General features: G+C 69.9%; 57 protein-coding genes and 1 tRNA gene (1 of these 58 only partly in view). 21 read left to right on the top strand and 37 right to left on the bottom strand.

Annotated features, from left to right (window positions below):
* Window positions 1-564: the 5' portion of a zinc-dependent metalloprotease gene (locus tag HOV91_RS10225; RefSeq protein ID WP_174185210.1), read on the bottom strand. Its footprint begins 849 nt before the window's first position; the window shows 564 of its 1413 coding nt (coding positions 1-564); its start codon is at window positions 562-564; the stop codon falls past the left edge of the window.
* 127 nt (window positions 565-691) lie between these two features.
* Between HOV91_RS10225 and HOV91_RS10220 the strand changes: the two genes are divergently transcribed.
* Complete coding sequence (locus tag HOV91_RS10220) at window positions 692-1717, top strand: YlbL family protein (protein WP_312884549.1); 1026 nt, start codon at window positions 692-694, stop codon at window positions 1715-1717.
* Window positions 1718-1747: 30 nt separating this feature from the next.
* On the opposite strand, the gene HOV91_RS10215 is transcribed toward HOV91_RS10220, so the two are convergent.
* Window positions 1748-2329 carry a PPA1309 family protein gene (locus HOV91_RS10215; RefSeq protein WP_174185208.1) on the bottom strand — a complete coding sequence of 194 codons (582 nt, stop codon included), beginning with the start codon at window positions 2327-2329 and terminating at the stop codon, window positions 1748-1750.
* 210 nt (window positions 2330-2539) lie between these two features.
* Between HOV91_RS10215 and HOV91_RS10210 the strand changes: the two genes are divergently transcribed.
* Window positions 2540-5536 carry a UPF0182 family protein gene (locus tag HOV91_RS10210; RefSeq protein WP_174185207.1) on the top strand — a complete coding sequence of 999 codons (2997 nt, stop codon included), beginning with the start codon at window positions 2540-2542 and terminating at the stop codon, window positions 5534-5536.
* A gap of 93 nt (window positions 5537-5629) precedes the next feature.
* On the opposite strand, the gene HOV91_RS10205 is transcribed toward HOV91_RS10210, so the two are convergent.
* Window positions 5630-6175: a transglycosylase family protein gene (locus tag HOV91_RS10205; protein ID WP_174185206.1), complete on the bottom strand. Its 546-nt coding sequence runs from the start codon at window positions 6173-6175 to the stop codon at window positions 5630-5632.
* Between the two features lie 520 nt (window positions 6176-6695).
* Between HOV91_RS10205 and HOV91_RS10200 the strand changes: the two genes are divergently transcribed.
* A tRNA-Met gene (locus HOV91_RS10200) sits at window positions 6696-6769 on the top strand.
* A gap of 136 nt (window positions 6770-6905) precedes the next feature.
* On the opposite strand, the gene HOV91_RS10195 is transcribed toward HOV91_RS10200, so the two are convergent.
* Genes HOV91_RS10195 through HOV91_RS41045 form a run of 4 tightly spaced genes read right to left on the bottom strand, consistent with a single transcriptional unit; the run spans window position 6906 to window position 8660 of the window.
* Complete coding sequence (locus HOV91_RS10195) at window positions 6906-7235, bottom strand: SH3-like domain-containing protein (RefSeq protein ID WP_174185205.1); 330 nt, start codon at window positions 7233-7235, stop codon at window positions 6906-6908.
* The gene (scnC, locus tag HOV91_RS10190; RefSeq protein ID WP_174185204.1) at window positions 7232-7942 is read right to left on the bottom strand and encodes a thiocyanate hydrolase subunit gamma; all 711 of its coding nucleotides are present in this window, start codon (window positions 7940-7942) and stop codon (window positions 7232-7234) included. The genes HOV91_RS10195 and scnC overlap by 4 nt, the downstream gene beginning before the upstream one ends.
* A complete protein-coding gene (locus tag HOV91_RS41050; protein WP_174185203.1) occupies window positions 7939-8238 on the bottom strand; it encodes an SH3-like domain-containing protein in 300 nt (99 codons plus the stop codon). Before HOV91_RS41050 ends, scnC begins: the two co-directional genes overlap by 4 nt.
* Window positions 8235-8660: an SH3-like domain-containing protein gene (locus tag HOV91_RS41045; RefSeq protein ID WP_174185202.1), complete on the bottom strand. Its 426-nt coding sequence runs from the start codon at window positions 8658-8660 to the stop codon at window positions 8235-8237. The genes HOV91_RS41050 and HOV91_RS41045 overlap by 4 nt, the downstream gene beginning before the upstream one ends.
* Window positions 8661-9207: 547 nt before the next feature.
* On the opposite strand from HOV91_RS41045, the gene HOV91_RS10175 reads away from it, so the two are divergent.
* Window positions 9208-10014: a VOC family protein gene (locus HOV91_RS10175; RefSeq protein ID WP_174185201.1), complete on the top strand. Its 807-nt coding sequence runs from the start codon at window positions 9208-9210 to the stop codon at window positions 10012-10014.
* Window positions 10015-10042: 28 nt separating this feature from the next.
* Here the strand turns inward: HOV91_RS10175 and HOV91_RS10170 are convergent, their stop codons facing one another.
* Window positions 10043-10714 carry a response regulator gene (locus HOV91_RS10170; RefSeq protein WP_174185200.1) on the bottom strand — a complete coding sequence of 224 codons (672 nt, stop codon included), beginning with the start codon at window positions 10712-10714 and terminating at the stop codon, window positions 10043-10045.
* Entirely contained in the window at window positions 10711-11916 is a 1206-nt protein-coding gene (locus HOV91_RS10165; protein ID WP_312884548.1) for a sensor histidine kinase, read from the bottom strand. The genes HOV91_RS10170 and HOV91_RS10165 overlap by 4 nt, the downstream gene beginning before the upstream one ends.
* Before the next feature lie 167 nt (window positions 11917-12083).
* Here HOV91_RS10165 and HOV91_RS10160 point away from each other — a divergent pair, with 167 nt between their 5' ends.
* Window positions 12084-13025, top strand: coding sequence for a sterol desaturase family protein (locus HOV91_RS10160; RefSeq protein ID WP_174185199.1), 942 nt, complete (start codon window positions 12084-12086; stop codon window positions 13023-13025).
* Window positions 13026-13063: 38 nt separating this feature from the next.
* On the opposite strand, the gene HOV91_RS10155 is transcribed toward HOV91_RS10160, so the two are convergent.
* Window positions 13064-13870: a nuclear transport factor 2 family protein gene (locus HOV91_RS10155; protein ID WP_174185198.1), complete on the bottom strand. Its 807-nt coding sequence runs from the start codon at window positions 13868-13870 to the stop codon at window positions 13064-13066.
* Between the two features lie 278 nt (window positions 13871-14148).
* Between HOV91_RS10155 and HOV91_RS10150 the strand changes: the two genes are divergently transcribed.
* A complete protein-coding gene (locus tag HOV91_RS10150) occupies window positions 14149-15498 on the top strand; it encodes a TIGR01777 family oxidoreductase (protein ID WP_174185197.1) in 1350 nt (449 codons plus the stop codon).
* 241 nt (window positions 15499-15739) lie between these two features.
* On the opposite strand, the gene HOV91_RS10145 is transcribed toward HOV91_RS10150, so the two are convergent.
* Window positions 15740-16585 (bottom strand): MerR family transcriptional regulator, encoded by an 846-nt coding sequence (locus HOV91_RS10145; RefSeq protein ID WP_174185196.1) that lies wholly within the window; start codon window positions 16583-16585, stop codon window positions 15740-15742.
* A 195-nt stretch (window positions 16586-16780) separates the two neighbouring features.
* Between HOV91_RS10145 and HOV91_RS10140 the strand changes: the two genes are divergently transcribed.
* Together HOV91_RS10140 and HOV91_RS10135 are read left to right on the top strand one after the other, a co-directional pair.
* Window positions 16781-17401: a lipocalin family protein gene (locus tag HOV91_RS10140; RefSeq protein ID WP_312884547.1), complete on the top strand. Its 621-nt coding sequence runs from the start codon at window positions 16781-16783 to the stop codon at window positions 17399-17401.
* A gap of 163 nt (window positions 17402-17564) precedes the next feature.
* Entirely contained in the window at window positions 17565-18890 is a 1326-nt protein-coding gene (locus tag HOV91_RS10135; RefSeq protein ID WP_174185194.1) for a cryptochrome/photolyase family protein, read from the top strand.
* A gap of 15 nt (window positions 18891-18905) precedes the next feature.
* Here the strand turns inward: HOV91_RS10135 and HOV91_RS10130 are convergent, their stop codons facing one another.
* Window positions 18906-19373: a hypothetical protein gene (locus HOV91_RS10130; RefSeq protein WP_174185193.1), complete on the bottom strand. Its 468-nt coding sequence runs from the start codon at window positions 19371-19373 to the stop codon at window positions 18906-18908.
* Window positions 19374-20078: 705 nt separating this feature from the next.
* On the opposite strand from HOV91_RS10130, the gene HOV91_RS10125 reads away from it, so the two are divergent.
* A complete protein-coding gene (locus HOV91_RS10125; RefSeq protein WP_246349961.1) occupies window positions 20079-20507 on the top strand; it encodes a hypothetical protein in 429 nt (142 codons plus the stop codon).
* Window positions 20508-20534: 27 nt separating this feature from the next.
* Here HOV91_RS10125 and HOV91_RS10120 read toward each other — a convergent pair whose 3' ends face one another.
* Entirely contained in the window at window positions 20535-21131 is a 597-nt protein-coding gene (locus tag HOV91_RS10120) for a TetR/AcrR family transcriptional regulator (protein ID WP_174185192.1), read from the bottom strand.
* A gap of 63 nt (window positions 21132-21194) precedes the next feature.
* Here HOV91_RS10120 and HOV91_RS10115 point away from each other — a divergent pair, with 63 nt between their 5' ends.
* A complete protein-coding gene (locus HOV91_RS10115) occupies window positions 21195-21599 on the top strand; it encodes a DUF6463 family protein (protein ID WP_174185191.1) in 405 nt (134 codons plus the stop codon).
* A gap of 33 nt (window positions 21600-21632) precedes the next feature.
* On the opposite strand, the gene HOV91_RS10110 is transcribed toward HOV91_RS10115, so the two are convergent.
* The 3 genes from HOV91_RS10110 to HOV91_RS10100 all read right to left on the bottom strand — a co-directional run bounded on the left by HOV91_RS10110 (window position 21633) and on the right by HOV91_RS10100 (window position 23853).
* On the bottom strand, window positions 21633-23171 hold the full coding sequence (locus HOV91_RS10110; protein ID WP_312884546.1) for a sensor histidine kinase: 1539 nt from the start codon (window positions 23169-23171) through the stop codon (window positions 21633-21635).
* Window positions 23168-23308, bottom strand: coding sequence for a hypothetical protein (locus tag HOV91_RS10105; RefSeq protein WP_217440091.1), 141 nt, complete (start codon window positions 23306-23308; stop codon window positions 23168-23170). Before HOV91_RS10105 ends, HOV91_RS10110 begins: the two co-directional genes overlap by 4 nt.
* A gap of 125 nt (window positions 23309-23433) precedes the next feature.
* Window positions 23434-23853, bottom strand: a complete 420-nt coding sequence (locus tag HOV91_RS10100) for a nuclear transport factor 2 family protein (RefSeq protein ID WP_174185190.1) — start codon at window positions 23851-23853, stop codon at window positions 23434-23436.
* Between the two features lie 173 nt (window positions 23854-24026).
* Here HOV91_RS10100 and HOV91_RS10095 point away from each other — a divergent pair, with 173 nt between their 5' ends.
* Window positions 24027-24809 (top strand): SDR family NAD(P)-dependent oxidoreductase, encoded by a 783-nt coding sequence (locus HOV91_RS10095; protein ID WP_174185189.1) that lies wholly within the window; start codon window positions 24027-24029, stop codon window positions 24807-24809.
* Window positions 24810-24824: 15 nt separating this feature from the next.
* Complete coding sequence (locus tag HOV91_RS10090) at window positions 24825-25301, top strand: acetyl-CoA carboxylase biotin carboxyl carrier protein (protein WP_174185188.1); 477 nt, start codon at window positions 24825-24827, stop codon at window positions 25299-25301.
* A 10-nt stretch (window positions 25302-25311) separates the two neighbouring features.
* Here the strand turns inward: HOV91_RS10090 and HOV91_RS10085 are convergent, their stop codons facing one another.
* Both HOV91_RS10085 and HOV91_RS10080 read right to left on the bottom strand, forming a co-directional pair.
* The gene (locus HOV91_RS10085; RefSeq protein WP_174185187.1) at window positions 25312-25701 is read right to left on the bottom strand and encodes a lipocalin-like domain-containing protein; all 390 of its coding nucleotides are present in this window, start codon (window positions 25699-25701) and stop codon (window positions 25312-25314) included.
* Window positions 25702-25730: 29 nt separating this feature from the next.
* The gene (locus HOV91_RS10080; RefSeq protein WP_174185186.1) at window positions 25731-26225 is read right to left on the bottom strand and encodes a luciferase domain-containing protein; all 495 of its coding nucleotides are present in this window, start codon (window positions 26223-26225) and stop codon (window positions 25731-25733) included.
* Between the two features lie 103 nt (window positions 26226-26328).
* Between HOV91_RS10080 and HOV91_RS10075 the strand changes: the two genes are divergently transcribed.
* Window positions 26329-26697 carry a winged helix-turn-helix transcriptional regulator gene (locus tag HOV91_RS10075; protein ID WP_174185185.1) on the top strand — a complete coding sequence of 123 codons (369 nt, stop codon included), beginning with the start codon at window positions 26329-26331 and terminating at the stop codon, window positions 26695-26697.
* A 64-nt stretch (window positions 26698-26761) separates the two neighbouring features.
* On the opposite strand, the gene HOV91_RS10070 is transcribed toward HOV91_RS10075, so the two are convergent.
* From HOV91_RS10070 to HOV91_RS10040, 7 genes are read right to left on the bottom strand one after another with little or no spacing between them, the layout of a single operon-like run.
* Window positions 26762-27523: an alpha/beta fold hydrolase gene (locus tag HOV91_RS10070; protein ID WP_174185184.1), complete on the bottom strand. Its 762-nt coding sequence runs from the start codon at window positions 27521-27523 to the stop codon at window positions 26762-26764.
* 2 nt (window positions 27524-27525) lie between these two features.
* Window positions 27526-28785 (bottom strand): FAD-dependent oxidoreductase, encoded by a 1260-nt coding sequence (locus HOV91_RS10065; protein WP_174185183.1) that lies wholly within the window; start codon window positions 28783-28785, stop codon window positions 27526-27528.
* A complete protein-coding gene (locus HOV91_RS10060) occupies window positions 28773-29699 on the bottom strand; it encodes an MBL fold metallo-hydrolase (RefSeq protein WP_174185182.1) in 927 nt (308 codons plus the stop codon). The genes HOV91_RS10065 and HOV91_RS10060 overlap by 13 nt, the downstream gene beginning before the upstream one ends.
* Window positions 29696-30634 (bottom strand): aromatase/cyclase, encoded by a 939-nt coding sequence (locus HOV91_RS10055; protein WP_174185181.1) that lies wholly within the window; start codon window positions 30632-30634, stop codon window positions 29696-29698. Before HOV91_RS10055 ends, HOV91_RS10060 begins: the two co-directional genes overlap by 4 nt.
* Window positions 30631-30885, bottom strand: a complete 255-nt coding sequence (locus HOV91_RS10050; protein WP_217440052.1) for an acyl carrier protein — start codon at window positions 30883-30885, stop codon at window positions 30631-30633. The genes HOV91_RS10055 and HOV91_RS10050 overlap by 4 nt, the downstream gene beginning before the upstream one ends.
* Complete coding sequence (locus HOV91_RS10045) at window positions 30882-32120, bottom strand: ketosynthase chain-length factor (protein ID WP_174185180.1); 1239 nt, start codon at window positions 32118-32120, stop codon at window positions 30882-30884. Before HOV91_RS10045 ends, HOV91_RS10050 begins: the two co-directional genes overlap by 4 nt.
* Window positions 32117-33385 carry a beta-ketoacyl-[acyl-carrier-protein] synthase family protein gene (locus tag HOV91_RS10040; RefSeq protein WP_174185179.1) on the bottom strand — a complete coding sequence of 423 codons (1269 nt, stop codon included), beginning with the start codon at window positions 33383-33385 and terminating at the stop codon, window positions 32117-32119. The genes HOV91_RS10045 and HOV91_RS10040 overlap by 4 nt, the downstream gene beginning before the upstream one ends.
* A gap of 199 nt (window positions 33386-33584) precedes the next feature.
* On the opposite strand from HOV91_RS10040, the gene accA reads away from it, so the two are divergent.
* Both accA and HOV91_RS10030 read left to right on the top strand, forming a co-directional pair.
* A complete protein-coding gene (accA, locus tag HOV91_RS10035; RefSeq protein ID WP_174185241.1) occupies window positions 33585-35273 on the top strand; it encodes an acetyl-CoA carboxylase carboxyl transferase subunit alpha in 1689 nt (562 codons plus the stop codon).
* Between the two features lie 8 nt (window positions 35274-35281).
* The gene (locus HOV91_RS10030) at window positions 35282-36631 is read left to right on the top strand and encodes an acetyl-CoA carboxylase biotin carboxylase subunit (RefSeq protein ID WP_174185178.1); all 1350 of its coding nucleotides are present in this window, start codon (window positions 35282-35284) and stop codon (window positions 36629-36631) included.
* A 59-nt stretch (window positions 36632-36690) separates the two neighbouring features.
* Here the strand turns inward: HOV91_RS10030 and HOV91_RS10025 are convergent, their stop codons facing one another.
* The 3 genes from HOV91_RS10025 to HOV91_RS10015 form a co-directional block, all read right to left on the bottom strand.
* Window positions 36691-37524, bottom strand: coding sequence for an AfsR/SARP family transcriptional regulator (locus HOV91_RS10025; protein WP_174185177.1), 834 nt, complete (start codon window positions 37522-37524; stop codon window positions 36691-36693).
* A 234-nt stretch (window positions 37525-37758) separates the two neighbouring features.
* A complete protein-coding gene (locus HOV91_RS10020) occupies window positions 37759-38412 on the bottom strand; it encodes a class I SAM-dependent methyltransferase (protein WP_174185176.1) in 654 nt (217 codons plus the stop codon).
* A 102-nt stretch (window positions 38413-38514) separates the two neighbouring features.
* Window positions 38515-38742 carry a hypothetical protein gene (locus HOV91_RS10015; protein ID WP_174185175.1) on the bottom strand — a complete coding sequence of 76 codons (228 nt, stop codon included), beginning with the start codon at window positions 38740-38742 and terminating at the stop codon, window positions 38515-38517.
* A 430-nt stretch (window positions 38743-39172) separates the two neighbouring features.
* On the opposite strand from HOV91_RS10015, the gene HOV91_RS10010 reads away from it, so the two are divergent.
* Together HOV91_RS10010 and HOV91_RS10005 are read left to right on the top strand one after the other, a co-directional pair.
* A complete protein-coding gene (locus HOV91_RS10010) occupies window positions 39173-40003 on the top strand; it encodes a mycofactocin-coupled SDR family oxidoreductase (protein ID WP_174185174.1) in 831 nt (276 codons plus the stop codon).
* A gap of 127 nt (window positions 40004-40130) precedes the next feature.
* Window positions 40131-40520, top strand: a complete 390-nt coding sequence (locus tag HOV91_RS10005) for an STAS domain-containing protein (protein WP_174185173.1) — start codon at window positions 40131-40133, stop codon at window positions 40518-40520.
* A gap of 101 nt (window positions 40521-40621) precedes the next feature.
* Here the strand turns inward: HOV91_RS10005 and HOV91_RS10000 are convergent, their stop codons facing one another.
* Entirely contained in the window at window positions 40622-41686 is a 1065-nt protein-coding gene (locus tag HOV91_RS10000) for a DoxX family protein (RefSeq protein ID WP_174185172.1), read from the bottom strand.
* 179 nt (window positions 41687-41865) lie between these two features.
* Between HOV91_RS10000 and HOV91_RS09995 the strand changes: the two genes are divergently transcribed.
* Window positions 41866-42150 (top strand): hypothetical protein, encoded by a 285-nt coding sequence (locus HOV91_RS09995; RefSeq protein ID WP_174185171.1) that lies wholly within the window; start codon window positions 41866-41868, stop codon window positions 42148-42150.
* 84 nt (window positions 42151-42234) lie between these two features.
* On the opposite strand, the gene HOV91_RS09990 is transcribed toward HOV91_RS09995, so the two are convergent.
* The 5 genes from HOV91_RS09990 to HOV91_RS09970 are packed head-to-tail and all read right to left on the bottom strand — an operon-like array spanning window position 42235 to window position 49256.
* Window positions 42235-43986, bottom strand: coding sequence for an N-acyl-D-amino-acid deacylase family protein (locus HOV91_RS09990; RefSeq protein ID WP_174185170.1), 1752 nt, complete (start codon window positions 43984-43986; stop codon window positions 42235-42237).
* A gap of 4 nt (window positions 43987-43990) precedes the next feature.
* Entirely contained in the window at window positions 43991-45640 is a 1650-nt protein-coding gene (casG, locus tag HOV91_RS09985) for a steroid-24-oyl-CoA synthetase (protein ID WP_174185169.1), read from the bottom strand.
* Between the two features lie 37 nt (window positions 45641-45677).
* Window positions 45678-46724, bottom strand: coding sequence for an NAD(P)-dependent alcohol dehydrogenase (locus HOV91_RS09980; protein WP_174185240.1), 1047 nt, complete (start codon window positions 46722-46724; stop codon window positions 45678-45680).
* Window positions 46724-47881, bottom strand: coding sequence for a serine hydrolase domain-containing protein (locus HOV91_RS09975; RefSeq protein ID WP_174185168.1), 1158 nt, complete (start codon window positions 47879-47881; stop codon window positions 46724-46726). The genes HOV91_RS09980 and HOV91_RS09975 overlap by 1 nt, the downstream gene beginning before the upstream one ends.
* Window positions 47882-47888: 7 nt before the next feature.
* On the bottom strand, window positions 47889-49256 hold the full coding sequence (locus HOV91_RS09970) for a flavin-containing monooxygenase (RefSeq protein WP_174185167.1): 1368 nt from the start codon (window positions 49254-49256) through the stop codon (window positions 47889-47891).
* A gap of 211 nt (window positions 49257-49467) precedes the next feature.
* On the opposite strand from HOV91_RS09970, the gene HOV91_RS09965 reads away from it, so the two are divergent.
* Both HOV91_RS09965 and HOV91_RS09960 read left to right on the top strand, forming a co-directional pair.
* The gene (locus HOV91_RS09965; protein WP_174185166.1) at window positions 49468-50088 is read left to right on the top strand and encodes a TetR/AcrR family transcriptional regulator; all 621 of its coding nucleotides are present in this window, start codon (window positions 49468-49470) and stop codon (window positions 50086-50088) included.
* A gap of 247 nt (window positions 50089-50335) precedes the next feature.
* Complete coding sequence (locus tag HOV91_RS09960; protein WP_174185165.1) at window positions 50336-51091, top strand: DUF6319 family protein; 756 nt, start codon at window positions 50336-50338, stop codon at window positions 51089-51091.
* Window position 51092: 1 nt separating this feature from the next.
* Here HOV91_RS09960 and HOV91_RS09955 read toward each other — a convergent pair whose 3' ends face one another.
* From HOV91_RS09955 to HOV91_RS09945, 3 genes are all read right to left on the bottom strand, one after another.
* Entirely contained in the window at window positions 51093-52532 is a 1440-nt protein-coding gene (locus tag HOV91_RS09955; RefSeq protein WP_312884544.1) for a diguanylate cyclase domain-containing protein, read from the bottom strand.
* An 80-nt stretch (window positions 52533-52612) separates the two neighbouring features.
* Entirely contained in the window at window positions 52613-53179 is a 567-nt protein-coding gene (locus HOV91_RS09950) for a hypothetical protein (protein WP_174185163.1), read from the bottom strand.
* Window positions 53176-53745, bottom strand: coding sequence for a pyruvoyl-dependent arginine decarboxylase (locus HOV91_RS09945; protein WP_246349960.1), 570 nt, complete (start codon window positions 53743-53745; stop codon window positions 53176-53178). Before HOV91_RS09945 ends, HOV91_RS09950 begins: the two co-directional genes overlap by 4 nt.
* Window positions 53746-53909: 164 nt before the next feature.
* Here HOV91_RS09945 and galK point away from each other — a divergent pair, with 164 nt between their 5' ends.
* On the top strand, window positions 53910-55037 hold the full coding sequence (gene galK, locus HOV91_RS09940) for a galactokinase (protein WP_174185162.1): 1128 nt from the start codon (window positions 53910-53912) through the stop codon (window positions 55035-55037).
* The last annotated feature ends 196 nt before the right edge of the window (window positions 55038-55233 follow it).

Genomic DNA, 55233 nt, shown 5'->3' with positions numbered 1-55233 from the left:
ACCGAGCTGCGAACCGAACGCCAAGCCGCCCATCTGGCCGAGCATGCCGACCATCGGAGCGGCGAACTGCCTGGCCTCCTCGGGCAGCGACGCGGTCCACATGCCCGAGATCTGCTGGGCCACCGGGTCGCACAGGCGCTGCCAGGTGGGCAGGGTCTGCTCGATCCAGTCGTTGGCGGTCCACGCGACCGTCTTGGCGGCACCCGCGGGCAGGGTGGTCGCGCTGTCGAGCCAGAGTTCGGCGAGGTGCGCGGCGTCGGCCACCGCGCTCGCGGCGCCCGAGGTCACCGGGGCGACGGTCGAGCCGAGCTGCTGACGGGCCAGTCGCTTGGCGACGTCGTAGTTCACCGGGCCGGACTGCGCCGAGCCCGGTTGCCCCATGCCGCTGAGCATCTGGCCGAGCGAGGTCAGCATCTGCCCGAGTTGCGCCGGGTCGAATCCGCCCGCGCCGGACCCGCCGATACCGAACCCGAACGGGTCGTTCGGGCCGGGACCGCTCGGCTCGTCACCGCGCTTGCGATCGTCGTCGTCGCGGTTGGAGAATCCGAAGGGGAGGTCGTTCATGCCCTTCACGTTACGCGTTTAGCACAGTGTTCCGATGTTCGCGCGGCGCGAAACCGGCGGCGGCGCGCCCGGGCGAAATGACCGCCTCCGGCGCTTCGCGGCGCCGGCTATCACTACTGTGGTCCAGGTGAATCGTCGGATCCTCACCCTGGTGGCCGCCCTGATCCCGGTGCTCCTGCTCGGCGTCGCTGGCAGTGTCCTGACTGTGCCCTACGTCGCACTCGGTCCCGGCCCCACCTTCAACACCCTCGGTCAGGTGGACGGCAAGGAAGTCGTGGACGTCCGGGGCACCGAGGTCGATCCGACCACCGGGCATCTCAACATGACCACCGTCTCGGTGCGGGACGGCCTGAGCATCTTCGAGGCGTTCGGCTTCTGGGCCAGCGGCAAGCACGGTCTGGTGCCGCGTTCGGAGGTGTACCCGCCGGGCGTCTCGCGCGAGGAGATCGACAAGTCCAACCAGCAGGATTTCAAGGACTCCGAGGGCAACGCCGAGGTCGCCGCGCTGCACTACCTGAACCTGCCGACCGTCGTGCTGCTGCGCAAGGTGGCCGACGACGGTCCCGCCCGTGACGCGCTGCGGGCGGGCGACGAGCTGATCAGCATCAACGGCACGCCCGTTGCCGCGCCCAAGGACGTCGTCACGGCGGTCTCCGGCCAGGCGCCCGGCAGCACGCTGACCGTGGTGTTCCGGCGCGAGAGCACCGAGCAGACGGCGACGATCGTCCTCGGCGCCCGCCCGGACGACCCCGCCAAGGGCTACCTCGGCGTGACGCCGGGCGAGGGGGCCCGGCCGCCGCTGCAGGTCGCCTTCAACCTCGCCGACATCGGCGGCCCCTCTGCTGGCCTGATGTTCAGCCTGGCCCTGATCGACAAACTGAGCCCCGGCGAGCTGGACGGCGGCAAGTTCGTGGCGGGCACCGGGACCATCGATCAGGACGGCAAGGTCGGTCCGATCGGCGGCATCCAGTACAAGATGATGGCCGCGCGGGAGGCGGGCGCGGAGACCTTCCTGGTGCCCGCCGCCAACTGCAACGAGGCCAAGCAGCGGATCCCGGACGGGCTGCGACTGGTGCGGGTCGAGAGCCTCACCGGCGCGGTGCAGTCGCTCAACGAGATCAACACCGGCAAGGAGCCGGTCAGCTGCGGGTGAGATAGCACCGCTCGGGCGCGGCACCGGGGTTCACTCGAGCGTGTGGTGCAGCGCCTCGACCAGGTTCGGGGCCAGGTTGGGGTAGGTGCGCAGGTCGAGGTCGCCGAAATCGTCGGCGTCGTCCTCGGGGCGCAGTTGCAGCAGGCACAGCGACGCGCCGTCCCGCAGCACCGCGGCGAACAGGCGCGCCTCCCTGCGCTCCGGGTGCGCTTCGGCGGCGGCGCGCGCGGCCGCGTCGGCGGCGTCGTGGTCGGCCAGCAGCGGCGCGAGCGCGTCGTCGAGCGTGGACTCGGCGTCCGGCGGCAGCACCACGATCTCCTGCACCAGCACGCAACCCTGGACGGCGGGGGGCCAGCTGGTGGTGGCCAGGAATTCGTCAAGGGCGATCGAGCCGCCGGTGACGTCGTCGGGGAACGACTCCTGGGCCACCGGCGTCAGCTCGTCGCCCTCGTCGAGCTGATCCTCGAGCTCCGGCTGCGCCGCCACCAGGTCCGCGGTCGGCACCAGCGCGAACATCTGCGGGGGGCGACCCCACCCTTCCGCGTCGACGAATTCCGCCACCTCCCGGACGGAGCGGGCGAGGACGAGTTCGGCGTGCAGGTCTGGGGTCACGCGAATATCCAACCAAACCGCCGACCGGACCAGCCGCGAACCCGGGCGATCGGTTCCCCCGGCGCGGCAAGCCAACCCTGCCAGCTGCGTGGTGTCCGATTTCCGTAGAGTGGGCCGCAACGGTCCGGAAGGACCACCCGCAACATCGGACTGCGGCGCATCGGCCGGGCGTATCGGTGCGAGCGTCGCCGGACCTTGGAGAGTGGCATCGTGGGCATGCGGCCCCCCACCGGCTTACCTTCGCTGTCCCGACGCAGCCGTGTGCTGCTGGTGGCGGCCATCGTCCTCGCGGCGTTGCTGCTGCTCGGGCCGCGGCTGACGGACGCCTACACGAATTGGTTGTGGTTCGGCGAGGTCGATTTCCGCGACGTGTACCTCACGGTGCTGCGGACCCGGGTCTTGCTGTTCGTCGCCGTGGCGGCCTTCGTCGGCCTGGTGGTCTGGTTGGCGCTGCTGCTGGCCTACCGGTCCAGGCCGGTGTTCGTGCCGGTGGCGGGCCCGAACGACCCGATCGCGCGCTACCGCACCACCGTGATGAGCAGGCTGCGGCTGTTCGGCGTCGGCATCCCGGTGCTGCTGGGCCTGTTGTCCGGCTTGGTGGCGCAGTCGAACTGGGTGACGGTGCAGCTGTTCCTCAACGGCGGATCGTTCGGTGAGAAGGACCCGGAGTTCGGCCTCGACGTCGGCTTCTACGCCTTCGACCTGCCCTTCTACCGCATGGTGCTGAACTGGCTGTTCGTCGCGGTGGTCATCGCGTTCTTCGCCAGCCTGGTCACCCACTACGTCTTCGGCGGACTGCGGCTGACCGGGCGCGAGGGCGTGCTGACCCGTCCGGCGCGTATCCAACTCGCCGTGCTCGCGGGACTCTTCGTGCTGCTCAAGGCGATCGCCTACTGGTTCGACCGATACGAACTGCTCTCCAGCAGCCGCAAGGAACCCACCTTCACCGGCGGTTCGTTCACCGACATCAACGCGGTGCTGCCCGCCAAGCTCATCCTGCTGTCCATCGCGGTGATCTGCGCGCTGGCCTTCTTCGCCGGCATCGTGCTGCGCGATCTGCGGGTGCCCGCGATGGCCGCCGCGCTGCTGGTGCTGTCCTCGATCCTGGTCGGCGCGGTGTGGCCGCTGGTGGTCGAGCAGTTCTCGGTGCGTCCGAACGCCGCGGACAAGGAGAGCGAGTACATCGAACGCAACATCGCCGCGACCAGGCAGGCGTTCGGCATCACCAACGACAGGATCGAGTACAAGGACTACAAGGGCGAGAGCAGCAAGAGCCCGCTCGACGTCCCGGTGGACGCCGCGACCATCGGCAACGCCCGGCTGCTCGACCCGAACATCCTCTCGCCCACCTTCACCCAGCTGCGCCAGCTGAAGAACTTCTACGGCTTCCCGGAGTCGCTGGACATCGACCGTTACAACCTCGACGGTGACGTGCAGGACTACATCGTCGCCGCCAGGGAGCTCTCGCCCGCGGCGCTGAGCGGCAACCAGACCGACTGGATCAACCGGCACACCGTCTACACCCATGGCAACGGTTTCGTCGCCGCTCCCGCCAACCGGGTGAACAAGCCGCCGTCGGAGGACCCGAACGCCGTCGGGGGCAGCGGCGACGGCGGTTACCCGATCTTCATGGTCAGCGACCTGTTCACGCCTGCGGACAAGCAGCGGATCAGGGTGGACCAGCCCCGGGTGTACTTCGGCGAGCTGATCTCGCAGTGGGATCCGGACTACGCGATCGTCGGCGCGATGGACGGACAGCGTCCGCGCGAATACGACTCTGACGTCGCGCAGTACACCTACACCGGCAAGGGCGGGGTGCCGATCGGCAACTGGATCAACCGCTTGGCCTTCGCGGCCAAGTACGCCGAGCGCAACATCCTGTTCTCCTCGGCCATCGGCGACGACTCGAAGATCATCTTCAACCGCAGCCCACGGGATCGCGTGCAGAAGGTCGCCCCCTGGCTGACCACCGATGGCAATGCCTACCCCGCGGTGGTCGGCGGGCGGATCGTCTGGATCGTGGACGCCTACACCACGCTGGACAACTACCCGTACGCGCAGTCCACCCCGCTGGAGGGCGTCGAGGACAGCATCGACAAGAAGACCGGCCGACTGCTGCCGCGCAAGTCGGTCAGCTACATCCGCAACTCGGTCAAGGCGACGGTCGACGCGTACGACGGCACCGTCACCCTGTATGAGGTCGACTCGTCGGACCCGGTGCTGAAGGCATGGCGCGGGGTCTTCCCCGGCGCAGTTAAGCCGGAGAGCGAGGTCTCGCCGGAACTGCGGGCCCACTTCCGCTATCCGGAGGATCTGTTCAAGGTCCAGCGTGAAATGCTGTCCAAGTACCACGTGGACGATCCTCGGGAATTCTTCACCAACAACGCTTTCTGGTCGGTTCCCGCCGACCCGACCTCCGAGGGCGGGACCACCGCCAATCAGCCGCCGTACTACGTGCTGCTGGGTGACCAGAAAACGAACAAACCCACGTTCAATTTGACCAGCGCCATGACTGGTTACAACCGGCCGTATCTCACGGCGTATATCTCGGTGCGATCCGATCCGGACGGATACGGAAAGTTCACGATTCTTCGATTGCCCACGGACACACAGACACTGGGTCCGCAGCAGACGCAGAACCGGATGACGACGGCGCCCGAGGTGTCCCGCGAGAAAACGCTGCTGTCCAATTCGAACAAGATCAAATACGGCAATCTGCTGACCTTGCCGATCGCCGACGGCGGCATCCTCTACGTGGAGCCGTTCTACAACGAACGCAATACCGGGCCGAACACGGCGACCTTCCCGCAGTTGCTGCGGGTGCTGGTCAGCTACCGCGACGAGGCGGGCAACGTCAAGGTGGGCTACGCCTCGACCTTGGCCGAGGCGCTCGACCAGGTCATCCCGGCCGCTGGCACGCTGGCCACGCCGTCCGGCGGTGACTCCGGCACCAGGCCGAAGCCGGGCACCGCTCCACCGCCTGCCGACCAGGGCAACAACGGCACCAACAACGCCGGAACCCCGCCGCCCGCGTCGGCCCCGCCTGCCACGGGATCGTCTTCGGCCAAGGACGCCGCGGCCACGGAGCTGAACCGGAAGATCGAGAATGTGCGGAATGCCATGCGCAGCGGGAACTTCCAGGATTTCGGCCGGGCGCTGGATGAATTGGAAGCCGCCGTCAAGGCGTATCAGGACGCGGGCCGCTGACATAGCGCAGGCGTGGCGATAGGCACGCCGATACAGCAAGACGCCGCCATTAATCGCGATGGCGGCGTCTTGCTGTCTGTGGCGCAGCGTGCGTCAGCGACCGATGGAGTCGATCAGCGCGCTGTTCTGGCTCAGGATCTGCTGGAACTGACCCTCGAGGCCGTACCGCTGGGCCAGCTCGCCCGCGGCGGACGTGGCCTGCTCGATCGCCGACTGCGCGGCGCTCACGGCGGGCTGGGCGGGGGCGGGCACCTCGGGGAGTTCCTCGGCCTGGACCAGCGGCTCGGGCTCGGAGGTGCCCGGACGCAGGTACTTGCCGCACGACGGCCACGCGCCGGGGCCCTGGGTGGCGAGCACGTTCTCCGCAACGCGGATCTGCTCTTCCTTGCTCGCGGTGTGGGCGGAGCCCTTGCCACCGTTGGCGGCCCAGGTGCTCTGCGAGAACTGCAGCCCACCGTAGTAGCCGTTTCCGGTGTTGATTCCCCAGTTGCCACCGCTCTCGCACTGTGCGACGCCGTCCCAGTCGTGGGTCGCCGCGGAGGCCGAAGCGGTGGAGAATGCGAACGGGACGGCAACAAGAGCGCCGGTGATGGCGGCGAGGCCGAAGGCGCGGGTGCTGATCTTCCGGTTCTCAGTCATGGTCGTTTCCCTCCCTGCGCCCGCCGGCACGGCGACGAAGATGCCGTGTCCCTGTCCCCAGGTCGTCGGGGATCCTCGAACCGCGGGACAGGGTTGCCGGTGTTCGGCGGTTCGAGTTCTAGCCCGTCTCGGGTGATCCGGGCCGTGGATTGACGGTAACGAAGAAATCTCAGCAGATCACATCTGGATAACGCCGGAATTGCATGAAGCGAATAACCTGAATATCGGCGTTTTTCCAGGTGGTAAACGTCGTCGACACGCTGATCGGGTAGGAAGTTATCGCATCGTTATGTGAGTGAGATCACTACGAAATAGTGAAGCACGTCACGTTTGAAGTGCTCGTGTTGTGGAGAATCTTGCGTGCGCGATGTGATGTGCGCTGGGGCGCGCTTGTTGCCACGCGATTCGGCGATCCGGCGCGCGCCCGGGAACACCCGCTGTCTGTTCAACTCCTCGAAAGGTGCCTTGAACAGGCGATTTGCAGTCTCCGGGAACCCGTGTGTAATGTTGTGTTCACCGACGCGGGGTGGAGCAGCTCGGTAGCTCGCTGGGCTCATAACCCAGAGGTCGCAGGTTCAAATCCTGTCCCCGCTACAAAGGGAAACGACCCGGAACCAAGAGGTTCCGGGTCGTTTTTCATCTGTGCGTCCGTGTGTCGGTCGTCAGCATGCCGAACCGGTCGGTCGGCGGCAGGGGTGTCACGCCCCGGTGGCACCGAATCCGACCGGCTCTACTGCTGGTGGAAGCGCTCCCGGACCGCGTCCATGCGGGCGCGCAGTTCCTCCGGGGTGATCACGCCACGATCCATCAGCGTGTGCGCGGTGACGACGACCGGGCGGGTCCGGACCGGGAAGTCGTGGTAGATCGTCTCGCCGAGCGCGTCCTCGGCATGGCGGCGTTCCAGGTTGTCCAGGGCTCCGCGCCAGGACAGGCACTCACACGTGGCCTGCATGCTGGACTCCCACGGGTCGGGTTTGCGGTCGAGTTCGGGCAGCGTGCTCTCCCGGCGCGACTCGGGATCCAGCGTGTGCAACAGGACGTCGTACGGGCCGTTCGTCACCGGTGGCCATCCTTCCTTGTGGCGGACTCGCTCCGGTTCGGCGGCTGCTGCGCCGTCCAGTCGACCTGTGGCAGCGCCACGCCGATCATCGTGTCCCGGGTGACGATGGCGGCCAGTTGCTCCTCGGTCCAGCCCTCGGTGCCTTCGGGTCGCATCGGCAGCACCATGAACCGCGACTTCTGATTCGAGTCGTGCACCCGGATCTCGACCTCGGGCGGGAAGTGCAAGCCGAATTCGGCGAGCACCTCGCGGGGCCAGCGCACCAGGCGCCGCCGGTAATTGGGGGTGCGGTACCAGTCCGGCGACATGCCGAGCACCGGCCGCGGATAGCACGAACACAGCGTGCACACGATGACGTTGTGCACCTCGGGAGTGTTCTCCAGCACGTAGAAGTAGGTGTAGTCGCTCGGCGTCCCGGAGCCGGTCGGATCGCGCCAGTCGATGCCGACCTCTTTGCACGTCTCGGTCCCGTCGGCGAGCAGACGCGCCTTGAAGTCGGGGTCCGTCCACGCCTTGGCGACCAGGCGCGATCCACCGTGCGGGCCGACCGATTCGGCCCACTCGGCGAACCTGCGGTGGTCCTCCTGGGAGAACAGCCCCTTCTCGATGGCGAGTTCCCGGATCGCCGTCTCTAGCACCTCGAATTCGCTGATCTGTTCGCTGGTCTGGATCGGCGTGTGCGCCTCGTGGTCGTGCGTCCGGCTCACCGGGCATCCTCCTCTGCGGGCTCGAGCCAGTGCTCGGAGACCTCCGTCTCCAAGGTGTCGGCGTCGAAGCCGGTGTATGTGGGCCACAAATCCTTCTGACGGAACCGCACGACGTAGAACGGCTCGACGCGACCGTCCTCGCGTCCCCACGCCTCGTCCTCCGGGACGATCCACTCCGGCCGGTGCTCCACGACGACGCCCGTGCGGCCGCGGGTGTAGGCCTGGGTGCGGGTGTGGAACATAGAGGTGGCCTCGCGGATCCGGACACGATCGCCGACCCGGTACTTCCTGGTCATGCGCGCGCCTCCCGTCGTGCGCGTACTTCGTCCAGCTTGGCCGACAGTTCGTCGGGGGTGACCAGGCCCTTGGCGACCAGGGTCTTCGCCGCAACGGTCGCCCAGCGCGCGTAGTAGGGGAGACCGAAGTACAGCGTCGCGCCGAGGTCGTTCTCCGCTCGGCGGCGTTCCTCGGAGTTCCACACGCCACGCCAGCCGAGGCATTCGCACGTGACGTAGGTGCTCATCTCCCAGGGCTGCTCCTGCTTCTCCCGGTACTCGACCGGGATGTCCGGCTGGCCGCCCACATCGTGCGGGACGTGCCGAAGTGCGGCGAACAATTCGTTCGAGATCTCGTAGGGCGAGTCCAGCGGTTCGCGGAACACCGGCGCGAGGTCCGCGACGCGATGCTGCAGCTCGTCGAATCGGTTCGGTGCGCTCATGATGTCTCCGTAGGGACGGATACGGCGGGGCAGTGCGGAAGGTGTGCGCGCGAACACTTTCTATGACGGCAGTCACATGGCTCAGGTTGCCAAGATTACACGCCGCGGCTGGTTTGCTGAAGGATGACTGCGGCCGTGTGGCGCAGCGCCGTTCGCGCCGGAAGTCCGTCGAGAATCGGCGCCGCGGACCCCTTGACTGGCGAGAAAAGTGGAGGAAACTAGTCAATACACCGGAACACCGGTAGGTGTTCGCATTGTCCGCCGAGACGTCGGCAGGCAAGTGGCAACACCGATCCAAGATCCGGCTAGGCCCCCGGCAGCCAGTTGAAACACCGGAGTCGGCAGCGACGACTGAGGCTCACGGTTTCGACGAGACTACCGGGGACTGATCTGTTCAGGGGGTCTTCCGCCGGGGATTCCGCCGACGCGAACGCCGGAGGAGCGGTTGGCCGAATCGGCCCACCCACACCGAATGCTGATGGTTGACTAGCCGGGTGCCGGCTGTCCGGGCCGCACCTCGGCAACCGATGTCAGGAGGCACCTCGCAATGCCCACTCATGACGGAAGCTGGCCGCAGGGAACGCCGTGCTGGGTCGACAGTCAAGTCGACGATCCAGCGCGCGCCCGCGAGTTCTACGGCGCACTCTTCGGCTGGGAGATCGAGGACAGCCCGCCCGAGGCGGGTGGATATCTGATGGCGATGCGCCAGGGCCGCGCGGCCGCGGGCATCGGACCCAAGCCGGAAGGCATGCCCATGCCGTCGGTGTGGACCACCTACTTCGCCGCCGACAGCGCCGACGACATCGCGCGGAAGGTGCAGGGCGCGGGCGGCACGCTGATGATGGAGCCGTTCGACGTGCTCGACGTCGGCCGCATGTTCGTCGCCGCCGACCCCACCGGCGCGGTCTTCGGGGTCTGGGAGTCCAAGGCGCACACCGGCGCGGGCATCTACAACGAGCACGGCGCCTACTGCTGGAACGAACTGCACACCGGCGACTACAAGCAGGCGCAGCAGTTCTACGCCGACGTATTCGGCTGGCACTACACCGAGATCGGCGACGGCGAGCGCTTCGTCTACTCGACCTTCAGCCGGACACAGGACGGCGACGCCATCGGCGGCGTCAACGACTCGACCAAGATGCCGGGCGACGACCCGTCGTATTGGCTGACCTGGTTCCAGGTCGGCAATACCGACAACGCGCTGACCGAGGCACGCGATCTCGGCGCCACCGTCCTGTCCGGACCGGACGACAGCCCGTTCGGCCGCATGGGCATCGTGCAGGGCCCGCAGGGTGAGGTCTTCGGCATCATCGACCCGACGACCACGATCGGCGAACCCCCGAGCGGCGCCTGAGCCGAAGTGGTGCGGCGCGCCGAGCCGGTCAGTCGGAGCGCGCCGCTCCCGGCGTGACCAGGCCGTGCTGGTGGGCGTAGACGACGGCGTGGATGCGGTCGCGGACGCCGAGCTTGGCGAGGATGCGCGAGACGTGGGTCTTCACCGTCTCCTCGCCGACGCACAGCCGCGCGGCGATCTCGGCATTGCTGCGCGCGTCGGCCAGCAGGAGCAGCACCTCCAGTTCGCGGGCGGTGAGCTGGCCGACTTCCGGCGGGGTACGCGGCGGCGCGAGCGTGCTCGCGAAGCGGGAGACCAGGCGGCGGGTCATCGACGGATCGATCAGCGCGTCGCCGCGTGCCGCGATCCGGATGGCCGCGACCAGTTCTTCGGGCGGCAGGCTTTTCAGCAGAAATCCGCTCGCGCCCGCCTGCAAGGCGCGATACAGATTCGCCTCGCTGTCGTAGGTGGTGAGCACCAGGACGTGGGTGCCGCCCGCGGCGATGATCGCGGCGGTGGCGGCCAGTCCGTCCAGCTTCGGCATCCGGACGTCGAGGATCGCGACATCCGGTCGCAGCCGGGCGGTCTCAGCGACGGCGTCGCGTCCGTCGCCCACCTCGGCGACACAGTCCAGGTCGGGCTGGCTGTCGACGACGGCGCGCAGACCGGAGCGGAACATGCTGTGATCGTCGGCGATCAGGACGCGGATGGGCGAGTTCACGATCCTCCGATCGGCACGGACACCGTGATGTGCCAGTGCGTGGCGTCGCGGCCGTAGTCCAGTTCGCCGCCGAACAGTTCGGCGCGGCGGCGTATTCCGTTGAGCCCGCGCGGGACCGAGGTGTCGGCGTTCGCGGGTTCACGGGCGAGGGGATTGGTCGCGCGCAGCACCACGCGCTTCGGCAGGTACTCCACTTCCAGACGCGCGTGTGTGCCGTCCCCGTGCCGCAGCGCGTTGGTCAGCATCTCCTGCACGATGCGGTACAGGGTGATGTTCAGCGAGTCCGGCAGCTCGATCGCGTCGCCCCGCACGGTCACCTCCACTTCCAGCCCGGCCGCGCGGACGTGCTCGATCAGCCCGTCGATATCGGCGAGTCCCGGCTGGCGCTGCCCGTCGTCCTCGCGCCCGTGCAGCAGATCGAGCTGGCGGCGCAGATCGACCATGGCGGCTCGGCTACTGGACTCAACGGCCGACAGGGATCGAGCGGCCGCCGTGTTCGCGGTGCCGCCCAGGGCCAGCCGCGCCGCGCCGGCGTGGATGCCGATCGCGCTGACGTGATGCGAGATCACGTCGTGCAGATCCCGCGCGATGGCGGCCCGTTCCTCGGTGACGGCCCGCTCCAATGCCGTCCGATGCTCCTGTTGGCGCAATCGGGCACGCTGTTCCAGATCGGCGATGTAGGCGCCGCGTGCCGCGGTGTAGCGGCCGACCAGCCACGGCACGCAGCCCGCGGACACGGTGGCGGCCAGCAGCATCCGCCAGTCGCGCGCCGCGGCGGTGCCGCTGAACAGGTGAGCTCCGGCGACCCCGGCGCACAGCGACACCATGGTGAGCACCGAAGTGGGACCGGCCAGCCATGCGCCCGCGCGATACCCGGCCACCAGGAACCCCACGTCGGCGAATCGGATCGGGAAGCCGTGCCGATGCAGCAGCAGCGCGGCCAGCAGTCGCACGAGCACTTGCACCACCGCGACCGCACCCGCGGTCCGGGGCGGCAGGGCCAGGGCGAGATCGGCGACGACGATCATCGCGACCACCGCGATCGTGTGCCGCGGCGCCACGGCGAAGACGCCGCTCAGCGCGAACACCACCGCGTCGATCACCGCGGCGACCACCGCGACCAGTATCGACTGGCGAGCCAGCGACCTGCTCACATCCACCTGATGGTCACCGCCTCCGTCCGTGTCCGGTGCCGCGTCCACCGGAGATCCTAGCCATCCCGTTCGGCCGCGCCGGACGACAACTCTGCACGGGCGAGCCACGGCGCGCGTCCCCCGCACGGGGGACGCGCGATCCCCCGCCGGCGCGATGTCCGCACTCGCCCGCGTCCGTAGCGTCGGAGGTCGACGGTGGACGGTAAGGAGAACTGATGGGCCGTGTGGAGTTGTTGAGCTATGCCATTCCGGCGTTCGCGGTGCTCATGCTGGTGGAGTGGATCGCCTACCGGCGCGACCCGGACCGGCCGCGGACCAGCGGCTCGGTCCGCGACACCGCGTCCAACGTGGCGACGTTCACGCTGGGCAGGCTGACCAAGCCGCTGCTGCAGTACGTGGTGCCGTTCTCGGCGGTGGTCGGCGCCGCGGCGATCACGCCGCTGCATCTGTCGCCGCGGTCGTGGTGGGTCTGGCTGCTCGGGCTGGTCGTGACGGACCTGTGCTACTACTGGGCGCATCGCGCCGACCACCGGGTCCGGTTGATGTGGACCGCGCACAGCGTGCACCACTCCAGCCAGTACTTCAATCTGTCCACCGCGATCCGGCTGTCCTGGTTGCATCCGGTCGCGAGCCTGCTGCGCGGGCTGGCGTGGGTGCCCGCGGCGCTGCTCGGGTTCCCGGCGTGGATGATCTTCCTGCTGCAGGGCATCGGCCTGCTCTACCAGTTCCCGATCCACACCCAGCGGGTGAAGACGCTGCCACGGCCGATCGAGTTCCTGTTCAACACACCGTCGCACCACCGTGTCCACCACGGTTCGAACCAGCCCTATATCGACAAGAACTACGGCGGCATCCTGATCATCTGGGATCGTATGTTCGGCAGCTTCGCCGCCGAGACGGAACCGGTGCGCTACGGCCTCACCAAGAACATCGGCACCGACAACCCGCTGAAGGTGAACTATCACGAATTGGCCGCGCTGATCCGCGACGTGCGCGGCGCGAGTACGTGGCGCGGGCGGTTCGGGTACGTCTTCGGCCCGCCGGGCTGGACGGAGTATGCCGAGCCGGTGGCGCGAGTCGAGGTTCCGTCGCCGGAACGAGTCGAGCGTCCGGTGTCCGGCGAGGTCACCGAACGGGTCGGGCAGCTCACTCCCTGACCGCGGCGGCGTCCGTTCGGCGCCGGTACTCGCGGGCGTCAGACCGAATCGAGATAGAACCGCAGCGCCGTGATGCCGTCGTTGCCGGGCGCGAACTCCACGACCGCGACCCCCGGTGCCCCGCCGACCCGCACACTCGCCGTGACGGTGCGGCCGGCGGCGATCACCTTGTCCCAGCGCATGCTGCGCACCCGGTTCGTGAATTCCTCCACCGATACCGGCGTCCCCGCCGGCAGTTCGATGTCGGCCCGATGGCCCAGCAGCTCGCGCACACGGCTCAGGTCGGTGCTGGCCGCAGCCGCGAAAAGCCTTGTCGTGGTGCGTTTGCCGCCGCGCCCCACGCCGCCGAGCGCCTGCAACATGCCGAGCGCCCCGCCGACGCCCTGGTTGACGATCAGTTGCGGTCCGAGCCTGAGCGCGGCGGCGAGTCCGGGCAGCCCCGTGCGCAACAGCTGCCAGATCATGCCCGCCAGCTCCCAGTGCGCGGCCAAGTGGGCGATCTTCCACGCCCCGTCCTGCTCGACGAGCCGGTAGCGCAGATGCATCGGGACGAGAACGGTGGCGCCGGTCGACATCGTGGTCGCGATGGTCAGATCGCGCACCACCGTGGGCGGGTGGACCAGGTCGCGCTCGACCCGGAAGGTGATGGTGTTCGGCCCGATGAAGGTGTCGTAGAAGCGTTCGATGGCCGCCCGGCCGACGTGCGGGCGGGAGCCCACCGGGTCGTTGACCTCGGCGTCGGCGGCGAACAGGCCGACCCACGCCGACCTGTCGTGCGCGGCGACCGCGCGCGGTGACGCCTCGACGGCCGTCAGCAGCGCTGCGGCCGAAGGATCCAGCGGCATGGCAGTACCTCCGTTGACGCGAGCCGGGACTCGACACATGGTAGAACAAGTTCTAATTTCGGCGTGGTCTGATCGGGGTGTGGCGCGTGTTGCCGGGGTTCCGCGCCTGCTCGGGACGAGTCCGGCATGGATCTGGTCGCCGGGTCTAGGGGGATATCGAGCCAATGAGTTGCATCGGACGAACTGGTCGTAGCTCAATTGCTGCGGGTTTTCGGATTGTGCGCCAATAAACGATGCAGTAAAGGTGCATCTAGCCGGTTCCGGGCTACAGTCGGGTGATGGGCATCGAGTATTCGAGCGTCATCGATCTTCCTCGGTCCGAGGTGTTCGCCTGGCACGCCCGTCCCGGCGCGCTGACCCGCCTGGCTCCGCCCTGGCAGCCGGTCTCGCCGCGCGCGGAATCCGATTCGCTCTCCGACGGGCAGGCGGTGCTCGGCCTGCCCGGCGGCCTGCGCTGGGTTGCCCGGCACGATCCGCGGGGGTACGACCCGCCGCGCCGTTTCGTCGACGCGGTCACCGTCGACGGAGTCGGCTCCTTGCCCGCCGGACTGTTGCCCTGGCGGCACACCCACGATTTCGAGGTCGTGGACGAGAACCGCACCCTGGTGGTGGACCGGGTGGACGCGCCGGTGCCCGCCACGGTGCTGCGTCCCATGTTCGCCTACCGCCACCGGCAGCTCGCCGACGATCTGGCGGCCCACGCGCGGGCGGCGCGGGCGGGTTTCGCGGGCAGGACGGTCGCCGTGACGGGCGCGTCCGGCCTGGTCGGCGCCGCGCTGGTCGCGTTCCTCACCACCGGAGGCCACCGCGTGGTGCGGCTGGTCCGGCACCCGCCCCGGGCGACGGACGAAAGGCAGTGGAACACCGGCGATCCCGCGCCGGACCTGCTGGACGGCGTGGACGCGGTGGTGCATCTGGCCGGGGCCTCCATCGCGGGCCGGTTCACCGCGAAACACAAGCGCGCGATCGCCGACAGCCGGATCGGGCCGACCCGGAAACTGGCCGAGGTGGCGGCGCGCGCGGGAGTGCCGGTCTTCGCCAGCGCCTCCGCGATCGGTTACTACGGTTCCGATCGCGGCGACGACACGCTGACCGAGCTGTCTCCGCGCGGTGACGGCTTCCTCGCCGACGTGGTGGAGGAGTGGGAGGCGGCCACGGCTCGCGCGGCCGAAGCGGGGGTGCGAGTGGTGCGCGTGCGCACCGGAATCGTGCAGTCCCCGCGCGGCGGCACGCTGCGACTGTTGCGCCCGCTGTTCACCGCCGGGCTGGGCGGACGCATCGGCGACGGTCGTCAGTGGTTGTCGTGGATCGGGATCGACGACCTGACCGATGTCTACCATCGGGCGCTCTGGGACGGCGACCTGTCCGGTGCGATCAATGCCGTTGCGCCGCAACCGGTTCGCAATGCCGAGTACACCGAGGTCCTCGCGGGTGTGCTGCACCGGCCCGCGCTGTTCCCGGTGCCGGGGTTCGCCCCTGGGCTGCTACTGGGTCGAGAAGGCAACCAGGAGTTGGCGTCCGCCTGCCAGCGGGTCGTCCCTCCACGGCTGGCCGAGGCCGGGCACCGGTTCCGCGCGCCGACGCTGGAGCCGGCGCTGCGGCATCTGCTCGGCAGGTCGACGGGCTGAAGTTCGGGTGCCTCGCCGCTGCCGATCACCCGCGCGGCGGATGTCCGTCGTTCCGGATGGAGTGTGCTAGTTGATTGCGAGACTGCGTGCTCGGCCGCTGACTACACGATGGCGGCGGTACTGCTGCATCGGTTGAGCATCGTTAGGTGATCGAGTCGAGGCCGACGCGCACCCGGCGAGGGACGATTTCGTACCGTGCCGTCCGCGGCAGCCGTCGAATGCTACGGCGCGAGTGATGGATTCAGGCGAGCCGGTCGGCGGCGTCGACCAGGCTGTCGACGCGCTCCACGCCGTCGGGAAGGAAGACCGCCTCCCATCCCGGGCCGCCGACCAGCACCCGGGCGTCCGCACCGAGGCAGGCGCGCACCGCGGAGGTCAACGCGGTGGACTCCTGTTGCGACCACAGCAGTACGGCGGCGGGGCGGTCGAACCGGGCGAGGGTGTCGGCGAGCGCGGCGGCGGGGACGTCGGCGCCGAGCATGTGCGCTCCGGTGCCGCGTTCGGCGAGTGCCGCGCGCAGCACTTCCAGCGGCAGCGAATGCGTCTCGCCGCTGGTGCAGGCGAGCACCACCGGCGTCGGACCGTCGGCCGTCGGCGGCGGGAACGTCCGGTGCAGCACCGAGATGACGCACCAGGACAGCAGGTGCTCGACGTCGACGCATCCCTCGCCGCCGAGCTGCCGATCGATGATGTCGGCGAAAGCTGGACGGCACAGCAGGTTCCAGGTGTCCACCACGCCGAACGCGCGGACGTGCGCGTCGAGCTGGCTCGACACCGAGCCGGTGTCCAGCGCGAAGGCCGCGCTCAGCAGTGCTTCGCGCCGACCGAGCGTTGGCGCGGGCCCGCGCACCGTCGCAGCCGCCCCGGCCGGGCTCGCGCCCGCGCGGATCAGGGTGAGCATCCGCTCGAGCATGGCGATGTCGGCCTCGGTGTACAGGCGGTGCTTGCCCGGACGGTGCTGCGGGGGCCCGATGTCGTAACGACGGTTCCAGCTGCGCAGCGTCGCGGTCGGGATGCCGAGACGTTCGGCGACCGCGCGCACCGTGTAACCGGCCGCGTCGGACACGGGTACGGAACCGGCGGGCATCGCCCTATTCTGCCCGGCGCCGCCGACGGAATCCGCCCCGCCCGGGCGGTCGCGTGGCGGGGTCGGTCCGCGCGGTCGCGGCACAGCGTCACCCTCGCCTGCCAAGGCACCGCTCCCTTCTGAAACTCCTGTGCATCAATTATGCATCGTTATATGCTACGGTGGTCCGCGTCGCCGATCTTTCTAGGAGTTAGCGTGAACCGCCGCAAGCTGTTGACTTCCACCCGCCTGCTCGCGGGGGCGGTCTCGGCGCTGGCCGCGTCGGTGCTCGCGGCGGGTGGCGTCACCGCGGCGCCCGGCCCGGTCACCGGACCCGCGCCGGTGCCGCGCCTTGAGCTGGACAGGTACCTGGGCACGTGGCGGCAGCTCGCCGCCGTGCCGCAGTACTTCAACCTGGCCTGCGCGCGCGACACGCAGGCGAACTACGCGCTCGACCCGCAGGGCGATATCGCGGTGCGCAACACTTGCACCACGTGGGCGAACACGCGCAACGAGATCAGCGGCACGGCGCGGGTCACCGACCCGGAGACCAGCGCGCAGCTGCACGTCAGCTTCCCCGGCGTGCCGAGCCAGGACCGACCGGACGGGCCGCCGAACTACATCGTCACCGCGCTCGGCCCGGACTACTCGTGGGCGCTGGTCACCGATCCGAGCCGGACATCCGGGTTCGTCCTGGCCCGCGCCGCGGCGCTGGACGCGGACGCCTGGCAGCAGGTGCGCGCGGCGATCACCGCGGTCGGTCAGAACCCGTGCGTGTACCTCACCTCCCCGACGACGGGCGGTGACTCGCGCATCGTCCCGCTCTGTGTGGGGTGATCGACATGCTCGGCGTTCGTGAGGGTCGCGTCGTAGGCGGTATGGCTGAGCCGCCCGATGTCGCCCCGGCGCGGCCCTCATGGGCGCCGAGCACGGTCGTGTCGCCCTTGATTCGGGAAGGTTCGACGGTGAACAGTTATGGCGCGCAGGGGAAGCGCGTCCGATGACCGTCACCATCGCTCTGTTCACCCGCGACCTGCGGGTGCGGGACAACCCGGTGCTCACGGCCGCGCACTTGGAGGGCGCGGCGGTGGTACCGCTGTTCGTCCTCGACGACGCCATCCTCTCCGGCCGCTTCGCCGCGCCGAACCGCGCCCGGTTTCTGCGCGCGGCGCTCGCCGAACTGGACGACGAATTGCGCGCCATCGGCGGCAGCCTGGTCCTGCGCCGCGGCGAGGTGGCCGCGGAGGTCGACCGCGTGGTCGCGGAGGTGCACGCCGAGAGCGTGCACCTGGCCGCCGACGTCAGCGGCTACAGCCGCCGCCGGGAACGCGCCCTGCGTGAGCGTCTCGCGCGCCGCGACTGTCTGCTGCACACGCATCCCGCCACCATCACCGCCGTGGACCCGGAGTCGCTGCTGCCCGCCACCGGGCGCGACCACTTCGCGGTCTTCAGCCCGTATTTCCGGCGCTGGTCGCAGGCGCCACAACGCAAACCGCTCGGCAAGCCGCGCGATCTGACGGTGCCCCAGGTGTCGAGCTTGCCGCTGCCGGACGCGGGCGAACTGTGCGCGGGCCCCACTTCGCCGCGGCTGGCCGTCGGCGGCGAGACCACGGGAAGGAAGATCCTGCGGGACTGGCTTTCCGGGCCGATCGAGCACTACGCGCGCGACAACGACGATCTTGCCGCCGACGCCACTTCGCGGCTGTCGCCGTATCTGCATTTCGGCTGCGTGTCCCCGGTCGAGCTGGTGCATCGGGTGGACATGTCCACCGAGGGCGGGCACGCGTTCGCCCGGCAGCTGGCCTGGCGCGACTTCCACCACCAGCTGCTGGCTGCCCGCCCGTCCGCGGCCTGGTCGGACTACCGCGAACGCGCGATCCGCTGGCGCACGGACGAGCAGGCCGTCGACGCATGGCGGGAGGGGCGCACCGGGCATCCGATCGTGGACGCCGGAATGCGGCAGCTGCGCGCGGAGGGCTGGATGCACAACCGGGCGCGGCTGATCACCGGCAGCTTCCTGACCAAGTCGCTGCGCGTCGACTGGCGGGTCGGGGCGGAGCATTTCCTGCGCTGGCTGGTGGACGGCGACCTGGCGAACAATCAGCTCAACTGGCAGTGGGTGGCCGGTACCGGCACCGACACCAGGCCGAACCGGGTGCTCAACCCGCTGCGCCAAGCCGAACGATACGACCCGGACGGCGCTTACGTGCGGCGCTGGGTTCCCGAACTCGCGCACCTGCCCGGGGCGAGCATCCATCGCCCGTGGCGCGCGGGCGTCGACCCGGCGGACTATCCGGGGCCGATCATCGATTTCGTCGGAATGTGATGCCGCGAGGCGCGGCTATCGGGGTAGCTCGCTCGGCCGGTCGGCGACGATCGCGGGCACGGCGTCGGCGACCTCCTCGAAGGCTCGCACCACGTTCTCCACTTCGTCGCTGACCTCTCGCATCCCGGCCACCGCCGCGAGGTCGTCGGTGTCGAAATACCATCGCGCGAACAGGCGGCGGAAAGCGTCGTCGGCGTCTTCGGCCAGCCGGAGGATCTCGGCGCGATACCACGCGGCCCAGGTGGGGTCGAACGGTGCCGCGAACAGTCCGGCGGTGTGTCGACCGCATTCCTCGACGATGCCGATGACCTCGGCGAGTTCGTCCGCGACGGATGTCACGCGGTGCCGGTTCGCGCGCTCGGCGCTCGTCCGGAGGTGGGTCAGGACGCTGTGCATGGCCCGGCCGAGGTGACGGTGGTCGGCCGTGGCCGTACTCGGCGTGCCCGCGCCGCGGTCGGCGAGCATCGCGATCCCCGCGTCCACCGCCGCGTGATCGGCGGGGTCTCGGCGAAGGCCGCCGAGTATCGCTGTGGCTTGCCCGATTGCGCTCGCCGTATCCCGAAAACAGTCCTGGTCTCTTCGGGTCAACGGGTGCGACGACACAGGCGCTCCTGACGGTAGATGGAAAGGTCTGCGCGGTGCGGAATTCCGCATCCACGGCCGCGATGGCTGCGCGACACAGATGATTCGAAGAGACGGGCGTCCTGGATCAACCCGTCTCGACAGCCTTCCGCCACGATTCCGATACCCGGATCATGCGTCTGCGTGGCCGGTCGTCCGGCGCGAAGGGTGGCCGGAATCGGGCGATTCCGGCGTGCGCTTCCGAATCGCCGTCGCGCGCGCTTGAATTGAGGGGTCGAGGATTCACCATGCCCGAGGAAAGGGGCCTGTCATGGGCACCGTCGAGATCGCCATCACCATCGGCCGCATCGTGGACACCCTGCAGAAAGCGCTCATCCTGCTCATCCTCTGAGCGCATGGTGGTTCCCGGGCGAGCGGACCAGGGCCGCTGGGAGTCACGGAGCCCTCGCCCGGTCGATCAGTCGTCGTACGCCGACCGGTGAAAAACCTGTGCTCGACCACGATGTCGGCAAGGCCCGGATGTTGTGAGCCTGTGCACGCACCGCGTTCAGGTCGATTACCGCGCAGGTATTCGACCTGACCGCGTTTTTCGGCGAGGCTCGGGGCATGGTGACGAACAGCATGCGGCAGTCCCACTCTCCACTGGCCGGTGCGCTGCGCGGGCTGGCGCTCGGCCGGGTTGCGCTGGGGTCGGCCGCCCTCGTGGCCCCTGCGACGTTGACCAAGGCGCTCGGCGTGCGCCCCACGCCCGAACTCGACTACATGACCCGCATCTTCGGCGCACGGGCGATCGCGCTCGGTCTCGGATACCTCACCGCGCCCGCCGAAGAGCTGCCCCGCTGGCAGCGCCTGGCGTTGCTGGTGGACATCCTCGACACGACGCACGGCGGCGTGCGCGTGCTCCGCGGCGACGTCCCGCGCCCGACCGCCGTCGCGCTGGTCGCGTTGACCGGCGGCTACATGCTCGTCGGCGCGACCCGCCTGGCCAGGGACCTGCCGAAAATCCTGCTGCCGCTTCGTCCACCGCGGGCCTGACCGGCGGGGCAACTCGCCGACGCGTGGTCAGGCGGGAGCGGACAGTAGCGCGGTGGCGGTCGATTCGGCGACCGTGCGGGCGAGTTCGGGGATTTCGGCGCGGTCGCCGTCCAGGATCAGCAGCCAGGCGAAGATCGGGCCGAGCAGCAGGGCGTGCACCGTGGCCGGGTCGGGTGACACGGCCAGTTCGCCGCGGGCCACCGCGCGGGCGAGCACTTCGATCACGGCCTGTCGTTCCCGTTCGAGGAAGGTTTCGGCGAAGCGGGCGCTCAGCGCGGGATCGGCGTAGATGTCGGCGAGCAGTCCGGCGAGCACGTCGGTCGGCGCGCCGCCGAGTTGGGCGGCGATGGTCCGGGTGAGGGCGGCCAAGTCCGCGCGCAGGGTGCCTGCGTCGGGAGGCGGCTGCTCCCGCATGTCGTGCACCGTCGCGGCGAAGATCATCTCCTGCTTCGTGGCATAGCGCCGATAGATCGCGGCCTTGCCGATGCCGGCTGTCGCCGCCACGGCGTCCACCGTGAGTCCGGCGTAGCCGCGCTCGGCCAGGAGTTCTCGGGTGGCCCGGACGATGGCGAGATCGACCTCACTGTTGCGCGGACGTCCTTGGCCTTGTCGCGGTTTCGGCACAGCTCTACTATACGGAACTGTCAGTATCGGAACTGCCAGTTCCGTAATGGAGGGTGATTCGACATGATCAAGTGGGCAGGAAGTCTCCTGGTGTTCCTCGGACTCGGGCACACACTAGGGAGCTGGGTGTTGGTCGCTCCCGACCACGCGGGCTCGTGGTTCACCGCGCGGCTGTGGAGCCCGGAGGAGGGGATCAGCGAGATGAGCCCGGCTATGGCGTCGTTCTGGCTGACCACCGGTAGCTTCGGTGTGCCGTTGGTCCTGGTCGGCGTGCTCGTCCTGTGGCTGGATCGGCGGGGCATCGTGCCGCCGCCGTTCGTCGCGTGGACGCTGGGCATCTGGTCCGTGGTCGCCGGTGTCATCCTCGAGCCCGCACCGTGGGCGCTGGCCTGGGTCGCGGTGGGGCTGCTCGCGGTAGGGGCTCGGCGTGCCGTTCACGCGGCGCAGCCCGCGGCCGCGCCACGGTGAGCGCTCAGGAAGCGACTCGAGCGCGGCGTCGGGTCACCGCGGCCCGACCGGCCGCTCCGGGTTCGGCGCGTCCGAGGGCTCGCGGGGCAGCACCACCGTGAAGGTGCTGCCCCGGCCCGGTTCGCTCTGGACCGAGACCCGCCCGCCGTGCGCCGTGACCAGTGCTCGGACGATGGACAGGCCGAGCCCGGTGCCACCGCTGGCGCGGGTGCGCGAGGCGTCCGCGCGGTAGAACCGTTCGAACACGCGGGCGGTGGCATCGGGTGACAGTCCGGGACCGGCGTCGATCACGTCGAGGCGGACGCGGTCGGGCGCGGCCGTCAGCCGCACGGTGACCGCCGCGTCGCGCGGGGTGTGGGTGAGGGCGTTGCCGAGCAGGTTGGCCAGTACCTGGCGCAGGCGGGCCTCGTCGCCGATGACGTCCAGGGTGCCCTCGCCGTCGCCGATCTCCAGCGTGATCGGACGGTCCGGCGCGGCGGGGGACGGCTGATCGCGGGCGGCGATCGCCCTGGCGTTGTGCACGGCGTCGCCAGCCAGCGCGAGCAGGTCGACGGGCTTACGCGCCAGCGGGCGCTTCTCGTCCAGCCGTGCCAGCAACAGCAGATCCTCGACGAGCAGACCCATCCGCTCGGCCTCGGCCTCGATCCGGCCGACCACCATCCCGGCGTCCGTGCTGGCGCCCTGCCGGTAGAGCTCGGCGAAACCGCGAATCGTGGTCAGCGGCGTGCGCAGCTCGTGGCTCGCGTCGGCGACGAAGCGACGCATCCGCGCCTCCGAGCGCCGGGCCGCCTCCTCCGACGCCTCGGTGGCGGCCACGCCGTGCTGGATCTGCGCGAGCATCTCGTTCAACGACCGCGCCAGATGGTCGACCTCGGTGTCGACCCCGCGCACCGGCACCCGCCGGTGCAGGTCACCGCCCGCGATCGCGGCCGCGGTCCGCTCCACCTCGCGCAGCGGCCGCAGGCTGCGCCGGATCACCACGTAGCCGACGACGCCCAGGGCAAGCAAAGCCACTGCCCCCGTGCCGATCTCGAAGAAGATCAACCGGGAGACCGTCTCCTGGTTGTCGGTCAGGGGCAGGCCGATGGTGGTGGAACCGTACTGGTTCGTGGTGGTCAGCACTCGCCAGTCCACCGAAGAACCGTCCGAGGACGGCACCGTCGCCGGTGTGCCCGGTGTCGTGCCGCCGAGGGCGGGAGATTCGGCGCTGTTGCCGCCCGGCGGGTCCGGATACACCTGCCCGTCGGCGCCCGTGCGCAGTTCGAAGAACCGGCGCGGCTGCTCGCCTGCCGACCTCGGCGGCACGGGCGCGGCGGGCAGGTCGGCCGGAATCCATTGCACGCCACCGTCGGTGGTGATCACCTGACGCATCGGACGCGGCTGCGCCCAGGACCGGGCCGCGTCGTAGAGTTGCTCGTCGGTGCGCTGGGTCAGCGATCGGCTCAGTGCCGAGGTCACCGCCGCCCCCGAGGCGAACAGCGCCGTCGCCGTCAGCAACAGCAGCGCGATCACCAGCCCCACCCGCAGCGGGACCGCCGATATCCGCCGCGCGATTTCCGCCCGCGCGCTCACGTCCAGCTCGGCTGGGGTTCGCGCAGCACGTAGCCCACCCCGCGCAGTGTGTGCAGCGGCTTAGGTCCGGTGGTGTCGACCTTGCGCCGTTCGTCGTCGACGATGAGGACGCGAGCTTCGGGTTCGCGACTGGTCATGAGCCCATGGTCGCGCCGCGAGCACCGAGCAATCTGCGAGCGAGCTGGGTGTTTCCTGTGGACGCTCCCACCCGCCGCCGCTCGGCGGCGCGGACGCCGAGGACGAAGTAGCCGATCTGCCGGGATCAGTCGTGGGCGACTCGCCGCGACCGGGTCAGCAGCGCGCCGTCGGCGCGGACGAGCACGTCGTGCACGACGCAGCTCGGCGCGATCTCCGGCTTGCTGCCCGGCCGGATCTTGACCACCAGGCAATAGGCGGTGGACACGATGGTCCCGTCGTCCTGCGGCTGCAGATTGATCATGTTGAACCAATGCCTGCGCTGCATCGGGTCGGTCTCGAAGCGCTTGTGGAACTCGACCAGGTCCGCGATGATGCCCGCCCTGGTCCGGGCAGGCGCGATGCCCGGGGTGTGCTCGAATTCCGCGTCCTCGGTGAAGGTCGCGGCGTAGCCGGGGATGTCGCGGTTGTCCAGCCGCTGCATCTGCTCGGCGTAGAACTGCTGGACCTCGGCGTACAACTCGGTGCGGCTTGTGACGGTGGTCATGGTGGCTCCTCTGGACGCGGCGGGGCTCGGCTGCACGCCACAGTGGCCGACGCTGCTAGAGCCTCGGTCGAGCCGCGGTCCGCGACCGGCGGTTGACCGGATCTATAGGACGCGGGTCGACCCTGGTGGTCGAAATGCCCGGGGTACTCGGAAGAACGACCGATGGAGGAGTCATGGCGAAGAATCGGCGCGTCGCGCTGGTCACCGGAGCGACCAGTGGAATGGGTTTGGAGATCACCAAAAGCCTGGCGGCGCAGGGCATCGCGGTGTTCCTCTGCGCTCGCGATCAGCAGCGGGTGACCGACACGGTGAAGAGCTTGCAGGACGACGGTCACGAAGTGGACGGCACGGTATGCGACGTCGCCGACGCCGCGCAGGTCCGCGAATACGTGGACGCGGGTGTGCGGCGCTACGGTCCGGTCGACATCCTGATCAACAACGCGGGCCGCAGCGGCGGAGGCGTCACCGCGCAGGTGCCCGACGAGCTGTGGTTCGACGTGATCAACACCAACCTCAACAGCGTGTTCCTGATGACGAAGGCGGTGCTGAACGCGGGCGGCATGCTCGAACGCGGCAGCGGCCGGATCGTCAACATCGCCTCCACCGGCGGCAAACAGGGCGTGGTGCACGGCGCTCCGTACTCCGCGTCCAAGCACGGCGTGGTCGGCTTCACCAAGGCGCTCGGGCTCGAACTGGCCAAGACCGGGATCACCGTGAACGCGGTGTGCCCGGGATTCGTGGAGACGCCGATGGCTGAGCGCGTACGCGAGGTGTATTCCGGTCTGTGGGGTGTGGACACCGACGAAGTGCACGCCAGGGTCAGTGCGCGGGTCCCCATCGGCCGCTACGTGCAACCGTACGAGGTGGCGGCGATGGTCGACTATCTGATCGGCCCCGGGGCGGGCGCCGTCACCGCGCAGGCGCTGAACGTCTGTGGCGGACTGGGCAATTACTGACGAGGGGTGAGGGCAATGACCGCAGTGGAAGAGAACGCCCCCGCCACCGGGCACGAGGACTACCTCCGGGTGCTCGAGGCGATCCAGACCGGCGCGCTGCAGTTGCTCGCGGGTTTCCCGCGGCCGCCGAGCGCGCTGCGCTTCCAGGTGGGGGAGGTGACCGTCGAGGCCGAGTGGCAGGCGGCCGCCCCGTCCGCGCCCGTGGCGGTCGCCGCGGCGCCCGGGGAAGCCGCCGCGGAGCCGCAGGCGCTCGGGGCGGTCGTGCGAGCCCCCAGCGTCGGCGTGTTCTATCGGTGCCCCGAGCCCGGCGCGGACCCTTTCGTGGCCGTCGGCGACCGGGTGAGCGCCGGGCAGCAGATCGCCATCGTCGAGGCGATGAAGTTGATGATCCCGGTGACGGCCCAGGCCGGTGGCGTGATCACCGGGATACTCAAGGAAGACAACGAACCGGTCCAATTCGATGAGCCGTTGTTCTCGTATACGCCGGAATGACGGTCCCGATTCAGGCGGGCGGGTGGCTGCGACGCCAGGTGAGCACCCGGCGTTGCGTCCGCCCGTCCACCTGCGCGGCGCCGATGAGCGTCAGCACATCCGCGTTCAGCGACATCTGCCGCACCTGCTCGGTGCGCGCCCACGCCGGGTTGGAGCACACGCTGATCGCGTGCACCACCTCCGCGCCGGATCGCCGCCAGGTGCCCGCGTAGCCCATGAACGGGGTGGCTGCCTCGGCCCCGTCCGTGCGCATCATGCTCACCGACATGTAGCCGTGCGCGCCGTAGATCAGCAGGCCGCGCGGCGCGTCGCCGAGCGGGCCCTCGCTGGTGACGTCCCGTTCGTCGATGTCGTAGTAGGACACCAGTTCCCAGGTGCCCACAAGATCGGTCGCGTTCATGGCACCGACGATGACGGCTGCCGCTCTAGTCACGCTGTAGCCGGTCGATGGGCGAAGCGGTGACTGATCCGGACCAGCTGCCAGACGACCTCCAGCTCCTCGTGATCGCGCGGTCCGTAGACCATCACCAGCGTTCCCGGCAGGTATCCCTGCCGGGCCATCGGATGCTGTTCCGCCCACCCCTGCCGGAGCGCCTGCGCCACGACTTCTCTCGGCAGGCACAAGTGCAGGCTGCCGTCGCCGTGCCCGTGCAGGTGGGCGAATTCGCTGCCCGCGAGGTACGCCTCGCGGGGCCCATGGGCCATCGCGGGCCGCAGGTGCAGGGCCCGGGTGTCGGGTACGGATACGCTGCTGCGGCCGGGCAGGACGTCGGCGAGCGTGGTCATCCGCGACCACAGCTGCTCTTGCAGGTCGGGTGGCGAGATCTGGCTGAGCTGCTGGTGCGGAGTGTGCGCACGGGTGCGCGGCCGTTCGCCGGAGCGGCGCGGCAGGTTCAGGCGCCCGTCCACTGTTGTCGTCGTCATGACTGTGCTCCCTTCGGATTTCGCGTGCTCGCGACCCTGGGAAACACATTACTTTCCAAAGTATAGTAGTAACCAAGGGGAAAGTGACGCACCGGGAGGACGTATGACAACCGCGCCTGAAACCTCCGTCGACCCCTGCCCGATCACACCGGTCATCGATCTGGTGTTCGGCCGCTGGTCCACCCAAGTGCTCTGGGTTCTCACCCACGACGGCCGGCTTCGCTTCACCGAACTGCAACAGCGGATCCCCGGCCTGACGCCCAAGGTCCTCACCCAGCGCTTGCGCCAGCTCGAACGCGACGGCCTGGTCGCGCGCACCTACCACGCCGAGGTCCCGCCGCGCGTCGAATACGAGGCGACCGCGCTGGCCAGGACGCTGACCCCGGTGTTCAGCAGCATCGTGGCCTGGTCGGGTGAACATCTCGGCGAGGTCCTGGCGGCGCGCGCCGCCTATGACGCGGGTGCGATCTGACCCGATCCGGCACGCGAGGAAGCCGGTCGTCCAGGAGACGACCGGCTCCGCGCCGGGGCCGGGATCAGCCGGCCGGTGCCGATTCGGGCGCCCTTTGCAGCAGGCATCCGGCCAATTCGCGCGGCATCGTGATCATGCAGTCGTGCCCGGTGGGGAGCACGTGGAGGCGGTCGGAAGGCAGGTCGGCGGGCGGCAGGGTGCGTGGCATCGCCGCGCGCATCGCCTTGAAGTCCGCGCCGCCTTCGCCGCAGTGGACGTGCGTCACCGGAATGGCAGCCAGCGCTTCCGGGTTCGCCAACCTCATCGGTTGCTGGAAGGTCTTCAGCGATTGCGGCGTCTGCATGGACGCCACCCAGCTGAGGTCGGGTTCCGTCGTGACGCCGTAGAGTCCGCCGTCACCCGTCGGCTCGGTTTGCGGCGGCACGCGCCAGCCGTCGCCGGTGGCCGTCGCCGCGGCCGCGAAGGCGTCGACCATGCCCGGCATGATGTCGGCGACCGCTTCGCCGTCACGGGGCACGAAGGTATCGATGTAGACCAGTTCGGCGATGCGGTCCGGCAGCGCGTCGGCCAGGGCGGTGATCACGATGCCGCCGTAGCTGTGGCCGGCCAGCACGATGCCGGTCAGGTCCTCGGTGGTGATCAGGTCGATCAGGTCCTGGACATGGGTGTCCAGGCCGACGTCCGCGGTGAGCAGGTCCGCGCGGTCACCGAGACCGACCAGCGAGGGGGCCAGGACGCGGTGGCCCGCGTCCTCGAGCAGCGGGGCCACCCGCTGCCAGACCCATCCGCCGTGGAAGGCGCCGTGGATGAGCAGGTAGGTCGACACGATCAGTTCTCCCTGAGTCTCGTTATGGCCGTGACGTTTCCGATCGAGGCCGCGGGCGGCACCGGCTCGGGCCGGATGCCGAGGCCGATCACCCGGGCTACCAGCCGGGGCAGGCGCGGGAAACGGCGGAGCAGCCGGACCAGCAGCGGCTTGTCGGTCCCGGGGCGTCCCGCGCTGGGGTAGAGATCGGCCAGCAGGTGCAACTGCGCGAATTGCACGACGCGCATGGGTAATTCGCGGCGGTGCTGGATGGTGCGCAGCTGAGCCGTGGAGGGCGTCGCCCCCGCGGCGAGGATCGGTCCCAGTAACCGGGCGGTCGCGATGGCGTCCTGGATCGCCAGGTTGATCCCGACCCCGCCCGCCGGGGACATCGCGTGCGCCGCGTCCCCGATCGCCACCAGTCCCGGGCGGTACCAGCGGCGCAGCCGATCCACCCGGACGTCGAGCGGTTTCACGTCGTCCCAGTGCAGGATCTCCGCGTCCAGATACGGCGCGAGCACCGGATAGATGGCGGCCAGGTCCGCGCGGAACCGTGCGATCCCCGCGTCCCGGATCGTCGCGAAGCCACCCTTCGGGATCATGTACGCGACCTGGAGATAATCCCCCCGATCGATACAGACGATGAAGAATCCCTTCCCACTGCGCACGGTGGGCAGCCGTTCGCCCTCCGGCTTGCCGATCCGGAACCAGAGCACGTCCATGGGCGCCGCGCTGGCGGCGACCTCGAGCAGCCCGGACCGGCGCACGATCGAATGTCGCCCGTCGGCCGCGATCACCAGGTCGGCGGCGACCTCGAGCGGTCCATCGGCCGTCACGGCGCGGACGCCCGCCACCGCGCCGTCGCACTGGATCAGCTCGGTGACCTCCGCTTGCCGCACCAACCGGAAGCCGGGATAGCGGCCGCCCGCCTCGGCGAGGAAATTCAGCACGTCCCACTGCGGCATGAACGCCACGAACGGGAACGGGCCGGGCAGGGCGCTGAAGTCCGCGAACACCACCGGACCGGTCGCGGTCGCCATCGGCAGCTGGGGCAGCTCGACGTGCGGCAGTGCGAGGAATTCCTCGGCCAGTCCGAGTTCGTCCATCGCGAGCAGTGTCGAGGGGTGCACGGTGTCGCCGCGGAAATCCCGCAAGAAGTCCGGATGCTTCTCCAGCACGAGCACTTCGACGCCGGAGCGTGCCAGCAGCAGACCCGTCATCAGTCCGGCGGGGCCGCCGCCGAGCACGCAGACCCGGACGGACTCGGATCTCACGCCAGGCATGTCGGCACCCGCCCGCCGTTGTAGAGCACCATTTCGTCGAATATCGCGAGCACGTCCAGCGGCTCACCGAGCCGCCTGCCGGTCAGTTCCGCGTCCGCGCGATACAGGTTGCCGACCAACCGCTCCTGATCGACCAGGTCGGCGAACTCGCCGTGGTCGGCCTCGAGCGCGATCGCCAGCGGCGTCAGCCCGAGCGCGCGTCCCTCCGCGGCCAGCTTCTGTACCCAGCTCAGGTACCGCAGCGTCTGGTCGAAGATCTCCGGCCCGGTGACCGGGCCGTGCCCGGCGACGACCGTCTCGGCGCCCAGCGCGGCCAGCCGCCGAACCGCGGTCATCGTGCCGCTGACCGAGCCCATCAGGCAGAACGGCGCCGCGCCCGCCATCACCAGGTCCCCGGCGAAGAGCACGCGCTCTTCGGGCAGCCACGCCACCACGTCGTTGGTGGTGTGCGCGGCGGTTCCGAAGTGGATGAGTTCCACCCGGCGCTCGCCCCGGTGCAAGGTCAGGCGGAAGTTGAAGGTGATGCTGGGCAACGTGACCCGTACGTCGCCCCATTCGACGTCCGGCCACAGCTTCGTCAGCGCCAGCCCCGTCTCGATCATCTCCGGCCGGATCCGGTCGTGGCCGATGACGACGGCGGCCGGTCCGAACAGGTGGTTGCCGAAGTTGTGGTCGCCGTGGTGGTGGGTGTTCACGATGGTGCGGGCCGGGCCGGTGCCGAGCCCGTCGACGAACTCGACGAGGGCGCGGGTGCGTCCCTCCGTCGCCAGCGTGTCGATCACCACCGCGCCGTCCGGCCCGACCAGCACGCCTGCGTTGCTGACGCACCAGCCGCCGCGGTTGTGCGTGTAGGCGTAGACGCCGTCGGCGATCTCCCGCACGCGCGGTATCGCGGCGGTTTCCGTGGCGGTCATGTCGGCGACTTCGTCGTCGCGGCGTAGCGCTGCGCGCACCGCAGCGTGTTGCGGCTGTTTGCCGACAGCGCCTCGGTCAGATACGCGCGGGCGTCGGCGAGATCGGTGGCCGCGCCGAGTATTTCGCGCGCGGCCGCGGGATTGATCGCCACCGTGTGCCGCGCGGTCACCACCGCGCCGTCCGGTCCGTCGGCGAACTCCCATGCGCCGCTGTGGCCGAACAGTATCGCGGGCGGCACCAGCTGCTTGTAATCGATCCGCAGGCCGGGGAAGCACACTCGGATCGATGTGGTGGTGTGCGGGATACCGCCCGCGGTCACCGTGTCCATCTCCATCAGCTGCACGCCCTCGGAATCCTCGGTGAGCTCGATGCGGCCGACGTGCGGCACCCGCTCGGGCCAGCGTTCGCTGTGGTAGACGAAGTCGTATACCTCGGCGGCCGAGCAGTCCAGCGTCACCGTGTCCTCGAAGGTGTGGATCACCTCGTCCACCGGGTGGCCGAGTTCGGCGATGCGGGCCAGCGCCGTGAGCTCGCTCTCGCTGTTGCGGTCCACCGCCGCCGCGACCTCATCGGGATCGACGCCGTCCACCACGGTGAAGTGGTGGTCCAGCGTGACCTTCGTCGTGCCGGGGGTGATCTCCCGGAACGACCAGCCGCCGCCCATCGACGCGATGGGCGCCTGACTGCGTTCCTGCTCGAAGACGATGCGGCGCTGACCGGCGTCCAGCACCCGCCGCGAGGTCCAGTTCCGCACTTCGCCGCCGACGGTCGCCCACAGCTGGAAGCGCTCCTGCTCCGGCTCGCGGTGCAGGTGGCGCACCAGCACGCTGGGCTCGAAGATCACCGGCCATCTGGTCACATCGGCGACCAGGCCGTAGACGACCTCGGGCGCCGCTTGCACCACCTTCGAGTGGGTCAGCACCGTGGCGTTCATGCCACACCCCGCAGTTGGGCGTTCACGATGTCGACCAGCTCTTGCGGCGTCTTGACCTCGATGAGCTGTTCCTCCGGGATCGTCACGCCGAAGTCGCGCTGGATCCGCGCCGCGGTCTCGATGAGCGCGAGCGAGTCGTAGCCCAGCTCCTCGAATTCCACGGCGGCGATGTCGCCGTCGAGTTCGGCGAGATCCTCGCCGCCCGCGCAGGCCACGAGAATGCTGCGCAATTCGGTGATGGTCATGGTCATGAGTCGCTCCTGGGCAGTTCTCGGTCGGACACGGCGCGCACGACGACCGCGGAGTTGAAACCCCAGCGCCCGCGAGCCAGAACGAGCGCGCCGCCGACGGTGGCGGTGCGCGGTGCGCCGAGAACCAGGTCGATCCGGTAGTCCTCGGCGAGCGTGGTGGTGCGGGCGGTCGGCGGGATCACCGAGTCCCGCATCGCCAGCAGCGCGGTGACGACGTCGAGCGGGCCCGCACCGGAGAACAGGCGCCCGGTCAGCGGCTTCGACGCGGTGACCGGAACGCCGCAGGGCCCGAACAGGGCCTCGATGGCGGCGGCCTCGTCGCGGTCGCGGTCGGGTAGGCCGGAGGCGTCGGCGAACACCACATCGATGTCACCGGTCGTCATCCCGGCGTCGGCCAGCGCGAGTTCGGCGGCGCGACGCAGGCCCGTCGGCCGGCCGGAACCGGGCGGCGGGTCGAAGGTCGAGGCGTACCCGGCGATCTCGCCGTGCACCTTCGGCACGCCGCGAGCCCGCGCGGCGGCGGCGTCCTCGACGACCAGCATCGCACCGCCCTCACCGGGCACGTATCCGGCCGCGGCGGTGTCGAACGGCAGATAGGCGCGCTCGGGGTCGGTGGCGGTGCTCACCGCGCCGCTGGACAGATGAGCGGCCCAGCCCCACGGGTCCAGCGCGGAGTCGACGCCACCGGTGACCACCAGCGGCGTCCCGCGTCGCACGGTGCGGCGCGCGTGGCCGATCGCGTCCAGCCCGCCCGCCTGCTCGGCGACCAAGGCGCTGCTCGGACCGCGCATGCCGTGCCGGATAGAGATCTGGCCGGTGTTGACCGCGTAGAACCACGCGAAGGACTCGTACACGCTGACGTGCTCGGAGCCGAGCGACCACAGTTTGTGGAACTCGCGATGGGTGAATTCGAATCCGCCGGAGGCGTTCCCGGTCACCACGCCCATGTCGTAGTCGGTCAGCGTGGTGGTGTCCACCTTCGCGTCGTCCAGCGCCCACTGCGCGGCGACCAGCGCCATCCGGGTCGAGATGTCCGTCTGCGGCAGCAGCCGGCTCGGCAGGTGCTCACCGGCGTCGAAATCGGCGACCTGGCCGGCCAGACGCGCCGCCGAGCGGCTGGTGTCGAAGCGGGTGAGCGGCGCGATGCCGCCGCGCCCGGCGAGCACGGCGTCCCAGAAACGTTCCACACCGTGTCCGTTCGGCGCGAGCACCCCCATTCCGGTCACGAGGATCATGCCGCCACCGCCTCCGCCTTGCGCAGCACCATCGCGCTCTGGAAGCCGCCGAATCCGCTGCCCACGGTGAGCACGGTGTCCATCCGGTGGTCCCGTGCGACCAGTGGCACGTAGTCCAGATCGCATTCGGGATCGGGTTCGTGCAGATTCGCCGTCGGGGGCACCACCTGGTGTTCCAGCGCGAGCAGCGAGGCGGCGATCTCGACCGAGCCGATCGCGCCGAGCGAGTGCCCCACCATCGATTTGATCGAGCTCATCGGCGTGGCGTAGGCGTGCGCACCGAGGCTGCGTTTCACCGCGGCGGTCTCGTGCCGGTCGTTCTGCCTGGTGCCGGAGCCGTGCGCGTTGACGTAGTCCACGCCAGTCGGGTCGATCCGGGATTCGTCGAGCGCGACCCGGATCGCCTCGGCCATCTCGCGGCCGTCCGCCTTCAGCCCCGTCATGTGATAGGCGTTGCACCGGGTCGCGTAACCGGTGATCTCGGCGTAGATGTGCGCGCCGCGCTTGCGGGCGCTCTCGTAGGCCTCCAGCACGAACATCGCGGCGCCCTCGGCGAGCACGAATCCGTTGCGGGAGTTGTCGAACGGCCGCGAGGCCACCTCCGCCTCGTCGTTGCGCGGTGTGGTCGCTTTGATCGCGTCGAAGCAGGCCACCACGATCGGTGTGATGGGGGTGTCCGACGCGCCCGCAACCATGACGTCGGCCGAGCCCTCGCGGATCAGCTGCACGGCGTGCCCGACCGAGTCCAGTCCCGAGGTGCACCCGTTGGAGACCATCGCAACCGGTCCCTCGGCCCCCACACTCCAGGCCACTTCCGCGGGCATCACGCTGGGAATCATGTAGTCGAACATGTGCGGCGAGAGGTACGTCTCGTCGACCAGCCAGTTCTTCCCGGAGTCCGACAGCACCAGGTACTCGCGCTCCAGGCTGGTGGCCGCGGCGACCGCACTGCCGAGGCTCACGCCGAGCCGGTGCGGATCGAACCCGGCGAGGTCGAACCCGCTGTCGGCCACCGCCTCCCGCGCGCAGACCACGGCGAACTGCACCGCCCGGTCCATGCGCCGGATCTCCCTGGGCGACAACCCTTCGCGCGCCGGGTCGAAGTCCGCTTCGCCGGCCACCTGGGACCGGTACGGCGAGGCGTCGAAGAACGAGATCCGCCGCGTCGCGGTGCGGCCTTCCGACAGCAGCTTCCAGAACTCGTCCTTGCCCGACCCGCCGGGCGCGCGGACGCCGAGCCCGGTGACGACGACGCGGCGGATCACCGCGCACCACCGGATGCGTTGGCTTTCATGGCGTTTCTCCCTTCGATGGTGGGATCGAGCATCGAGCAGGACCCTCGAACCTCGCTCGAGCGAGCGAGTCGAGTTGTTCTCTAGCGGTGCGGCGCAGGCTGTCGCTGTGATCGACCGGCCGGCGCCGCCCGGATCGGTCACCCGTTCCCGAGCACAGGAGACACGCGTGATGAAGTCAGCACACGGCCAGGACGGCGCCGCGGACTGGGTGCTCTGCCCGGCATGCCTGATCCCGCTGTACGGCAAACGGTTCACCCGCGACCTCGGCGTCTGCGGCGAATGCGGCAGGCACACGCCGATCAGCGCGCGGCAGCGCGTGGAGCAGCTCGCCGACGAGGGGCGCTTCGAGCCGCTGGCGGTCGCCGCCACCGACGACGACCCGCTGAGCTTCACCGACACGAAGCCCTACCCGGAGCGACTGGCCGCCGCTCGCGCCCGCACCGGTATGCACGACGCGGTGCTGTGCGCGCTGGCCGCGATCGAGGGCCGGACGGTGGTCATCGCCGCCATGGACTTCCGCTTCCTGGGCGGCAGCCTCGGCACCGCGGTCGGCGAGATGATCACCGCGGCCGCCGAACTCGCCATGGAGCGGCGAGTTCCGCTGATCATCGTCACCGCCTCCGGCGGCGCCCGGATGCAGGAGGGTCCGCTGTCGCTGATGCAGATGGCCAAGACGAGCGCGGCGCTCGAGCAGCTGGACCGGGCGGGCATCCTCACCGTCAGCGTGATCACCGACCCCACCTATGGCGGGGTGGCGGCCTCCTTCGCCACCCTCTCCGACGTGCTGATCGCCGAGCCGGGCGCGCGGCTCGGGTTCGCCGGGCGCCGGGTGATCGAGCAGACCATCCGGCAGGAATTGCCGCCGAAGTTCCAGACCGCCGAATTTCTGCTCGAACGCGGGCTCATCGACATGATCGTGCCGCGAGCGAGTCTGCGCCGAGCGCTCGGCGCGTTGCTGCGGGTCGCGGGGCCGGTCGATCCCGCAGGGACCTTCGTCCCCGCGGACGCGGGAACGATCACCGATCCGGCCCGCCTTCCCGAGACCGATCCGTGGACGCAGGTGCGGCGGGCACGGGCCTCGCAGCGGCCGACCGCGCTGGACTACTTCGCATTGGCCTTCGACGAGTTCCGCGAACTGCGCGGTGACCGGATCTCGGGCGACTGCGCCGCGGTGGTCGGCGGAACGGCGTGGCTGGGCGGACAGCCGGTGATGGTGATCGGCCACCAGAAGGGACACGATCCGAAGGAGCTGATGGAACGCAATTTCGGCATGCCGACCCCGGCCGGATATCGCAAGGCGGCGCGGCTCATGCGGCTGGCCGAGAAGCTCGGGCTACCCGTCGTCACCTTGATCGACACGCCCGGCGCGTACCCGGGCGCGACCGCCGAGGAGCAAGGGCAGGCGATGGTCATCGCGGAGAACATCCGGTTGATGTCCGCGCTGCGGGTGCCGGTGATCAGCGTGGTGGTCGGCGAGGGCGGCAGCGGCGGAGCCCTGGCGCTCGGCGTGGCGAACCGGGTGCTGATGTTCGCGAACGGCACGTACTCGGTGATCAGCCCGGAGGGGTGCGCGGCGATCGTGTGGAACGATCCGGCCGCCGCACCGGCCGCGGCGGCCGCGCTCGCGCTGACCGCGCGGGACCTGCTTCGTCTCGGGGTGGTCGACGCGGTGTTGCCCGAGCCGGGCGACGACGTGGGCGCGGCGCCCGTGGCCGCGGCCGAACAGCTGCGCCGCGCCTTGGCGGCGACGCTGGGCGAGCTGACGGGCCGCAGCGGCGCCGAGCTGGCCGACGAGCGCCGTGCGCGCTTCCGGCGCTTCGGCGCGCGGCAGCAGGTCCTGGTCCGGTCGGTCGCGTAGGAGACGCCATGTTCGCGAAGATCCTGATCGGCAACCGGGGTGAGATCGCGCTGCGCGTCGCGCGCACCTGCCGTGAGCTCGGCGTGCGCACCGTGGCGGTGCACTCGGTCGCCGACGCCGAGTCCGCGGTGGTGCGTTTCGCCGACGAGGCGGTGCAGATCGGCCCGTCCGCGGCCAAGCGCAGCTATCTGAACGCCGCGGCCGTCCTGGCCGCCGCGCAACTCACCGGCGCGGACGCGATCCATCCCGGATACGGGTTCCTCTCCGAGTCGCCGGATTTCGCCGACGCCTGTCGCGCGGCGGGCATCACGCTGATCGGGCCGCCCGCCGACGTGATGGCCCAGCTCGGCGACAAGCAGTCGGCGCGCACCCTGATGGCGAAGGCCGGACTGCCGCTACTGCCGGGCAGCCTCGACCCGCTCGAACTCGACGAGGCGCACGCACTCGCCGATTCGATCGGCTTCCCGGTGATCATCAAGGCGGCGGCGGGCGGCGGTGGGCGCGGCATGCAGGTGGTGCACGAGAGCGCGGCGTTCCCCCGCGCCTATCAGGAGACCAGGGCGACGGCGCGGATGCTGTTCGGCGACAGCCGGGTGTATCTGGAGAAGTACCTGACCGCGGCCAGGCACGTCGAGATCCAGGTGCTGTGCGACGGCTACGGCAACGGCGTGCACCTGGGTGAACGCGACTGTTCCGTGCAACGCAGGCATCAGAAATTGATCGAGGAATCGCCGGCGCCGCAGCTGCCCGAAGGTCTCGCGGAGCGAATGGGCAGTTCCGCTGTGCACGGTGTGCTCGAAGCTGGCTATGCCGGCGCCGGAACCGTGGAATTCCTGGTCGATGGGGACGGCAATTACTATTTCATGGAGGTGAACTGCCGAATTCAAGTGGAACATCCGGTCACCGAGATGGTGACGGGCATCGATCTGATCGCCGAACAGATCCGGGTCGCGGCCGGGGAACGGCTCGGCATCGATCAGCGAGATATCGTCCTGCGCGGTGCGGCGATCGAATGCCGGATCAATGCCGAAGATCCGGCCGCGGAATTCGCGCCCGCCCCGGGCGTCCTGGCGGAATTCATTCCGCCCGGCGGTCCTTTCGTACGTGTCGACACCCATGCGCACGCCGGTTATTCGATCCCCCCGCACTACGATTCGCTGCTGGCGAAATTGGTGGTTTGGGCGCCGGACCGCGACCGGGCGCTCGCCCGGATGCGGCGGGCGCTGGCGGAATTCCGGATCTCCGGCGCCCGCGTCGTGACCACCCGGGATTTCCTGGGCGAGGTGCTCGACCATCCGGCCATGCGCGCCGCGACGCATACCACCGGATTGGTGGACGAGTTGCTCGGGCGGGGATGAGCGCGCGTGCCGTTCGCCCGGCCCGCGGTGGTCCGGGGCCGGGCTGCGCGGCGGCGCTGTCAGGCGGGCTCGGCGGTGACGGTGCGGAACTCGGGGGAGTGCCACCCGATCAGGTATCCGGCATGGCGGCTGTTGAGCATCGCGCTCACCGAGACGTCCGAGGCGGCCAGGATGTCCTGGTGCAGCTGCTGCAGCTTCCGGCAGGGGTCGAGCCCCAGTTCGCCCTGCATGAACCGGCTGAACTGCTGATAGGAGGCCAAGGCGCGGGCGCGCTGTCCCGACCGGCACAGGGCGAACATGTAGTACGCCTGGAGCCGCTCGTGCAGCGGGTGCTGCATGGTCAACCGCGCCAGGTCGGGGCACACCTCGCGGTGCCTGCCCAGCCGCAACTCCGCCTCCACCCGCAGCTCGATATTGGTCAGCCGCAGGTGGTCCAGATGTGAGATCTCGGCGGCGAGCGGGATGCCGCCCTCCACGTCGACCAGCGCCGGGCCGCTCCACAGCGCCTCCGCGGCGTTGAACAGATCCACCGCGCGCTGGTCGTCGCCGGTCTTGGCGGCGCACCGGGCGGCTTCGGACATGGACTGATAGTCGCGCAGGTCGAACACGCAGTCCTTGACGTCGAAGGAATAGCCTTTGCTCCGGGTGCGGAGAAAACATTCCGCTACCTCGGCCTGCCCCACCCCGAGCTGTTCGGCCATCTTCTTGCGAATTCCGAGTACATATGTCTGCACGACGGTCACCGCGCTGCGGGGGGGATCGTCGTTCCACAGTTCTTCGATCAGGGTCGTCACCGGGACAACGGTGTCGTGCCTGACCAAGAGCAGTGCCAGCAACTGCCGCTGCTTCTGTGCGGTCGGCGTGGCGTTGCGATTGTTGAGAGCGAGCGTCAATGGACCTAATACGCGTGCACAAACTGGATACTTCACTGGGATCTCCCCTACGGGCGACTGTCCCCCCGACCGATGTGAGATTCTCGATTCCCACCGCGCTGTAGGCACATCAACAGTAGCGAGAAAGCGGTGTCGACTCAATGAATCCTGAGTAATATCGGAGTTAATTCCCGACGATACCGCTTCGAATTCTCCGCTCTCCCAAGGAGATTCGCCCGTTATTTGCGATCGCGGTCAGGCGCGGCGAATCAGCAGGATGTTGTCTTTTCGCGTGCCCGGTTGGCCTTCGGGTCCGGCCTGCTCGCGTTCGGCGAGCCCCTCCACTTCCACCCGCCATTCGGCCGGGTCGAGCGCGAGGCCGGCGCGCACTTCGGCGGTGGTCGGAAAGTGGACGTCCGCGGGCGGTTCCAGCACCCAGCTGGGCCATTCCGCGTGCCCGACGATCAACAGCAGCCCGCCGGGCGCCACCGCCTCGGCGGCCCGGCGCAGGATGCGCGTCCGCTCGCCGTCCTCGGCCAGCGGGGAGTGCAGATACTGCGCCGTGACGAGGTCGAAGCGCCCGGACGGGAAGGTGTGGTCGAGATCGTGCCGCTGCCAGTCGATTTCGCTGGGAAGTTCCTGTCGTGCGGCGTTGGCCCTCGCGCGAGCCAGCGCGGTCTCCGAGACGTCCACGGCCGTGACCCGCCAGCCGCGCTCGGCCAGCCAGATCGCGTCGGCGCCCTCGGCGCAGCCCAGGTCCAGCGCCGTACCCGGGGCGACCGCTTCGATCTCCCGCACCAGCAGGAAGTTCGGTCGTCCCGACCAGACCTGGTCGCGTTCCCGGTAGAAGGATTCCCAGTACTCGACCGTCGTCGGCGTGGTCCGGTCGTGGTGGTGTGTGGCACTCATGCGACCCACCATCCACCGGCGCGGCCGGATCGGCAAATATCGTTGCCGGTTCGGCAACCTGCCCGCGCCGCCGCGCCGGTCCGGGTCACGACCCCCTGCGGCTCAGCAGTCGTCGAGCGGGTCGCGCAGGATCATGCCCTCGGCGGCGCGCAGGCGCGTGGTCATGGTCGTCAGCAGGTCGACGGAATCCTCGGAGAGGCCGATGGCCGTATGCAGCAGTCTGCGCAGCCGCGGGCTGGTCAGCCGGGCGGCGATGGTGCTGTCGTGCTCGGTCGGTTCGGCGTCGAGCTGTCGGTCGAGATTCACGGGAAGGTACTCACAATCGGTCATCGGGCCCCCTGGAACCACTGTGGATGCGCCGACCGTGCCAGGAACGATGGGTAGGCACGGGCGAAATCGTTCCGGGGCGCAGCGTACATCGCACACAGTTGGTCGCTGGACCGGGTCGGAATGGTTGCCGGTGGTCTCCGTGCCGCAGTCGGTTCGGTTCGTGCGTGCCGTGGCCGTGCCCGCTCCGGTGCCGAGACCGCGTCCATTGTTCCACTCTCGCTGGGGATTTCGGCAACCCGCGCCCGTCCGCGCAGGTCGCGGACGCGCCGCGCGACGCACCGGCGCACCCGCCACAGACCCTCGGTCCGTTCCCAGATCTGGGAAATTCGCCTGTCGGCGACGCGGCCCGCCGGAAAATCGGGGGCTCGGATCGTGCGCACATGACACGATGGGGACGGCCGAGCAGGTACCGACCGATGAAGGGTCAGTCATGGGGCATCTCGACGACCGGGTAGCGGTGATCACCGGCGGCGCCCGGGGGCAGGGCCGCGCGCACGCCGTGGCGCTGGCGAACGCGGGCGCGGACATCGTGGTGTGCGATATCGCCGCCCCGCTGTCGGGCCTGCCCTACGAGCTGAGCACGCCCGACGATCTGGCCGAGACCGCCGCCCTGGTCGAGCGGGCCGGCCGCCGCTGCGTCGCCGTGCAGGCCGACGTGCGCAGCTTGGCTCAGATGCGGGAGGTCGCCGAGCGCGCGCTGGCGGAATTCGACCGCATCGACATCCTGATCGCGAACGCGGGCATCGCCTCCAACTCGCCCGTCGCCGAGATGGACGAGCGGTTGTGGCAGGACATGATCGATACCAACCTGACCGGCGTGTTCCACAGCTTCCGCGCGGTGGTCCCGCACATGATCGAGCGCCGCTGGGGCCGCGTCGTGGCCACCTCGTCCATCGTGGCGAAGATGGGCGTGCGCAACGCGGCGCACTACGCGGCGAGCAAGTGGGGCGTGCTCGGACTGGTGAAATCGCTGTCGCTGGAGGTGGCGGAGTACGGCATCACGGTCAACGCCCTGCTGCCCTCCGGCGTGGACACCGACATGATCCAGAACCCGGCGACGTGGCGGCTCATGGTGCCGGACAAGGAGAACCCGACCAAGGAGGACTGGATGGCGATCATCGAATCCGGTCCGCCCAACGGCGATTTGATCCAGCCCGCCGAGGTGGCCGAGGCGGTGCTCTTGCTGGTCTCCGAACACGGCCGCCACTTCAACGGAGAGGCGATCACCATCTCCTGCGGCGGGAGCGCGAGTACGTCCTAGCGGCAGGCCGGCTCGTCCCGAAACGGCGGGCGACGACCGTGGTTCGCGCCTGTACAGAGCTCGCGGGCCATGCTTCACTGGAAGCGCAAGGTCTGTGCAGTGCCAGCTTCCGGCCAGGAGTCAGCGCATGTCCCGACACACCGAACGGACTGACCCGCTGAGGTTTTCGGTGTGCCGCCCGCGCCGCGACGTCACCATGCTGATGGTCGCGGGCGATATCGATGTCGCGACCGCCCCCCGATTGCGGGCCGAGCTGGTGGGCACCTACCTTCGCCGCGCGGCCACCCTCGTGCTCGACCTGTCGCCGGTCACTTTCCTCGCGGCGGCGGGGCTGAGCGTATTGGTCGAGGCGCAGACCGAGGCCACGCGCGCACGGCGGCGGATCGTGCTGATCACCACGGTGCGGCCGGTGGACCGGGCCATCGAGATCACCGGCCTGGCCGACCGATTCCACCGGGTCTCCTCGCTGGATGCCGCCCTCGTACAGCTCTCGCCCGGTTACGACGAGACCGCCTGAGGCCGAGCCGAGCGGACGCGTTCGGCGGCCCGGTGGGGGCCGCCGAACGCGTCCGCTGACCGCCGAGCAGAGGCCCGGCGGTCAGCTATCCGTCCGCAGCGTCAGTGGCGGCGCGACTCGATCGCCTCGCGGGCCGCCTGCGCGGTCTGGGCACTGCGTTCGCGCGCCAACTGCGCGGTCTGGGCACTGCGTTCGCGGGCCAGCTGCGCGGTGAGCGCGCCGCGTTCCTTGGCGGTCTCGGCGATCTCCGGTCCGCGCTCTTTGGCGATCTCCGCCCATTCCGTGCCGCGTTCCTTGGCGAGCTCAGCCCATTCGCCTCCGCGCTGCTTGGCCAGCTCGGCGAGACGGGCACTGCGCTCTTTGGCGATTTCCGCCCATTCGGCCCCGCGCTCCTTGGCGACCTCGGCCCAGTCGGTGCCGCGTTCTTTCGCGACCTCGGCCCAGTCGGCGCCGCGCTCCTTGGCGACTTCGGCCCACTCCGACCCGTGCACCTTGGCGGTCTCCGCCAGCTCGCTGCCGTGTTCCTTCGCCGCTTCGGCCCACTCCGGCCCGTGCCGCTGGGCGGATTCGGCCAGTTCGGCGCCCTTGCTCGCGGCGACCGCTCCCAGCGCCCGCGCCCGTTCCGCGGCCTCGTGCGCGTGCTTGCGCAGCGCAGCGCCGGTCGGGGTGTCGGAGGTCGCGCCGAACGGCAGTGCGGCGGTGACCGCGGCAGCGGCGTCCCGTGCGGCCCGGCGGCCGCGCCAGCCCAGCGACGGCTTGCCCTCGGTGTCGGCCGCGGCGATCATCAGCCCGCCCAGCAGTCCGAGGTCCTTGAGGAACGCGTTCCGCTTCGCCGACTTGCGTGCCGGATCCTGCTCGTTCCAGAAATCCTGCTCGGTGACGGCCGCGGGCACGACGGTCGCGGCGAGCACCAGCGCGGCCAGTCGCGGCGCCTTGCCGAGGGCAAGCAGTACGCCGCCGCTCACCTGAGCGAGAGCGTTGACCTGCACGACGGTCGTGGGATTCGATGGCAATTTCGTGGCGATCTCTTCGGGCAGCTGGCGGTGCCCCCGTTCGAGCAGTGCGTTCGCTGCCTTGACCCGCTCGTCCGGGCGCCGCAGCGTATCGACCCCGTCTACGACGAACGCGGTGGCCAGCAGCGGCCGGGCGAGTCGGCGCAATAACATGACAGAACCCCTTCCCTTGATGTAGTCACAATTCGGATTCCCGCGCGTCCGGTGACCAAACAAGCCGGTCCGCCGCCGTGTGAAGACCGCCTCATCCGGGTAACAGCTATTCGAGCGAGATCGATCCAGGGGAAGAGGCGCATCGCGCACGCCCCCTGCTCCGCCGGAAGGTATCTGCTGTGAACATCCGTACGGCCACAACGGCTTTCGAAGCCGTCGTCGCCGAGTTGCCCGCCGCACCGAGGTGCACGTTCCGTTTCGACTCCGTGCCGTGTCGCCATCGCGCGGAATGGTTCATCCGTAAACGGTCCTGCTGCCACTCGGCGGGTGTGGATTTTCTGTGCGAGACCTGCCATACCCGCATCCACTGGATGCTCGACATGGGCATGGCGTTCGAATGCACCGGCTGCGGAGTGCGCTCCGACAGCTTCGGGGAACTCTGCCCGACCGCGGCTCCGCTGTGAGCACTCAGCGGCCGTCGGCCCGCTTCGGGGTCGACGCCTCGATGGTGCGCTACGTGGCGAACGCCGCGGGCCGGGCCCTTCGGATCACCGGATAGCGGTGGACGCGCGCAGGAACCGGCCGGTCCGGCGGGTGCCGAGGACCGGAGCGGGAGCGCCGTCGCCGAAGACCGGCACACCGCCGACGAACACCGCGGTGACTGTGTCGTCGTTGCGGTTCACCATGCGCGACAGGTTGTCGAACGGGGCGATCGGGGATTCGCGGTAGGCGTCGAGGGAGTCGTCCAAGCGGGCCGGATCCAGGACGACGACATCGGCTCGGTCGCCCACCCGCAGGTGCCCGGCGTCCAGGCCGTACCAGTCCGCGAGTTCGCCGGTGAGCCGGTGCACCGCCTGTTCGACGGACAGGAACGGGCGACCCGCTTCGGCGGCGTCGCGCACGCGGCGCAGGAAGCGCAACCCGAAGTTGTAGAACGCCATATTGCGCAGGTGCGCCCCCGCGTCGGAGAAGCCAAGCTGCACGCCCGGGTCGGCGGCGAGCCGATCGAGCACCTCCGGTCGATGGTTGGAGATCGTCGTGCGCCAGCGGACCTTATCGCCGTGCTCCACCACCAGGTCGAGGAACGCGTCCACCGGATGCAGGCCGCCGCGCTCGGCGCCCACCTGGCCGAAGGATTTGCCGATCACCGCCGGGTCGGGGCACTCGACGATCCGCGCGTCGAAGAAGTCGCGGTGCCACACTCTGGGCCCGAATCTCTTGTCGTAATCCGCGCGGAAGCGGCGTCGATAGTCCTCGTCGCGCAGCAGTTCCCGGCGTTTGTCCACCTGGTCGGCCAGGTGCAACGCTTCGGCGCCGGAACCGAACTCCTCGAACACCACCAGGTCGATGCCGTCGGCGTAGACCTCGAAGGGCACCGGAAGGTGCTGCCAGCGGAAGTTGCCGCCCAGCGCGTTGAGCACCCGCGCGATCAGGGGGAACAGGTGCACCACGCCGGGAAGAGCCTTGATGTCGGCGGCCGAGAGCAGGCTGACCTTCAGCGGCCTGCGGAACAGGCCGAGGCTGGCCGCCGCCATCGTGACCAGGCTGTGCGGCCGGGACACGTCGGGTCCGCCTTGCAGCGCCCCGCCGCGCCGGCGCAGCACGGCATTGAGCCTGCGCCGTTCCCGGGTGGTGGCGTAGGTGGAGGGCAGGGTGCGCGACCGGCACACTTCGCCGTCGAGTTTGTCGAACATCAGTTGTTGCGAGGACATCCCGACGAACCCGGCGTCCAGCGCCTCGGTCAGCTTCGCCTCCATCCCGGCCAGTTCGGCGGCGTCGGGCCGGACGTCCTTGCGGGTCGCGCGCTCCAACCCCAGTTCGGCCGCGCGGATGTCCGAATGCCCGATGAACGCGGCGACGTTCGGGCCGAGCGGCAGTCGTTCCAGCGCGGCCGCGTACTCGTGCGCCGAGCGCCAGGTCTTGTGCGCGTCGACCGCCGCGACGACGTGCTTGCGCGGAATGGCCTCGACCCGCGCGAACAGGTCAGCCGCGTCGGCGGCGTCGACGTGGACGGTGGACAGCGAGCACGAGCCCAGCAGCACCGTGGTGATGCCGTGGCGCACCGATTCGGTCAGCGCCGGATGCTGTAGCACCTCCACGTCGTAGTGGGTGTGGATGTCGAGCATGCCGGGCAGCACCCACTTCCCGGTGGCGTCCACGATGTTCGGACAGGCCGGGTCGTGGAGCGGCTCGGCCGAGACGGTCGCGACCCGCCCGTCGTGGATGCCGAGGTGCCGGACGGCGGAGGGGGCGCCGGTGCCGTCGAACCAGCGGCCGTTGGCGATGATGGTGTCGTACATGGGTCTACACCTCGAGATCGGTGCGCACGACCTTGCCGGTCGCGTTGCGCGGGAGTGCGGTCGTGGTCAGCCGCCAGCGGGCGGGCACTTTGTAGTAGGCGAGCCGCTCGGCGGCGAACGCGCGCAGCTCGTCTTCGGTGGTCGCGGTGCTGCTCTCGACCACGACCAGGGCCGCGACCTGCTGTCCGAGGTCGGCGTCGGGCACGCCGACGACCGCGCATTCGCGCACCGCGGGATGCTCGTCGAGGCACTGCTCGATCTCCGTGGGATAGACGTTCTCCCCGCCGCGCAGGATGAGATCCGAACGGCGCCCGGACAGCCGCAGCCTGCCGTGCTCCAGCACCCCGATATCGCCGGTGCGCAGCCAGCGGTCCGGTGTGATCGCCTTGGCGGTCGCCGCCTCGTCCTGCCAGTACCCCAGCATCACATAGGGGCTGCGCACCCAGATCTCGCCTTCGACGCCGTCGGGGACCACCTCGCCCGCGCTGTCGCGGATCTCCAGCGCGACCCCGACGACCGGTCGTCCCACGGTGTCCGGGAACGCCGCCAGCTCGGCCGGGCTCGCCAGCGTCGCGGCGGTGCTGCATTCGGTCAGCCCGTAGCTGGTCACCAGCGCGTTGCGGGCGACAGGCAGCTGATCGCGCAATTTCTGTTGCAGCGCGGCCGAGGACGGCGCCGAATTCAGTGAGAAGGCGGCCAGCGAGGACAGGTCGTAGCCGGACAGGTCGAGTTCCAGCATCCTGGTGGCCATGGTCGGCATGGCGCCCCAGTTGGTGATCCGTTCGGACTCGATCAGGCGCAGCACCCGGTCGGCGTCGAACGACCCCTGGTGCAGCACCGCCGCGTCGCCGGTGACCAGCCGGGGGACCACGAGGTTGTGCAGGCTGGCGATGTGGAACAGCGGCGAGGTGACCAGGAAGCGGCGACCGCTGGGCAGCTCGCCCGCCCCGGTGAGCGCGGCGGCCAGCGCGTCGTTGAAGACGTGGTAGTCGGTGACCGCCACCAGGTTGCGGTGCGAATGCACCGCGCCCTTGGGGCGTCCGCTGGTGCCGCTGGTGTACAGGATCACCGCGGGGTCGTCTTCGCCGATCTCGGCGTCCGGCAGGGTGTCGGTCCGGTATTCGGTGACGAGCGCGGGCACGTCGTGCTCCATGGTGAGCACCGGGGTCCGGATGTCGAGCTCCGCCACCAGCGCGGCCCGCTTGGCGTCGACGACCAGCACCGCGGGGCTGGTGTGCGCGACGCCGTAGGCGACCTCGCGCGGCGCCCACCACGCGTTGTAACCCACCGCGATCGCGCCGAGCGCCTGGGCCGCCCAGAAGGTGAGCACCCACTCGGGTGTGTTCGCCGCCAGAATGCCGACCCGGTCGCCCTTTCCGACGCCGTATCGGTCCCGCAGGGCCGTGGCCAGCGCCGCGACCGCGGCGGCGTGCTCGGTGAACGAGATCCTCCGATCCGCGGTGACCAGGTAGTCCCGATCGCCGTGCGCCGCCGCGGCGACGAGCACTTCGCGCAGCGAGGATTTGCGGTGGCGCACCACCGGCATCGGTGCGCCGAGCACGTCCTCGACCACCATCTCGAATCGACCGCCGGGTCCGGTGAGCCGGGCCGCGGCCTGCGCTACGAACGCCTGCGGGTCGATGGGCTTCGTCATATCGGGTACTTCCTCGTCACTGCGCAGGGTTGATTCGTCACGGCTCGGGCACCAGGACCGCTCGGCCGGTGACCAGGCCGCGTTCGAGCCGGTCGAGGGCGTCGCGGCCCTCGGTCAGGGGGTAGCGCTCCACCTCGACGCGTAGCTTGCCGGACGCGGCCAGCGCGACGGAGTCGATCAGGTCGGATTTGGTGCCGCCGTAGGACTTTCGGACCGAGGCGCCCCACGGCCAGCCCGTGCCGCCCGCCGGGGCCGCGGTGATCTCCGGAGTGCCGCCGCCGAGGCCGATCATCCGGTATGCCCCGTTCGGCGCCACCGACTCGACCGCGAGCCGGGCGGTCGCGTCGACGCCGACGAAATCGAACACCGCGTCCGCGCCGCGGCCCCCGGTGCGGTCGAGGATCTCGCGTGCGGTGTCCGAGCCCGCGACCAGTCCCTCCGCGGCCCCGCACCGCAGCGCGAGGTCGAGCTTGTCGGCGTTGACGTCCACGGCCAGCACGCGCGCCGCCGTGGTCGCGGCGAGGATCTGCACCGCGACGTGACCGAGCCCGCCGATCCCGACGACCACCGCCACCGACCCGGGTCCGAGCTGCTCGCGCGCGCCACGGATGGCGTGATAGCTCGACAGCGCGGCGTCGGCCAGCGGCGCTGCCCCGGCGAAGTCCAGGTCGCCGATCGGCACGAACGAACTCGCGGGCACGCGGATGTAGTCCGCCATGCCGCCGTCCGGCCCCAGGCCGGGACAGGGCGGCATGGCGGTGCGGCCCGCGGCGTGACAGACGTTCTCGTTGCCGCCGACGCACTCTCGGCAGACCCCGCACGACCAGCACAGATACACGATGCCGCGCTCACCGGCCCGGCGGCCGTCCACGCCGTCGCCGACGGCCTCGATGGTGCCCGCGATCTCGTGGCCGAGGGTCAACGGCTCCTCGCGCATCCGGAACGGGATGCGCAGCACGTGCAGATCCGAATGGCAGATGCCCGCCGCGCCCACGCGCAGCAGCAGGTCGGTGGGACCGATCCGTGGGATCGGTACCTCGCGCAGTTCCAGCACACCGGGCGCGGTGAGCTGCAGTGCCCGCATCATCCGCGGATCGCCGCGAAGGCCGCGCGCAGATAGGCGTCGGCGCGGTCGGAGCCGATCAGGCCGGGTGCCATCCGGTTCATCGTGTAGGCGAACGTGGTGCGGTGCTCGAGGTCGTTGACCACCATCGCGCCGCCGTAGCCCGCCCACCAGCACACCCGGCCGTCGGGCACTTCCGGCGCGGTCTGCCGCTGGGGCAGCCCGTAGCCGATGCCGAACCGCAGTGGCAGCAGCAGCGCGAGATCCACGCCGTCGGACTGCTGCCGGAAGATCAGCTCGATCGTCTCATCGGACAGCAGCCGCCGCCCGCCGAGTGCGCCCCCGCAGGACACCAGCGACTGCACCCGCGCCACCGAACGCGCGTTGCCGTGGCCGTTCACCGCGCCGATCTCGGCCTGCCGCCACCCCGCGCTCGTCGTCTCGGCGATGTCGAGCAGGGGGCTGGTGAGCGTCTTGACCAGCACGCTGTCCTGGTCGAGCGCGGCCATGTCGAATTCCGGCATGGCGGGCGGGACCAAGGTGGCGATCCGCGCGTGGTGCTCGGGCGCGGTGCCGATGTGGAAGTCCGCCCCCAGCGGCCCGGCGAGTTCCTCGGCGAAGAACCGGCCGAGCGAGCGTCCGGTGACGCGGCGGATCACCGCGCCGATCAGGTGGCCGTAGGCGAGGGCGTGATACCCCGACGCGGTGCCCGGCTCCCACCACGGCGGCTGGCTCGCGAGGCGGGCGGCGGCGGCTTCCGCGTCGTAGATGTCGGCGAGCTGGATCGGCGGCTGCCAGCCCGAGACGCCGGAGGTGTGCGCGAGCAAATGGCGGATCTCGATGTCGCCCTTGCCGTTCGCGGCGAACTCGGGCCAGTAGTCGGCCACCTTCGCGTAGACGTCCAGTTCGCCGCGCTCGACCAGCAGCAGAGCGCTGAGCGCGGTCATGGTCTTGGTGATCGAGAAGACGTTCACCAGGGTGTTCTCGGTCCACGGTGCGGTGCGCCCTGGGTCGCGGTAGCCGCCCCAGAGGTCGACGACCGGTTCGCCGTCGACCGTGACGCAGATCGACGCGCCCAGTTCCTCGCCGGAGGCGAGCCGGGTCTCCAGTTCCGTTCGGACCCGCGCGAAGCGCTCGGCGCAGAAGCCCGATGTCTCGGTGCCTGTCGTAGTGGTCATCCCGGCCTCACACGTGTTCGAGCGGCCGAGCCGCAACCGGCAGGGCGTTGCCCGCGGCGGCGGCCCGTTTCGCGCCGCGCGCCAGCTCCCGCCGCAGATCCCGCACATACGGTTCGAACTCGATCTGGATGGTGTGCCGGGGCGAGTCGTAGTAGCGGCCGGTCCTGGCCGATTCCGCGGACCGGATGGCCGCCCGCATCTCCTCCGCCGACGGCGGGTGGTAGCGGCCGGTCAGGTAGGCGGCCACCAGCTTGCTCTGCTGCTCGGCGAAGTTCACCAGCGTGGGCAGCGGCTGGGCCAGCCCGAGGAAGAACAGATTGTCGATGCCCGGTTTGATCATCTGCTTGAACAGCGGGAAGCGATTGTCGCTGTCGGGCAGCAGTTCGGGATCGGAGAAGAACGGGAAGGAGATGCGGTAGCCGGTGGCGCAGACGATCACGTCCACCTCTTCGGCGCTGCCGTCGGCGAAGCGCACCCGCGATCCCTCCAGCGCGGTGATCGCGGGCTTGAACCTGATATCGCCGCAGCCCGCGCGGTGCAGGAACTCCTCGCTGGCCGACGGATGCGCCTCGAACGGCAGGTGGTCGGGCGCGGGCAGGCCGTAGTCCTCCATGTTGCCGCGGAACTTGCGGACGAAACGCTGTTTGAGCTTCAGGCCCAGCTTCGGCGGCATCCACCGCGGCATCGAGCGCTTGTCGCCGACCTTGCCGTTGACGTATTTCGGCAGCACCCAGACTCCGCGCCGGGCGGAAACGTAGAGCTCGGCGGCGAGGAAGCGCTGCGACAGCTCGGAGGCGATGTCCAGGCCGGAGTTGCCCATGCCCACCACGACGACGCGTTTGCCGCGCATGTCGACGGGGTCGAAGGGGTCGTTGTAGGCGTGGCTGTGCAGCAGCGTGCCGTCGAACTCGCCGGGGTAGTCCGGGATCCGCGGGTCCCAGTGATGGCCGTTGCAGACGACGAGCGCGTCGTAGTCCCTGGTGCGCCCCTCGCTCGTGGTGATCAGCCAGCGACCGTCCGCGCCCCGCTCGGCCGCGGTGACCTCGGTGTTGAACACGATCCGGTCGCGGATGCCGAAATGGTCGACGTAATCGCGGAAATACTGGAACAGCTGCGAGTGGTGGGGGAAGTCGGGCCACTCGTCGGGCGCCGGATAGTCCTCGAATGCCAAGCGGAACTTGGACGTGTCGATGTGCAGGCTCTGGTAGCAGGCGGACATGCCGTTGGGATTCTTGAAATACCAGTTGCCCCCGACTTCGTCGGACGCCTCGTAGCAGTCGAAGGGGATGCCGTGGTCGTTCAAGCGTTTGGCTGCGGTGATCCCGGAGGGGCCCGCGCCGATCACGCAGACCCGGGGGAGTGCGGTTGACGTCATTCACTGTCCTCGTGCTGGAGGGCCGTCGCGCAGGACGGCCGAACGTCCGATGCGGGTCGCGCACCGGAGTGACGTAGGCAACAAAATAGCACTGGGTAGACATAGTGTCTAGTGAGTGACGCACTGTCTATCGAGACTGCCCCCGCGTAGACTCGGCGAGCGGTAGCCGCACGTCAGCACATCTTTTACGGATACGAGGTAGCTGTTCACCATGCGCACGAACGCCAATGCGAACCTGCGGGACGAGCAGAAGCAGCAGACCAGGGCCCGCCTGCTGGAGGCCGCCAAGGAGCTGTTCGCCACCCGCGGTTACGCGGCCGTGCGGGTGGACGACATCGCCGCGGCGGTCGGCTGTAGCCGCGCCACCTTCTACCTGCACTTCGCGGGAAAGCTGGAGCTGCTGCGCGCGATCGCCGAGCAGGGCACCGCGCCCACCGCGTTGCACTTCTATCAGGATCTCGACCGGGTGCTGGAGACCGGTTCGCGCGCCGAGTTCGCCGGCTGGATGGCCCGCGCGATCGAGTGGTTCCACGAGTACAAGGACCTGCTGCCCGCGTGGGACGAGGCGACGGCGCTGGAGCCGGAGTTCCGCGAGATCGCCCGCAACGGCATCCTCGCCCTGCCCAACGCGATGACCGCCTACCTGGCCGGGTGGCCTGCCGAGCGGCGAGACGAGGCGCGGTTGCGCGTGGAACTGCTGGTCGCGCAACTGGAACGATTCTTCACCCGATGGGCGATGCAGGGCACCATCGACGTCTCGGTGGACCAAGCCGTCGAGGTGCTCACCGACATCTGGTTTCCCGCGCTGAGTGCGCCGACGGCGGCGAGCTGAGCGGGCCGGTGCGACGTGTTCCGCCGCGCGGTCGGCACGGCGTGCGCGAAACAGCGCGCGGCGCAGCAGTTGTCATCGAGCGGATCGCGGGGCCGCCGCGGTGGGCGCCAATTGGCGTTGCCTGATATTTGCTGATTGTCCGGGCCGGACCCTGGACCGACCCGATTCGACGGTGGCCCGCGAATCTGTCGGCGGCGTGGGGCATCATCTGTGCACGCAGCCAACCACGCAATCGCTCGGAGTCACCATGCCGTCGCCACGAACCAAGCCGCAACCATTGTCGGACAGCGAGATTCAACAGATCGCCACGGACATAGCCGGTGGCCGCCCGCCCATGGTGTGGTTCACCTCGGCCGCGGTGGGCGTTCCGGAGGGGCGCTCGGGCAAGGTGATCGCGCTCGGCGACCCTGCCGACGGTGATTTCCTGCAGGTCCGGCCGACCGGATCGAAGGATGTACTGTCCTTCTCTCCCGTCGAGGTGACCTTGACCAAGCCGCCGCGAGGGGCGGCGGGCGCCACCGCCCAGCCGAAGTCGTCAACCAGGAAGGAATCCCCTGTGACCCAGCCGTCGACCGCGACGAGCTCCGCGCCGCAGCCCGCTCAGGCGAGCGCACCCACGGCGGCTGCCGCCCCGAAACCGGCGCAGGCCGCCGGCGAGGCGAGCCGAGCCGAGAGCGCGGGCAAGCAGGCCCCGGCGACGCCCAAGCCCGCCAAGGCCGCTGCCGCCCGCAAGGCCAAGGCGCCCGAGGTCACCGTGACCCTCACCGGCACCGCCGACGGCGAGTGGTCGGTCGACGTGGTCAGCGGCAAGAAGCGCACCCTGCGCGGCTTGCCGGTGGCCGGTTCCGCGGTGGCGCAGGCGGCGAAGATCCTGCATCCCGAGGTCGCCGAGGTGGTCGCGGGCGTGCTGGATGCGCTGCGCGGAGTGCAGGAGGCCAAGGTGCAGCAGTTACAGGCCGAGCTCGAGGAGGCCAAGCGCCTGCTGGACGAGCTGAGCGACTGACTCACACCGCGGGGCTGGCCGCGCGCCAGATCCGGCGCTCGGAATCGGCGGTCGGGCGGCGCAGGTCGTCGTGGAACGCGTAACCGAGCGAGTCGTGCTTCGCGTGGTACATGGCCGCGTCCGCGTCCCGCAGCAGGCTGTGCACGTCGGGGTCCGAGCTGCGCGGACCGACGCACGCGACGCCGACGCTCGCGGTGATCGGGATCTCGCCCGCGCTCAGCCCGAACGGCCGGACGAACGCGCCGAGCAGTCGTTCGGCCAGCACGGCGGCCTCCGGCCGGGCCAGCGCGGCGAGCACGACGAATTCGTCGCCGCCATAGCGGCTCACCACGTCCTCGCGGCGCACCACCCGCCGGATGCGGGCCGCCGCCGTCGCGATCAGTTCGTCGCCCACGGCGTGTCCATAGCTGTCGTTGACCCGCTTGAAGCCGTCGAGGTCGATGAACAGCAAGCAGATCGGTTGTTCGGCCCACTGTTGCGCCCGCTGCCGCAGGGCGCGCAGCAGCGCCGATCGGTTCAGCAGTCCGGTGAGCATGTCGTGGTCGGCTTGGTACTGCGCACGCCGCTCGCTGCGGGCGCTGCGCACGATCGCCCGCTCGCTGCGCACCAGCATGCCGATCAGCAGCAGCGCGAACAGCGACGACACCACCACTCGGTCCACCGCGTGCAGGCTGGACCCCACCACCGGCACCAGCGAGGCCACGATCAGCGCGATCGCGATGAGGCTGGCGCGCTGCCGGGAATGGTGCGGGTGGATGCGCCGCGGCGTGCCGAGCGCGGCCATCGTCGGGTGCAGCGCCGCCACGCCGACGGTCGCGTAGGCGACCAGCAGCGGAGCCAGCAGCACCTCGCGGCCCAGCGCGGTCGCGCCCGCGGTCTCCAGGCTGTAGCCCAGATCGCCGAGCAGCACCGCGACCAGTCCGGCGTGCAGCAGCCAGAGCGAGGTCTCCGCGCGCGTGGAGGTGGCCATCGAGTGCGCGACCAAGGTGAGCAGCAGTGCGTCGAGCACCGGGTAGGTCGCGGCGACCAGCACGTCCAGCCCGGTCTCGGTGGACTGCAGGATCGGTGAGATGAGGAAGGTCCACGAGGCGAGCAGCGCGCCGAGCCCGATCAGGGCGGAGTCCAGCAGCAGGTCGTAGTCGCCGTGCACTTGGCGCGGCCACAACCAGATCAGCGCGGCGAGCCCGACGCCCAGATAACCGAGCAGGGTGAACCCGTCGTCGAGTGGATGGACCGCGTGGTCGCCGATGTCGCGCAGCGTGGTGCCGGTGGCGAACAGCACCGCCGAGCCGGACAGCAGATACCACGGCAGCGGGTGCGCGGGCCGGTGGGTGTGCAGGCCGATGGCGATCATGGCGAGGGTCGCCCCGACGATGGCCACCATCGTCACGAATGCCACCAGCTGCGAGTCCAGCGCCAGGTGAACCGCGATCGCGGCCACGCTTCCCCCCAGAAGCGCCGCGTGCCAGCCCGGTCGAAGATTCGGCCGACAGTTGGTCTGTGGCTGTTCACTGGGTGTCATCAGCCCCCCTTGGTCGCTCCGTCCCCGGTGAACCGGGCCGCGTAGTAGATCTGCGAATCCTCCACCGCGACTTCGACGTCCGCCTGTTCGTCGAGCACCGCTCGAATACTGTCGGCGAACGAGAACCGAGTGTTGTTGTACGAGCAGATGTCCCAACCGACCGCCGCGCGTTCGGCAACCAAAACATGGACAACTGATTTGATCATGGCATGGAACGCGGCCCCTTGGCGGGCACTTGGCGCAACAAGGGTGAAACCCGCGTAGTAGATCGCCGCGCGCGCCGCGTGTTCGGGATAGCGGGCCGCGAAATAGTCCGGGCTGATCCACGGAACGGTCTCCAGATGCCTGGTCAGCGTGGTCACGCCGATCGGTTCGCCGTCGGCGTGCGCTACGTACTTCTGCACGCGAGGGTCGAGCATCTCCTCCCGGAATTCGTCGGCGTGCAGCACCTGCCGTGCGATGGCCTTCGCGCGCAGCGGTCCGAACGCCTCCTCGTAGAGGCGGTGGAACAGCGCGATCCGTTCCTCCGGAATCGTCGTCTCGACGGTCACGGAGATCTCGCTCATCGCGGACCCCACGGAATGGTGTGATAGGCCGCCAGGACCAGCGCGCAGGCCGGGTCGCCGTCGGAGGTGGCGGTCGCGGTGCACAGGTGGACCGGGCCGAAGCCGTCGCCGCGGCGGCGGGTCATGTCCGCCAGACTGGCCCGGATCAGCGCGGTCACCTCGTCGGTGGTCTCGGCTTCGTGCTCGACGAAAAGTCCTGCGCCGGAATCGTCGTCGCGCAGCGCCCAGCCGATGCCCGCCGCGGCGGTCGAACCGCGCCCGTAGGCGTGTCGCACGGCGTACACGCAGTAGAGCCGGTCGCCCCAGGGGATCGGCTTGCGCACCCGGCCGATGCGTTCGACGGTGGCGCGCGGCGGGATGACCGACGACAACCGGATCAGGTTGGCCTCGCCCACCCCGAGGTCGCGCAGCGCCGCGTCGAACGCCGACATGGCGGTCGGTCCCGCTCCGGTCGCCGCGCCGATCTCGATGGTCAGCGGCGCCGGAAGGGGCCGATCCAGCGGGGGCCGCAGCCGCTCCGGGCGCGACCGCGCGCGTAAGTCGCCGCGTGCGGCGTCGTGCGTCATGAGCCCTCCCGATCCGACACGGCCACCGAATTTGCAGGCCGGTCTTGCTTCGAAATCGACTGTGCGTCACGAACCGCGATCGCGCACCCAAGCGCGCCGAAACCAAAGCTCGCGCGGCGTGTCTCGTACCCTGACACGACCGACGAGAACAGCGAGGAACGAGCGTGCGGACATGGGTAGCGCCGGGACGGGTCAATATCATCGGTGAGCACACCGACTACAACGACGGCTACGTCCTGCCGATCGCGTTGCCGCTGGTAGTGCGGTGCACGGCGGCCGCGCGCACCGACGGACTGATCCGGGTCGGCTCGCGGCAGCGGCCCGGCGAGCCGGTGGTCGTCGCGGTCGGCGACCTCGCGCGGCAGCGGGAGCGGGTGCCCGGGTGGGCGCGCTATCCGCTCGGCGTGGTCGCCGAGTACACCCGGCGCGGTCATCGGATTCCCGGCGTGGATCTCGACCTCGACGGCGCGGTACCGATCGGCGCGGGGCTGTCGTCCTCGGCGGCGCTGTCGTGCGCTGTGGCCGTGGCGCTGCGTGATCTGTTCGCGCCCGAGCTGACCGACCGCGCGCTGATCGATGTGGCCCGCGCCGCCGAGAACGACTACGTCGGCGCTCCGACCGGCCTGCTCGACCAGTCGGCCGCGATGCTGTGCACGGCCGGGCACGCGCTGCTGCTGGACGTGCGCGCGTTCGCCGCCGACACCACCGCGCCGCGCGGGGCCGGGCACGAGCAGATCCCTTTCGATCTCGGCGCTTTCGGACTCGAACTGCTGGTGATCGATACCGGGCAGCCGCACGAACTGGTCGACGGCCGCTACGCCGAGCGTCGCGACCAATGCGCGGCGGCGGCCAGGGCGCTCGGCGTCGCCACCTTGCGCGAGGTGAGGTCCGCGGCGGACGCCGACCGGATCGCCGACGGCGTGCTGCGCCGCCGCGCCAGGCACGTGGTGACGGAGAACGCCAGGGTCCTCGAGGTTGCCGAAAAATTGCGAGAGGGCGTCGACCCACGCGGAATCGGCCCGATACTGACCGCGGGACACGCCTCGCTGCGGGACGATTTCGAAGTGTCCACCCCGGCCCTGGACGCCGCCGTGGAGGCCGCGCTGGCGGCGGGGGCGCACGGCGCGCGGATGGTCGGCGGCGGATTCGGCGGGAGCGCCATCGCGCTGGTCGACCACGACCGCACGGCGGCCGTGGTGGAGTCGGTGCGACGGCGTTTCGCGCGGGCGGATCTCGCCGAGCCGCGCACGTTCGTCGTCGTTCCCGCCGCCGGAGCGCACCGGATCGGCTGAGCGACCGTCCAGAATTTGTGCGCGAATGTGCTACGCCGGTACCGCCCGATCGCGCAGAGTATGTTCAGCCGACACCATTCGGCGGGCGACGAGGAGGTCGCGCGCGCCGGGCACAACCAGCACGACGCACGATCTCGCTCGCCGCCCCGGTTTCACCGCCAGGAGGAACGCTGTGCCGCTCGCCGCTCCATCCGTT

It is taken from the genome of Nocardia barduliensis (assembly GCF_013315795.1).
In the GTDB taxonomy this organism is placed as follows: Bacteria; Actinomycetota; Actinomycetes; order Mycobacteriales; family Mycobacteriaceae; genus Nocardia; species Nocardia barduliensis.
Note: the sequence above shows the minus strand (reverse complement) of the source record. Positions and strands in the feature narration are given on the sequence as shown.

Coding starts and splice junctions, on each gene's coding strand:
- HOV91_RS10205 (WP_174185206.1), bottom strand. CDS start 6,175: ATGACTGAGAACCGGAAGATCAGCACCCGCGCCTTCGGCCTCGCCGCC.
- HOV91_RS41050 (WP_174185203.1), bottom strand. CDS start 8,238: ATGACCAGGAAGTACCGGGTCGGCGATCGTGTCCGGATCCGCGAGGCC.
- HOV91_RS41045 (WP_174185202.1), bottom strand. CDS start 8,660: ATGAGCGCACCGAACCGATTCGACGAGCTGCAGCATCGCGTCGCGGAC.
- HOV91_RS10175 (WP_174185201.1), top strand. CDS start 9,208: ATGCCCACTCATGACGGAAGCTGGCCGCAGGGAACGCCGTGCTGGGTC.
- HOV91_RS10160 (WP_174185199.1), top strand. CDS start 12,084: ATGGGCCGTGTGGAGTTGTTGAGCTATGCCATTCCGGCGTTCGCGGTG.
- HOV91_RS10155 (WP_174185198.1), bottom strand. CDS start 13,870: ATGCCGCTGGATCCTTCGGCCGCAGCGCTGCTGACGGCCGTCGAGGCG.
- HOV91_RS10150 (WP_174185197.1), top strand. CDS start 14,149: ATGGGCATCGAGTATTCGAGCGTCATCGATCTTCCTCGGTCCGAGGTG.
- HOV91_RS10145 (WP_174185196.1), bottom strand. CDS start 16,585: ATGCCCGCCGGTTCCGTACCCGTGTCCGACGCGGCCGGTTACACGGTG.
- HOV91_RS10135 (WP_174185194.1), top strand. CDS start 17,565: ATGACCGTCACCATCGCTCTGTTCACCCGCGACCTGCGGGTGCGGGAC.
- HOV91_RS10125 (WP_246349961.1), top strand. CDS start 20,079: ATGGTGACGAACAGCATGCGGCAGTCCCACTCTCCACTGGCCGGTGCG.
- HOV91_RS10115 (WP_174185191.1), top strand. CDS start 21,195: ATGATCAAGTGGGCAGGAAGTCTCCTGGTGTTCCTCGGACTCGGGCAC.
- HOV91_RS10105 (WP_217440091.1), bottom strand. CDS start 23,308: ATGACCAGTCGCGAACCCGAAGCTCGCGTCCTCATCGTCGACGACGAA.
- HOV91_RS10100 (WP_174185190.1), bottom strand. CDS start 23,853: ATGACCACCGTCACAAGCCGCACCGAGTTGTACGCCGAGGTCCAGCAG.
- HOV91_RS10095 (WP_174185189.1), top strand. CDS start 24,027: ATGGCGAAGAATCGGCGCGTCGCGCTGGTCACCGGAGCGACCAGTGGA.
- HOV91_RS10090 (WP_174185188.1), top strand. CDS start 24,825: ATGACCGCAGTGGAAGAGAACGCCCCCGCCACCGGGCACGAGGACTAC.
- HOV91_RS10085 (WP_174185187.1), bottom strand. CDS start 25,701: ATGAACGCGACCGATCTTGTGGGCACCTGGGAACTGGTGTCCTACTAC.
- HOV91_RS10080 (WP_174185186.1), bottom strand. CDS start 26,225: ATGACGACGACAACAGTGGACGGGCGCCTGAACCTGCCGCGCCGCTCC.
- HOV91_RS10075 (WP_174185185.1), top strand. CDS start 26,329: ATGACAACCGCGCCTGAAACCTCCGTCGACCCCTGCCCGATCACACCG.
- HOV91_RS10065 (WP_174185183.1), bottom strand. CDS start 28,785: ATGCCTGGCGTGAGATCCGAGTCCGTCCGGGTCTGCGTGCTCGGCGGC.
- HOV91_RS10060 (WP_174185182.1), bottom strand. CDS start 29,699: ATGACCGCCACGGAAACCGCCGCGATACCGCGCGTGCGGGAGATCGCC.
- HOV91_RS10055 (WP_174185181.1), bottom strand. CDS start 30,634: ATGAACGCCACGGTGCTGACCCACTCGAAGGTGGTGCAAGCGGCGCCC.
- HOV91_RS10050 (WP_217440052.1), bottom strand. CDS start 30,885: ATGACCATGACCATCACCGAATTGCGCAGCATTCTCGTGGCCTGCGCG.
- HOV91_RS10045 (WP_174185180.1), bottom strand. CDS start 32,120: ATGATCCTCGTGACCGGAATGGGGGTGCTCGCGCCGAACGGACACGGT.
- accA (WP_174185241.1), top strand. CDS start 33,585: ATGAAGTCAGCACACGGCCAGGACGGCGCCGCGGACTGGGTGCTCTGC.
- HOV91_RS10030 (WP_174185178.1), top strand. CDS start 35,282: ATGTTCGCGAAGATCCTGATCGGCAACCGGGGTGAGATCGCGCTGCGC.
- HOV91_RS10020 (WP_174185176.1), bottom strand. CDS start 38,412: ATGAGTGCCACACACCACCACGACCGGACCACGCCGACGACGGTCGAG.
- HOV91_RS10015 (WP_174185175.1), bottom strand. CDS start 38,742: ATGACCGATTGTGAGTACCTTCCCGTGAATCTCGACCGACAGCTCGAC.
- HOV91_RS10010 (WP_174185174.1), top strand. CDS start 39,173: ATGGGGCATCTCGACGACCGGGTAGCGGTGATCACCGGCGGCGCCCGG.
- HOV91_RS10005 (WP_174185173.1), top strand. CDS start 40,131: ATGTCCCGACACACCGAACGGACTGACCCGCTGAGGTTTTCGGTGTGC.
- HOV91_RS10000 (WP_174185172.1), bottom strand. CDS start 41,686: ATGTTATTGCGCCGACTCGCCCGGCCGCTGCTGGCCACCGCGTTCGTC.
- HOV91_RS09990 (WP_174185170.1), bottom strand. CDS start 43,986: ATGTACGACACCATCATCGCCAACGGCCGCTGGTTCGACGGCACCGGC.
- casG (WP_174185169.1), bottom strand. CDS start 45,640: ATGACGAAGCCCATCGACCCGCAGGCGTTCGTAGCGCAGGCCGCGGCC.
- HOV91_RS09980 (WP_174185240.1), bottom strand. CDS start 46,724: ATGCGGGCACTGCAGCTCACCGCGCCCGGTGTGCTGGAACTGCGCGAG.
- HOV91_RS09975 (WP_174185168.1), bottom strand. CDS start 47,881: ATGACCACTACGACAGGCACCGAGACATCGGGCTTCTGCGCCGAGCGC.
- HOV91_RS09970 (WP_174185167.1), bottom strand. CDS start 49,256: ATGACGTCAACCGCACTCCCCCGGGTCTGCGTGATCGGCGCGGGCCCC.
- HOV91_RS09965 (WP_174185166.1), top strand. CDS start 49,468: ATGCGCACGAACGCCAATGCGAACCTGCGGGACGAGCAGAAGCAGCAG.
- HOV91_RS09960 (WP_174185165.1), top strand. CDS start 50,336: ATGCCGTCGCCACGAACCAAGCCGCAACCATTGTCGGACAGCGAGATT.
- HOV91_RS09950 (WP_174185163.1), bottom strand. CDS start 53,179: ATGAGCGAGATCTCCGTGACCGTCGAGACGACGATTCCGGAGGAACGG.
- HOV91_RS09945 (WP_246349960.1), bottom strand. CDS start 53,745: ATGACGCACGACGCCGCACGCGGCGACTTACGCGCGCGGTCGCGCCCG.